The sequence below is a fragment of the Undibacterium sp. Ji49W genome (genome assembly GCF_049340205.1).
Taxonomy (GTDB): Bacteria; Pseudomonadota; Gammaproteobacteria; order Burkholderiales; family Burkholderiaceae_D; genus Undibacterium.
The window spans coordinates 1-57,671 of sequence record NZ_JBMPOW010000001.1 but is presented as its reverse complement, the minus strand read 5'-3'; the positions used below and the strand labels follow the sequence as shown (position 1 = coordinate 57,671).

The 57,671-nt window shown below is 51.3% G+C and carries 48 protein-coding genes, 1 pseudogene and 1 riboswitch (1 of these 50 running past the window's edge); of the genes and pseudogenes, 21 read left to right on the top strand and 28 right to left on the bottom strand.

Annotated elements, in window-relative coordinates:
• A protein-coding gene (locus ACO0LK_RS00245) for an alpha/beta hydrolase family protein (RefSeq protein WP_422971039.1) crosses the window boundary here: on the top strand, positions 1 to 91 show its 3' portion. The gene continues 752 nt to the left of window position 1, outside the view; only the last 91 of its 843 coding nucleotides appear in the window; its start codon lies off the left edge, out of view; it ends in the stop codon at positions 89 to 91.
• A 195-nt stretch (positions 92 to 286) separates the two neighbouring features.
• On the opposite strand, the gene dxs is transcribed toward ACO0LK_RS00245, so the two are convergent.
• The 3 genes from dxs to ACO0LK_RS00230 form a co-directional block, all read right to left on the bottom strand.
• Positions 287 to 2,149 carry a 1-deoxy-D-xylulose-5-phosphate synthase gene (gene dxs, locus ACO0LK_RS00240; RefSeq protein ID WP_422971037.1) on the bottom strand — a complete coding sequence of 621 codons (1,863 nt, stop codon included), beginning with the start codon at positions 2,147 to 2,149 and terminating at the stop codon, positions 287 to 289.
• Between the two features lie 386 nt (positions 2,150 to 2,535).
• A complete protein-coding gene (locus ACO0LK_RS00235; protein WP_422971035.1) occupies positions 2,536 to 3,426 on the bottom strand; it encodes a polyprenyl synthetase family protein in 891 nt (296 codons plus the stop codon).
• Positions 3,423 to 3,695: an exodeoxyribonuclease VII small subunit gene (locus ACO0LK_RS00230; protein WP_422971818.1), complete on the bottom strand. Its 273-nt coding sequence runs from the start codon at positions 3,693 to 3,695 to the stop codon at positions 3,423 to 3,425. The genes ACO0LK_RS00235 and ACO0LK_RS00230 overlap by 4 nt, the downstream gene beginning before the upstream one ends.
• Positions 3,696 to 4,199: 504 nt before the next feature.
• Between ACO0LK_RS00230 and ACO0LK_RS00225 the strand changes: the two genes are divergently transcribed.
• The gene (locus ACO0LK_RS00225; protein ID WP_422971033.1) at positions 4,200 to 6,563 is read left to right on the top strand and encodes a DUF1631 family protein; all 2,364 of its coding nucleotides are present in this window, start codon (positions 4,200 to 4,202) and stop codon (positions 6,561 to 6,563) included.
• Positions 6,564 to 6,682: 119 nt separating this feature from the next.
• On the opposite strand, the gene ACO0LK_RS00220 is transcribed toward ACO0LK_RS00225, so the two are convergent.
• The 5 genes from ACO0LK_RS00220 to ACO0LK_RS00200 form a co-directional block, all read right to left on the bottom strand.
• Entirely contained in the window at positions 6,683 to 7,639 is a 957-nt protein-coding gene (locus tag ACO0LK_RS00220) for a lipase secretion chaperone (protein ID WP_422971031.1), read from the bottom strand.
• Between the two features lie 120 nt (positions 7,640 to 7,759).
• A complete protein-coding gene (locus tag ACO0LK_RS00215; RefSeq protein WP_186946855.1) occupies positions 7,760 to 8,692 on the bottom strand; it encodes a lipase family alpha/beta hydrolase in 933 nt (310 codons plus the stop codon).
• Positions 8,693 to 9,108: 416 nt separating this feature from the next.
• Positions 9,109 to 10,269 (bottom strand): anhydro-N-acetylmuramic acid kinase, encoded by a 1,161-nt coding sequence (locus ACO0LK_RS00210; protein ID WP_422971029.1) that lies wholly within the window; start codon positions 10,267 to 10,269, stop codon positions 9,109 to 9,111.
• A 57-nt stretch (positions 10,270 to 10,326) separates the two neighbouring features.
• Positions 10,327 to 10,866: a GNAT family N-acetyltransferase gene (locus ACO0LK_RS00205; protein ID WP_422971027.1), complete on the bottom strand. Its 540-nt coding sequence runs from the start codon at positions 10,864 to 10,866 to the stop codon at positions 10,327 to 10,329.
• 82 nt (positions 10,867 to 10,948) lie between these two features.
• Positions 10,949 to 12,268, bottom strand: a complete 1,320-nt coding sequence (locus ACO0LK_RS00200) for a peptidoglycan DD-metalloendopeptidase family protein (RefSeq protein WP_422971025.1) — start codon at positions 12,266 to 12,268, stop codon at positions 10,949 to 10,951.
• 345 nt (positions 12,269 to 12,613) lie between these two features.
• Here ACO0LK_RS00200 and tyrS point away from each other — a divergent pair, with 345 nt between their 5' ends.
• From tyrS to ACO0LK_RS00185, 3 genes are all read left to right on the top strand, one after another.
• On the top strand, positions 12,614 to 13,882 hold the full coding sequence (gene tyrS / locus ACO0LK_RS00195; protein WP_422971023.1) for a tyrosine--tRNA ligase: 1,269 nt from the start codon (positions 12,614 to 12,616) through the stop codon (positions 13,880 to 13,882).
• Between the two features lie 190 nt (positions 13,883 to 14,072).
• A complete protein-coding gene (dtd, locus tag ACO0LK_RS00190) occupies positions 14,073 to 14,513 on the top strand; it encodes a D-aminoacyl-tRNA deacylase (protein WP_162060782.1) in 441 nt (146 codons plus the stop codon).
• Between the two features lie 7 nt (positions 14,514 to 14,520).
• The gene (locus tag ACO0LK_RS00185; protein WP_422971021.1) at positions 14,521 to 15,189 is read left to right on the top strand and encodes a histidine phosphatase family protein; all 669 of its coding nucleotides are present in this window, start codon (positions 14,521 to 14,523) and stop codon (positions 15,187 to 15,189) included.
• A gap of 197 nt (positions 15,190 to 15,386) precedes the next feature.
• Here the strand turns inward: ACO0LK_RS00185 and ACO0LK_RS00180 are convergent, their stop codons facing one another.
• The 6 genes from ACO0LK_RS00180 to ACO0LK_RS00155 form a co-directional block, all read right to left on the bottom strand.
• Entirely contained in the window at positions 15,387 to 16,622 is a 1,236-nt protein-coding gene (locus ACO0LK_RS00180; protein ID WP_422971019.1) for an alpha/beta hydrolase-fold protein, read from the bottom strand.
• A gap of 270 nt (positions 16,623 to 16,892) precedes the next feature.
• Positions 16,893 to 17,114, bottom strand: coding sequence for a hypothetical protein (locus tag ACO0LK_RS00175; RefSeq protein ID WP_422971017.1), 222 nt, complete (start codon positions 17,112 to 17,114; stop codon positions 16,893 to 16,895).
• Between the two features lie 159 nt (positions 17,115 to 17,273).
• Positions 17,274 to 18,011, bottom strand: coding sequence for a LytR/AlgR family response regulator transcription factor (locus ACO0LK_RS00170; RefSeq protein WP_422971015.1), 738 nt, complete (start codon positions 18,009 to 18,011; stop codon positions 17,274 to 17,276).
• Complete coding sequence (locus tag ACO0LK_RS00165; RefSeq protein ID WP_422971013.1) at positions 18,008 to 19,063, bottom strand: sensor histidine kinase; 1,056 nt, start codon at positions 19,061 to 19,063, stop codon at positions 18,008 to 18,010. The genes ACO0LK_RS00170 and ACO0LK_RS00165 overlap by 4 nt, the downstream gene beginning before the upstream one ends.
• Positions 19,064 to 19,084: 21 nt before the next feature.
• The gene (locus tag ACO0LK_RS00160) at positions 19,085 to 19,687 is read right to left on the bottom strand and encodes a hypothetical protein (RefSeq protein ID WP_422971011.1); all 603 of its coding nucleotides are present in this window, start codon (positions 19,685 to 19,687) and stop codon (positions 19,085 to 19,087) included.
• Between the two features lie 66 nt (positions 19,688 to 19,753).
• On the bottom strand, positions 19,754 to 20,386 hold the full coding sequence (locus tag ACO0LK_RS00155; protein WP_422971009.1) for a hypothetical protein: 633 nt from the start codon (positions 20,384 to 20,386) through the stop codon (positions 19,754 to 19,756).
• A gap of 315 nt (positions 20,387 to 20,701) precedes the next feature.
• Between ACO0LK_RS00155 and ACO0LK_RS00150 the strand changes: the two genes are divergently transcribed.
• Complete coding sequence (locus tag ACO0LK_RS00150; protein ID WP_422971007.1) at positions 20,702 to 21,475, top strand: hypothetical protein; 774 nt, start codon at positions 20,702 to 20,704, stop codon at positions 21,473 to 21,475.
• A 120-nt stretch (positions 21,476 to 21,595) separates the two neighbouring features.
• Here the strand turns inward: ACO0LK_RS00150 and ACO0LK_RS00145 are convergent, their stop codons facing one another.
• Positions 21,596 to 22,924, bottom strand: coding sequence for an NAD(P)/FAD-dependent oxidoreductase (locus ACO0LK_RS00145; RefSeq protein WP_422971005.1), 1,329 nt, complete (start codon positions 22,922 to 22,924; stop codon positions 21,596 to 21,598).
• Between the two features lie 315 nt (positions 22,925 to 23,239).
• On the opposite strand from ACO0LK_RS00145, the gene dusB reads away from it, so the two are divergent.
• From dusB to ACO0LK_RS00105, 8 genes are all read left to right on the top strand, one after another.
• Entirely contained in the window at positions 23,240 to 24,250 is a 1,011-nt protein-coding gene (gene dusB / locus ACO0LK_RS00140) for a tRNA dihydrouridine synthase DusB (protein ID WP_422971003.1), read from the top strand.
• Positions 24,251 to 24,341: 91 nt separating this feature from the next.
• Positions 24,342 to 24,575, top strand: a complete 234-nt coding sequence (locus tag ACO0LK_RS00135) for a helix-turn-helix domain-containing protein (protein ID WP_110258221.1) — start codon at positions 24,342 to 24,344, stop codon at positions 24,573 to 24,575.
• A 47-nt stretch (positions 24,576 to 24,622) separates the two neighbouring features.
• A complete protein-coding gene (gene purH, locus ACO0LK_RS00130) occupies positions 24,623 to 26,188 on the top strand; it encodes a bifunctional phosphoribosylaminoimidazolecarboxamide formyltransferase/IMP cyclohydrolase (protein ID WP_422971001.1) in 1,566 nt (521 codons plus the stop codon).
• A gap of 90 nt (positions 26,189 to 26,278) precedes the next feature.
• Complete coding sequence (locus tag ACO0LK_RS00125) at positions 26,279 to 26,560, top strand: GIY-YIG nuclease family protein (RefSeq protein WP_422970999.1); 282 nt, start codon at positions 26,279 to 26,281, stop codon at positions 26,558 to 26,560.
• A 514-nt stretch (positions 26,561 to 27,074) separates the two neighbouring features.
• Positions 27,075 to 27,617: a crossover junction endodeoxyribonuclease RuvC gene (gene ruvC / locus ACO0LK_RS00120; RefSeq protein ID WP_422970997.1), complete on the top strand. Its 543-nt coding sequence runs from the start codon at positions 27,075 to 27,077 to the stop codon at positions 27,615 to 27,617.
• Between the two features lie 183 nt (positions 27,618 to 27,800).
• Positions 27,801 to 28,382 (top strand): Holliday junction branch migration protein RuvA, encoded by a 582-nt coding sequence (gene ruvA, locus ACO0LK_RS00115; protein ID WP_422970995.1) that lies wholly within the window; start codon positions 27,801 to 27,803, stop codon positions 28,380 to 28,382.
• A gap of 3 nt (positions 28,383 to 28,385) precedes the next feature.
• Positions 28,386 to 29,456: a Holliday junction branch migration DNA helicase RuvB gene (gene ruvB, locus ACO0LK_RS00110; RefSeq protein WP_186946837.1), complete on the top strand. Its 1,071-nt coding sequence runs from the start codon at positions 28,386 to 28,388 to the stop codon at positions 29,454 to 29,456.
• Between the two features lie 147 nt (positions 29,457 to 29,603).
• Positions 29,604 to 30,428: a 2-keto-4-pentenoate hydratase gene (locus ACO0LK_RS00105; protein ID WP_422971816.1), complete on the top strand. Its 825-nt coding sequence runs from the start codon at positions 29,604 to 29,606 to the stop codon at positions 30,426 to 30,428.
• Positions 30,429 to 30,703: 275 nt separating this feature from the next.
• Here the strand turns inward: ACO0LK_RS00105 and ACO0LK_RS00100 are convergent, their stop codons facing one another.
• Positions 30,704 to 31,765, bottom strand: coding sequence for a porin (locus tag ACO0LK_RS00100; protein ID WP_422970992.1), 1,062 nt, complete (start codon positions 31,763 to 31,765; stop codon positions 30,704 to 30,706).
• A 380-nt stretch (positions 31,766 to 32,145) separates the two neighbouring features.
• Positions 32,146 to 33,282 (bottom strand): porin, encoded by a 1,137-nt coding sequence (locus tag ACO0LK_RS00095; RefSeq protein WP_186946834.1) that lies wholly within the window; start codon positions 33,280 to 33,282, stop codon positions 32,146 to 32,148.
• A gap of 346 nt (positions 33,283 to 33,628) precedes the next feature.
• On the opposite strand from ACO0LK_RS00095, the gene coq7 reads away from it, so the two are divergent.
• Both coq7 and ACO0LK_RS00085 read left to right on the top strand, forming a co-directional pair.
• Positions 33,629 to 34,255 (top strand): 2-polyprenyl-3-methyl-6-methoxy-1,4-benzoquinone monooxygenase, encoded by a 627-nt coding sequence (gene coq7, locus ACO0LK_RS00090; RefSeq protein WP_422971814.1) that lies wholly within the window; start codon positions 33,629 to 33,631, stop codon positions 34,253 to 34,255.
• Positions 34,256 to 34,454: 199 nt separating this feature from the next.
• Positions 34,455 to 36,107: a methyl-accepting chemotaxis protein gene (locus ACO0LK_RS00085; protein WP_422970990.1), complete on the top strand. Its 1,653-nt coding sequence runs from the start codon at positions 34,455 to 34,457 to the stop codon at positions 36,105 to 36,107.
• A 206-nt stretch (positions 36,108 to 36,313) separates the two neighbouring features.
• On the opposite strand, the gene ACO0LK_RS00080 is transcribed toward ACO0LK_RS00085, so the two are convergent.
• On the bottom strand, positions 36,314 to 38,605 hold the full coding sequence (locus ACO0LK_RS00080) for a UvrD-helicase domain-containing protein (protein WP_422970988.1): 2,292 nt from the start codon (positions 38,603 to 38,605) through the stop codon (positions 36,314 to 36,316).
• 360 nt (positions 38,606 to 38,965) lie between these two features.
• On the opposite strand from ACO0LK_RS00080, the gene dapA reads away from it, so the two are divergent.
• Complete coding sequence (dapA, locus tag ACO0LK_RS00075) at positions 38,966 to 39,913, top strand: 4-hydroxy-tetrahydrodipicolinate synthase (protein ID WP_422970986.1); 948 nt, start codon at positions 38,966 to 38,968, stop codon at positions 39,911 to 39,913.
• A 63-nt stretch (positions 39,914 to 39,976) separates the two neighbouring features.
• Positions 39,977 to 40,711, top strand: coding sequence for a hypothetical protein (locus tag ACO0LK_RS00070; protein ID WP_422970984.1), 735 nt, complete (start codon positions 39,977 to 39,979; stop codon positions 40,709 to 40,711).
• 10 nt (positions 40,712 to 40,721) lie between these two features.
• Here the strand turns inward: ACO0LK_RS00070 and thiE are convergent, their stop codons facing one another.
• The 6 genes and pseudogenes from thiE to thiC all read right to left on the bottom strand — a co-directional run bounded on the left by thiE (position 40,722) and on the right by thiC (position 45,858).
• Positions 40,722 to 41,366, bottom strand: coding sequence for a thiamine phosphate synthase (gene thiE / locus ACO0LK_RS00065; protein WP_422970982.1), 645 nt, complete (start codon positions 41,364 to 41,366; stop codon positions 40,722 to 40,724).
• On the bottom strand, positions 41,363 to 42,181 hold the full coding sequence (gene thiD, locus ACO0LK_RS00060; RefSeq protein WP_422970980.1) for a bifunctional hydroxymethylpyrimidine kinase/phosphomethylpyrimidine kinase: 819 nt from the start codon (positions 42,179 to 42,181) through the stop codon (positions 41,363 to 41,365). The genes thiE and thiD overlap by 4 nt, the downstream gene beginning before the upstream one ends.
• A gap of 21 nt (positions 42,182 to 42,202) precedes the next feature.
• Positions 42,203 to 42,994 carry a thiazole synthase gene (locus ACO0LK_RS00055; RefSeq protein ID WP_422970978.1) on the bottom strand — a complete coding sequence of 264 codons (792 nt, stop codon included), beginning with the start codon at positions 42,992 to 42,994 and terminating at the stop codon, positions 42,203 to 42,205.
• A gap of 177 nt (positions 42,995 to 43,171) precedes the next feature.
• Positions 43,172 to 43,464 (bottom strand): annotated as a pseudogene (locus ACO0LK_RS00050) (endonuclease domain-containing protein).
• A gap of 277 nt (positions 43,465 to 43,741) precedes the next feature.
• The gene (thiS, locus tag ACO0LK_RS00045) at positions 43,742 to 43,942 is read right to left on the bottom strand and encodes a sulfur carrier protein ThiS (protein WP_422970976.1); all 201 of its coding nucleotides are present in this window, start codon (positions 43,940 to 43,942) and stop codon (positions 43,742 to 43,744) included.
• A gap of 2 nt (positions 43,943 to 43,944) precedes the next feature.
• The gene (gene thiC, locus ACO0LK_RS00040; RefSeq protein ID WP_422970974.1) at positions 43,945 to 45,858 is read right to left on the bottom strand and encodes a phosphomethylpyrimidine synthase ThiC; all 1,914 of its coding nucleotides are present in this window, start codon (positions 45,856 to 45,858) and stop codon (positions 43,945 to 43,947) included.
• Between the two features lie 80 nt (positions 45,859 to 45,938).
• Positions 45,939 to 46,048, bottom strand: a riboswitch (TPP riboswitch).
• A gap of 511 nt (positions 46,049 to 46,559) precedes the next feature.
• Here thiC and ACO0LK_RS00035 point away from each other — a divergent pair.
• A complete protein-coding gene (locus tag ACO0LK_RS00035) occupies positions 46,560 to 49,385 on the top strand; it encodes a valine--tRNA ligase (RefSeq protein ID WP_422970972.1) in 2,826 nt (941 codons plus the stop codon).
• Positions 49,386 to 49,564: 179 nt separating this feature from the next.
• Entirely contained in the window at positions 49,565 to 49,969 is a 405-nt protein-coding gene (locus tag ACO0LK_RS00030) for a DUF2147 domain-containing protein (protein WP_422971812.1), read from the top strand.
• A gap of 245 nt (positions 49,970 to 50,214) precedes the next feature.
• Here the strand turns inward: ACO0LK_RS00030 and ACO0LK_RS00025 are convergent, their stop codons facing one another.
• Positions 50,215 to 51,804, bottom strand: coding sequence for a sensor histidine kinase (locus tag ACO0LK_RS00025; protein WP_422970970.1), 1,590 nt, complete (start codon positions 51,802 to 51,804; stop codon positions 50,215 to 50,217).
• A 290-nt stretch (positions 51,805 to 52,094) separates the two neighbouring features.
• Here ACO0LK_RS00025 and ACO0LK_RS00020 point away from each other — a divergent pair, with 290 nt between their 5' ends.
• A complete protein-coding gene (locus ACO0LK_RS00020) occupies positions 52,095 to 52,343 on the top strand; it encodes a YdcH family protein (protein WP_422970968.1) in 249 nt (82 codons plus the stop codon).
• A 46-nt stretch (positions 52,344 to 52,389) separates the two neighbouring features.
• Here the strand turns inward: ACO0LK_RS00020 and ACO0LK_RS00015 are convergent, their stop codons facing one another.
• The 3 genes from ACO0LK_RS00015 to ACO0LK_RS00005 form a co-directional block, all read right to left on the bottom strand.
• Positions 52,390 to 53,187: a DUF3025 domain-containing protein gene (locus ACO0LK_RS00015; protein WP_422970966.1), complete on the bottom strand. Its 798-nt coding sequence runs from the start codon at positions 53,185 to 53,187 to the stop codon at positions 52,390 to 52,392.
• 12 nt (positions 53,188 to 53,199) lie between these two features.
• On the bottom strand, positions 53,200 to 54,264 hold the full coding sequence (pyrC, locus tag ACO0LK_RS00010; RefSeq protein WP_422970964.1) for a dihydroorotase: 1,065 nt from the start codon (positions 54,262 to 54,264) through the stop codon (positions 53,200 to 53,202).
• A 177-nt stretch (positions 54,265 to 54,441) separates the two neighbouring features.
• A partial coding sequence (locus tag ACO0LK_RS00005) for a beta strand repeat-containing protein (protein WP_422970962.1) occupies positions 54,442 to 57,671 on the bottom strand: 3,230 nt, incomplete at its 5' end.

The window sequence follows — 57,671 nt, the reverse complement described above, 5'->3', positions numbered from 1 at the left end:
AGACAAAGATGGGCATAGCTTTTCTTATCGGGGAAGTGATATCTGGTTTGAGGATGTGTTTGCGTTTATGAGTAAACATTGCCGGAGGTAATCCGGGCAGTCATCAGGATGCATTGCCGAGCACCAGCACGGCAACAAACAAACTCTGCCCTTCTCTGTGTCTCAGTGTCTCTGTGGTGAGTCTCTTGGTCTTAAGTTTTCGATCTGAATATCATCGTTCCTCGTAATAAAGGCTGCTCGCAAGCAGCCTTTATAGATGGTGAATGCCTTGACCTTGGGTCAAACATCAATCACCAAAGTCACGTAAGTCACCAAAGCGCGCCCGTACTGACCGCTCGATACCTGCGGCATCCAGCCCACATTGCGCCAGCAGTACACCCGGGTCGCCATGATCGACAAACTTGTCGGGCAGACCCAGTATCTGCAAGGGTTTGGTGATGCCTGCTTCGGCCAGGGCTTCCGCCACGGCAGAGCCTGCGCCACCCATGGTGCAGCCTTCTTCTACAGTCACCAATATGTCATGGCTGGCTGCCAGGGATTTGACCAGTTCAACATCCAGCGGTTTGATAAAGCGCATATTGGCTAACGTGGCATCGAGTTGTTCTGCCGCTTTTAATGCCGGTTGAACCATGGAGCCAAACGCCAGAATGGCAATACGCTTGCCCTGACGTTTGATTTCACCCCGACCCAAGGGAATGGTATTCAAATCTTTATCGGTCGGCACACCTATGCCGGCACCACGTGGATACCGCACGGCGGCAGGGCCGGGATACTGGTAAGCAGTGCTTAACATCTGGCGGCATTCGTTTTCATCGGAAGCCGCCATGACGATCATATTGGGGATGCAGCGCAGGTAAGCCAGGTCATAATTACCGGCATGGGTGGCGCCGTCGGCACCGACCAGGCCAGCGCGGTCCAGTGCAAAGGTGACGTCCAGGTTTTGCAGGGCAACGTCGTGTATCAGTTGATCGTAGGCGCGCTGCAAGAAGGTGGAATAAATGGCGACGACGGGCTTCAAGCCTTCGCATGCCAGACCACCGGCAAAGGTGACGGAATGCTGTTCGGCGATGCCGACATCGTAATAGCGTTTTGGGAATTGCTTTTCAAATTCTACCATGCCAGAACCTTCACGCATGGCGGGGGTAATGCCGACCAGTTTGTCGTCAGCCGCAGCCATGTCGCACAGCCACTGGCCAAACACCTGGGTATAGCTTTGCTTGGCTGGCGCAGCAGCTGGCTTGATGCCTTCTGCCGGATTGAACTTGCCTGGACCATGGTACAAAACCGGATCAGCCTCGGCCAGTTTATAGCCCTGACCTTTTTTGGTAACCACGTGCAAAAACTGCGGCCCTTTGAGGTTCCTGATGTTTTGCAGCGTCGGGATTAAAGAATCGAGATCATGACCATCAATGGGGCCGATGTAATTGAAACCGAATTCTTCAAACATGGTAGCCGGCACGATCATGCCCTTGGCATGTTCTTCAAAGCGTTTGGCCAGTTCCAGCACGGGTGATGGCAAAACGGATTTGCCGACATTGCGGGCAGCCGCATAAAACTTGCCAGACATCAGACGGGCCAGGTAACGGTTCAGTGCACCTACCGGTGGCGAAATGGACATGTCATTGTCATTCAGCACTACCAGCAGGTTGATGTCTTCATTCACACCGGCATTGTTCATCGCTTCAAAGGCCATACCTGCGGTCATGGAACCATCGCCAATGATGGCCACTGCATGACGGTCTTCACCTTTGGTGCGGGCAGCCACGGCCATGCCCAATGCTGCAGAAATGGAGGTGGATGAATGGGCAGTACCAAAGGTGTCGTATTCGCTTTCAACCCGACGCGGAAAGCCGGATATGCCGTTCAACTGGCGCAGGCTGTGCATCTGGTCGCGGCGACCGGTAAGTATCTTGTGTGGGTAGGTTTGATGGCCAACATCCCACACCAGTCTGTCTTCAGGTGTGTTGAAGACATAGTGCAGGGCAATGGTTAATTCCACCGTACCAAGGTTGGACGACAAATGGCCGCCTGTCTTGGAAACAGAATCAAGCACATACTGGCGCAATTCATCAGCCAGCGGCTTGAGTTGCTGACGTGACAGGCCACGCAGATCAGCAGGGGAATTAATGGTGTTCAATAAAGTCGTCATTGTTATTTTCGTTACTTGGCTAAACAGATCTGATCAATCGTTAATTCAAAAACCTGGCGATGGTCAGTGCTGTTATCGCATTCTTCTATTTTAGGACTTACGCAAAACCGCCTCATGTACTACCCGCAGGGTGCGTAGGCGCACCATACGATTTTCCCGCTGGCTCATGGTGCGCATGGCGCACCCTACATACCGCACATACCGCACATTACGCACATTACGCACATTTCAGGGTAGTGCAAATCTTCACCGGGCCATATTAAAACTTGCTCCAGACCCGTAGGGTGCGCCATGCGCACCGTTCGATTTGCCTTGCCGGCTTGTGGTGCTCATTGTGGTGCTCATTGTGGTGCACATGGCGCACCCTACGGTGTTACAAGCTATCTTCAGGCCTGGCGTTGCACGATCAAATCTGCCAGCTCATGCAAGAGCCAGGCTTTTTCGCCAAATTCAGCCAGCGCTGCATGCCCATCATGGCACAGTTGCGTTGCCAATGCGCGCGAGGCATCCAACCCCATGAGGCTGACAAAGGTCGGCTTGTTGTCTGCTGCATCCTTGCCTGCGGTCTTGCCCAGGGTGGCCGAATCGGCAGTCGCATCCAGTACATCATCCACCACCTGAAATGCCAGGCCGATAGCAGCAGCATACTGATCCAGCGCCTGGTTTTCTTGCGGCGACAGCGCTTTGCCACTCATGGCTCCCAGCAATACTGAAGCACGCAGCAAGGCGCCAGTTTTTAATCTGTGCATCTGTTCAAGCTGTTCCCGATTAAGGGCGACGCCGACACTGGCCAGATCAATCGCCTGGCCACCGCACATGCCAACCGAACCGGCAGCCGTCGCCAGCAGGCGCATCATGGACAAGCGGCTGGTGGCATCACCATCCACACCTTCGGACAAAACCAAAAATGCCTGTGCCTGCAAGGCATCACCGACCAGCAGGGCGGTGGCTTCGTCATACTTGACGTGCACGGTGGGCTTGCCACGGCGCAGAGCATCATCATCCATACAGGGCATGTCGTCATGCACCAGTGAATAGGCGTGGATCATTTCTACCGCAGCAGCGGCGCGACTCAACAGATCTGCAGGCGCGTCGAACAACTGCCCGGCAGCATAAACCAGCAAGGGGCGCACGCGTTTGCCGCCATCCAGGGTGGCATAACGCATGGCGGCATGCAATTGTTGCGGAACGGTGTTTTCATCCGGCAGGAAACGCGTCAGGCTGGTTTCACATCCGGCCTGGGTTTGTCGCATCCAGTGTCGAAAATCCTCGCTCATACTGCATCCTCTGCGCCATCAATGCTCAAAGGTTTGAGCATTCCAGCTTCCAGCACTTTGACTTGCTGTTCTACCTTGTCAAGCTGGGCTGCACAGTATTTAATCAATTCAGAACCACGTTGGTAAGCACTTACAGAAGCCTCAAGCGGCAATTCGCCTGCCTCCATACTGGCAACCAGTGCCGTCAATTCGGTCATCGCAGCTTCGAATGTCATGCCTGCCGGCAGCGATGTTTCCAAATGATTTGCAGTTGCTTGTTTTTTTGTCATAAAGAAATGTTTTGCATGCGCCGTTAATAGAAATAAAGTGAAACCAAAAGTAAAAAACGGCGTTTGAAATAGGGTAAACCCTGCCAAGCCTGCTATTTTAGAGCAATCTTGAGAAAAGTATGTATTTAGTGTATTTCTGACAAGCAATTTTAGGGGACATTTTCAAACAAGATTCTTTTTTGGCAGTGCGCTGCAATATATACATTAAAAATGTCGCAGAAATTGCGTTTCAAACATTTCCATGTGGAAATTAACGGTATATAGTGCAGTCAGACTTCCAAAAATATCTGTATGAATTATGAGCCTGAAATCTTAATCAGGTGGTAATAAAATGTTTCTACCATAGTGCCTGATTTTTGCGCACATGTTTGAAGCCTGCGAGCCTGCCACAATGTTTCCCTGGGCCTGCCGACTTGCCAGGACGCCTGCTGATTACAGCTTTTCCTGGCTTTTACTGTTTTGTGTTTCAAGTATTGATAAAATAACCTTGACTTTATTGCTGCCATGTCGAATCCCGTCAATAAACCTGCATCTACCGGACCTGCCCTGCAGTCCCGGGATGAGGTCTTGCGCGGTTTAATTCCATTAGCAACGCATTTGGTGGTGTCACAGCTGGATGCCTTTTCGGCCCGCTTGTCAAATGCATTCCTGGCCCTGTCTGAACACAGCATGGATGCCCGTGAAGCCAACCTGAGCTTCAACGCCGGCCAATTACTAAAGAAGAATTCCTACGCCTTTTATTACCTGACTTCTGCCGGGTTTGAAAAAGGCTTCCGTAAAGAGATTGACGCCCTGTTGCAGGGTGTGCGTGCCATTGCCTCACCAGTTGATATTGCCTTGAGCCTGGTAACGTATGAAGAAATGGACAAGAAGCTGGCCCTAAGCCGTGCCAGTCGCACACTGGAACTGGACAGCGCCGAGCAATATGCCGCGCTGAACATGCGCTTTGCCCACTTGATGGACCATGAAGCGCTGAGCATTGCACAAAATCCCTTCCGTCCAGAAGTGTTCTTGCACACTATTTACGCGGCCTGGTGTGAATTTGATCCAGAGATCAATACCCACGAACTGGTATTGCCTTTGCTTCGCGCAGAAATCCTGTTTGACCTTGAACCAATATTAAACACCCTGAACGAGGCACTGGTTGCCAAAGGCATCTTGCCGGAACTGCATGAATCTTTCCGCATACGCCGTAGCCGCAGCAGTGCAGAACGTCGCAAGGAAGCAGCGCCGGTAGCAGCAACACCCGGTGACGTATCCCAAAAACTGCGTAGCTTCCTGTCTGGTGGTAACCAAAACGCGGCCAATGATGGCGGCCAGTTCGCCCATGGTGGTGGCGGTCATGGAGGCGGTGGCAGTGGTGGCCCTGGCGGCATGGGTGGCATGGGTGGTAGCAGCGCGGGCGGCATGAATGGCGGCGGCGGTTCCGGTGGCATGCATGGCAGCGCTGGTGGCAGTGGTGGCGAAGCGTCGTCCGGTGACGGTCAGGGCGCGACGCCTTACTCAGGCTTTGGCGCTGGTGGCGAACAACAGCAAGTGGCAGCACGTGCCCAGATGTTCCAGAAACTGGCGGATCTGCAAAAGAGCGTCAAGCTACAGCAATTGATGGCCGGTGCGCAAGACGTATTGCGTCTGTCACAAATGCGCGAGCAAATGCCCGAACTGGCCAATACCGGCGTAGAAAAGAATACGCTTGATTTGTTGTCACAGGTATTCGATAGCGTCTTCCGCAATCAGGCCATCCCGCAACAGATCAAGGAATTGATATCTGTATTGCAGATACCAGTGTTGAAAGCAGCGCTGCTGGACAAGGAATTCTTTTTCCAGGAAGACCATCCGGCACGTCGCCTGATTGAATTACTGTCGCGTTATAGCCTGGCATGGGATCAGAAAAAGGGTCAGCAAGACCCGCTGTTCCAGACCATGCAGCGTAATGTGCATCGTGTGCAGCAAGAGTTTGACCAGGAAATCGCACTCTTTGATGAAGTCGTCAACGACCTCGAATCGTTCATCAAGAAAGAGGAAGAAGAAGCATCCCAGGCTTTGCAGGCACCGATCAACACGGCGCTGAGAAAAGAAAAAGTCAAACAGGCCAATGTGGCCGCCACCCATGAAGTGGCATTGCGTGTTGGTACCGGTGAAGTGGTCGCCTTTGTCGAAACCTTCCTCGAAAGCCGCTGGACCAAGGTATTGACCCTGGCCTATAGCGTCAAGGAAGAAAAACCTTACGCCGTTGAAGACGCCATCAAAACCATGGATGATCTGATCTGGAGCGTCAAGCCCAAGATCACGCTGCAACAGCGCCAGGAATTATTGAATCGCCTGCCTGCCATTCTGGCCCGTCTAAACAAATGGCTGAGCCTGATCAAGTGGGAAGACGCTGACCGTGTGCAGTTCTTTGCCGAACTGGCAGAATGTCACGCATCCATCGTGCGTGCACCGCTGGATCTGTCACCAGAACGTCAGCTTGAAATTGCCGTTGAAGTCGCCCAGCAAGCCGCTGAACGTCGCCTGGCAAAACGTGCCGAAGCTGAAAGCAAGGTTGAGCAGGAACCACCGCCACCACCTGATGAACATGTAGACACCGTCACCGAACTGGAACGCGGCGTCTGGCTAGAATTCACCAAAAAATCCGGTGGTACCAACAAAGTCAAACTGGCCTGGGTCAGCCCCATGCGCAGTCTGTACATCTTCACCACGGGCGACAAAGACAAGACCTTCCAGGTCTCTGCCGAAGAACTCGAACAAACCTTCCGCGAAAAACGCGCGAAGATACTGGTACTCGACAAGGTCGTCGATCGCGCATTGATGGAAGCACTGGAAAACGTGCCTGAAGAAGAACAGGCTGAAGAACTCAGCCTGGCCTGATTCTCTTCCTTAGCTTGGTGGACCTTATTGAGGTACATGATTGAGGTGCACGGCTGACGTGCAGACTGATCTGGGTCCGCCAGTCAGATTTCACACCTCAATGTCAAAGCTACCCCGCATCACTCATACGCTGGCAAACGCCGCTGCTCATCCGCACTGAAAAACTGATTGCGTACCTGCTGCAGGGCGCCCTGCTTTTCTGATTCGCTGTGAAAAGCCATTTCGGTACTCAGGCGATTTTTTTGGTCCAGGTATTGTTGTATGCGTGATTTCCAGGCAGCTTCGTCCTTGTCGACCTGGGCCAGTCTGGCCGCAGCTTCGGGCGAGGTGGCGGCAGCGCGCATACGAAAGACTTCTTCGTCGCTGGCACCATTGGCACGCAGGCTCTGTGCCTGCTCTTCCAGCCGCACTACCTGATAAGGCGCATTTTTTTCTTCTTTCAAGGCGGCGGGCAAGGCATCATCCAGTGCTTTCAGTTGTGCTTTTTTATCTTCAGCCGACAGGCTGCTATTTTCTGCGATGTCCATTCTTGCCAGTGCGTCCTGGTCATAGGCATCATCAAAGCCAAACATGGCCTGGTTTTCGCGATCGCTGAAATAACGCTGGCGCACTTGCTGCATGGCGGTCCAGCGTTGTCTTGCTGCAACACTCATGCCGGTTTTTCCCGGGTTAATATTTTGCGCATTACTTTCCACCGTCAGTAATGACTGTTTGTATTGAATATAGCGTGCCAATAAATCTTTGGCTTGCTGGGCGGCTTTACTACCCAGTTTCTGGGTCAGCACTTTTTCAATTTCTGCCTGAATTTCATCCAGTTTTTTTTCGCCGATGGCGGCCAGGTAATAATCAAACAACAGCCGCAGTTCAACATTGATCTGTAAATCACCGGCGGCATCCTGGCTGATTTTGCCGTCACCGGTCGTACCTTCCATCGAGCGCACAAAATCAAAGCTGTGATCTGCCTTGCGCAGCTTGATGGGTTCTTGATTGGGCTCGTTTTTTAAAGCAGTAAAAACAAAAAAAGCAGCGACGCACAATGTCGTCGCGCCTGCAAATGCAAGATTACCTGTTCTCATTGAGCACCGCTCCTATGCATATCATTTAGCAATTTTCTGCCTGGGCCAGATAGTGGTGTGCTGTCACTACGCCACCATCTGGTTTGCCTGAACATCAAAACTCAGATCAAAGCCTTGTGATTACAGGCCCTGATTTTTCAAACGATTTGCATGCTGCCTGTATATCGTAACCGGATTGGTCTCAAAAATGTTGATCAATCCTATGGTCTGGTTAACTTCATCCAGATGATTCATCGCATAATCGTCACGAATCACCTTGCCCAGATGGGCGGAGCAACTGGCGACCAGTCCATCATTTTTTTCTGATCCGAAAGCCAGTGAAGTCAGTGCCAATGCCGGATCGATGATATCGAGTACATTGGTATAAGGCTTGGCGCCGCTCCAGGAAAAATACGCCACACCTTTGGCCGTATAAGCACCTTCACCACAGGTCGTGGTGGGAATGCCTTCCGGATATTTGGCATTGAACTTCAGTGAACCGGCCGTGCTCAGTGAATTGGCAGCGGCCAGCGAATCTTGCGACAGCGTAGGTTTGCCGGACAAGAAACTGATGATCTGCGCCAGGCCATTGGTAATGGACACCAGTACAGTATTCGACAGTGAACCTGCCGGTGCAACACCCAGCAGTACATCTGCTACTTTGGAACCGCGATTCACACCACCCACCGATGTCACGGATGCCACCAGATCAGGCCGGATGGAAGCGACATAGCGAGTGGTAGGCCCGCCATGGCTATGACCAATCAGATTGACCTTGCTGGCACCGGTAACGGCCAGTATCTGTTTGACCTGGGTCAGCAATTGCTCACCCCGGACTTCAGTGCTGTTGGCAGCTGCTACCTGGGTCACATACACCCGGGCACCATCGCTGCGCAAAGCGGAAGGAATCCCATACCAATAATCGACAGGACCGATATTGTCGAATCCAAACAGGCCGTGCACCAGCACGATCGGATATTTTGTTTCCGTATAACCTGATGCCCAAGATGGTGCCGGTAGCATCATCAGGGCGACTACACACACGAACAATTTCTTCATCATGCTTTTTTTCATTTTGTCTCTTTCTTTGTTATCGTTGAAATGAAACTCAGCGGTGCCAATGGCTCAGCTTCTGTGAGCTGATGCTTGTGATGGCAGCCTCAGGCTAGGATCAGCAGCCCGGATTAGCAAGTTGCCATGCAACATAAAGAGAGATGAAAAAAGCCGGTTGTTGGATAATTCCGACGATAGCAGCAGTATAAAAATGAGTTAAATCATTTATACGCACTCTAGGGAAGTGCACCGCCAGAGCAGGCGCGCAGTGTTTTAGATGAAATTCACTAAAATGAAGTCTTGCGTTTTCAACCGGAAAGTATTGTCGGTTAGTCACAACATGACAATGGGCGATGTGTGAACGGAATAAATGCCGCGTTCAACTCAGCATTTCTGTGTGCTTTCCGCGTCGAAAAATGGGGGGCCAGGATCAACCATCAGGCCGGATACAACGCACCCAATATGCGTGCGCCAGCTGCGCCGGTAACATCCGCCAGATTGCCCGGCAAGCGCAAGCTGAACTGTCTGGCCAGCCAGGCGAAGGCCAGTGCTTCCACCTGCTCCGGGGCAACGCCCAAATCCGCGGTGCTGCACACGCGGGCGGGGCAAGCCTGTGCCGCCAGCAAGTTTTGCAAGCGCTGCATCAGTTGATGGTTGAAGGCACCACCACCACAGACATACACATGACTGGCCTGCGCTGCATGCCGCACGATATCATTGGCTAAAGTCTGGGCAGTAAATTCGCACAGGCTGGCCTGCACGTCAACGGCCTGCGCGTGGGCAAAATCGTGCTGCTTGCTGTGCAGCTTATCTTGCAGCCATGCCATATGGAATAAATCACGCCCGGTGCTTTTGGGGGCCGGTAATTGCAGATAGGCTTCGGACAACAATTGTTGCAGCAAGGCAGGGATGACTTTCCCCTGGGCCGCCCAGGCACCGTCCTGATCATAGCTTTTGCCGTGATGTTTTTGTATCCAGGCATCCATCAATACATTGCCAGGGCCAGTATCAAAACCCAGGGTATGTCCATCTTCCGCCAGAATGCTGATGTTACTGATGCCACCAATATTGGCCACCACACGACAACTGCCAGGCTTGCCAAAGACGGCGCGATGAAATGCCGGCACTAGCGGTGCACCCTGCCCACCGGCAGCCACATCGCGGCTGCGGAAATCGGCAATCACATCCACGCCCGTCAATTCAGCCAGCAAAGCCGGATTATTGGTCTGGCGGGTATAGCCCAGTTCTGGCCGATGGCGTATGGTTTGCCCGTGCGCGCCTATGGCATGTATGCGGCTGAGTGGCGACTTGGCTTGCAAGGCATGGACGCAGGCTGCGTAGCAATGCGCCAGCGCATTGGCCAGCAAGGCTTCGCGGTGAATTTCATTTTCGCCCGGCTGCTGCATGGCCATGGCCTGCTGCCGCAAAGCATCATCAAAAGGCACATAGGCACTGGCGATAATCTGCATGGCAGCCGTGGCTTCATTGCCATCTGCGGAGTCAGGAAAGCTGACCAGCACACCATCAACGCCATCCAGGCTGGTACCGGACATTAAACCGAGGTAGACGGGTACGCTGTTTTCTGAATGGTCTGACATGCTGGCACTCGCTTGGTTAATGGAAAGGGACTAGATGGAAAGGGACTATTTTGAAGATTACAGCATTTTGGAAAAAATTCTGTTTTCGATTTTCTCTTCACCCATCTGGAATATGCTGACGGCGGTTTCCTGATAGGCCGCCCGTGGATAAAACTGCAGTGCACGTGCATTACCTACCCACACCGACAACCATGCCTGTTTTATCCCCTGGGCTTGCAGAGCCAGTTCCGCATCGGCCAGCAATCTTTGCCCTATACCATGGCCAAAAAAACGGGGGTGCACGTATAGGTGATCGACTTCAGCCTGCTCAGCGTCGGCTATTGTAGATTGCGGACCGGGCTTGCCCGATGTAGTCTGGCAATAGCCAACCAGGTGCTGATCAGCCTCTGCCAGCAAGATATGGGTATGGGTCTGGGCCTGCGCCAGATAAGCACTGGTTCTGGCCAACGTAAGTTCATCCAGTACATAAGCGGCAATCGCCGGGCGTATGCCATGCACTGCATAGGTATCCAGCCACACCTGCAATATCAGTACCGTCAACGCTGGCGCATCTGCGGCCACGGCTTTACGCACAGTAAACGCAACATGCCCGCTCATGCTGTCACCAAGGTTGTGACAAAACGAGCGGGCATGAATGAAACTGGCGGGTACTTGTTCAAGCTGGTGGCTTAATACAGGCCTAGCGCAATGCCAGTTTCATGGTTTCAGCCATACGTTCAGGATGCAAGAGATTGAACCTGTGGTTCATATCACCGGCAAAGCCTTTGAAACGGTTCATTTCATTCGCGGCCAATGGGGCGGCTTCCGTCATGTTGATGGACATGGGGTCGCGCGCTTCATTGTTGACGCGGAATTCATAATGCAGATGCGGGCCTGTAGACCAGCCGGTAGTGCCGACATAGCCAATGACATCACCCTGACTAACCTTGCTGCCCTTGTGGATACCGGCAGCGAAGCGGCTCATATGGGCATAGGCAGTGCTGTAGTTATTCCAGTGTTTGAGCACGACCAGATTGCCATAACCATTGCTGGGCGCGGCTGAATCAACCACACCATCAGCGGAAGCACGTATCGGTGTGCCAGTGGCGGCAGCAAAATCAACACCTTTATGGGCTTTCCATTGACCTGAGATAGGATGCACGCGCATGGAGAAACCGGACGACACGCGGGTAAATTCTATCGGCGATTTCAGGAAGGCTTTTTTCAGGGATTTGCCGTCAAAGGTGTAATAGCCACCTTTGCCGCCAGTTTCTTCAAACCAGGCCGCCTGATACAGCTTGCCAGAATTGCTGAATTCGCCTGCCAGTACACGGCCGGTGCGTACACGTTCACCGTTTTGCCAAAAACTTTCATAGACAATGTTGAAATAATCACCCTTTTGCAGGCGCTGGTAATCAACATTGGTCTCGAACATGGACTTGACCTGTTCGGTGACGTTATAAGGGATCAAGGCATCATCGGCAGCAGGGTAAAACGCGGTGCGGATATAGGCAGTAGCCATTTCCACGCGTCGTTCCAGACTGGCGGTGATGTCGGAAGATACCAATTTACCATTGGCATCGCGCTTGATGACGATATTTCTGACGGGCTTGTCGGGGCCATCTGAGACGGTTGTCTGCAACCACAACAGTTCACCTTCATCATCCGTTTTGACTGCAACGGTCTTGTCTGCCCGGAACTGCAACATGCTGCGGGCAATACTGTCTGACTTGATAAACTGGCTTGCTTCGTCATCGTCAACACCGATGCGTTGCAAGAATGTACTCAATGGTTCACTGCTCTTGAAGGTCGCTTCCCTGGTGAATTGTTGCTCACTCGCTTCGAGTGCAGCAACCTGGTCTTCCAGTTTTGGCAGGGACAGTTCTTCGGTGATTCTCTTGACTGGCAGGTCCGAGGCATCAGGTGCCAGCGGCGCTACGCCTACTGCGCCAAATGCGCAGACAGCAAAGAAAAGAGCGGAAACAGAGACGATGCGCGAAGCGCGCGTGGTGCCGAACAACAGTCTGCTACCAGAAGCTAAACGAAGTAATTTATCTGATGGACGCATGCAATAAGTTAAAATTGACTGTTTTTATCGAAAATTCGGGCTTGTTGTAGTCATTGAGAGCGTGCACAAGATGCACAACATAGCAAGACTGCAAGGCCAGGGATGGGATTATAAAGTATTCACAAAATCCGCCTGAAAATCACTTAGCAAGTAAAATTGCAAGTATCCGGTGGCTTGTAACGCTTATGATTAATCCCGGCAATTTAACCAACACCCAGAATTTGGCAAAACGCTGATTATGGATTCAGATTACGAATTCGACCAGCGGTGTTACAAAAAATTTGATGTGATTTTACTATGACTTCTGTACAAAATTCAAACTCTACTGACAAGGCCGAACAGGCCAGCAAAATCCTGCCTTTGTCCGATGCGGTGCAACACGCGCTGGCAGTGACCAAACGCGGTGTTGATGAACTATTAATCGAGTCTGAATTCGCGCAAAAACTGGCGCGCAGCGAACAAAGCGGCAAACCCTTGCGCATCAAGCTGGGCCTGGACCCGACTGCACCAGATTTGCACCTGGGCCATACCGTGGTACTCAACAAGATGCGACAGTTGCAAGATCTGGGCCATACCGTCATCTTTTTGATCGGTGATTTCACGTCCATGATCGGCGACCCGTCTGGTCGTAACGTCACCCGCCCCCCGCTGACGCGCGAGCAGATCGAAGACAACGCCCAGACTTACTTCAAACAGGCGTCTCTGGTGCTGGACGCCAGCAAGACTGAAATCCGCTACAACTCGGAATGGTCAGACCCGCTGGGTGCGCGCGGCATGATACAACTGTCATCCAAGTACACCGTGGCCCGCATGATGGAGCGTGATGATTTCACCAAGCGTTTCAAGGCTGGCACGCCCATTTCGGTGCATGAATTCCTGTACCCGCTGATGCAGGGCTACGACTCTGTGGCCCTGAAATCTGACCTGGAACTGGGTGGTACTGATCAAAAATTCAACCTGCTGGTTGGCCGTGAACTGCAAAAGGATTATGGCCAGGAACCGCAATGTATCTTGACCATGCCTTTGCTGGAAGGCCTGGACGGCGTTGAGAAGATGTCCAAATCCAAGAACAACTACATCGCCATCACGGAACCTGCCAACACCATGTTCGCCAAGATCATGAGTATCTCGGACACCATGATGTGGCGTTACTACGAGTTGCTGTCTTTCTGCACACTGGAACAGATTGCCGCTTACAAAAAAGCCGTGGCCGAAGGCCAGAACCCGCGCGACATCAAAGTTGCCATCGCCCAGGAAATCGTGACCCGCTTCCATAACAAGCAGGCGGCAGAAGACGCGCTGGCGGATTTCGTGAACCGTTCCAAGGGTGGCATACCGGATGATGTGGAAGAAGTTAGTTTGAGTGGTGCGCCACTTGGCATAAGCCAGTTGCTGAAGCAAACCAATCTTTGTGCCTCTACATCAGAAGCCTTGCGTATGGTGGAACAAGGCGGCGTGCGTATTGATGGCACAGTCATAAGTGACAAAGCTTTGAAGGTTGAAGCAGGGACGTTTGTAGTACAAGTGGGTAAGCGTAAATTTGCGAAAGTGACGTTGACGGCTTGATATTTTAAATTTCGTAGCCCTGTAGGTTGGGCTACGCTTCATCAGCCCAACACTCTGCGTTTAAATAATGTATGCGTTTGCCAAGGCCCAGTGTTGGGCTGGTAAACCGTAGCCCAGCGGGGCCCGGCCCAACCTACGAGATTTCACCCCGTCTCTCCGCCCCCAAGCAACGATACCAATTACCCCCCCCATGATCGCCCTACTACAAAGAGTCACCGAAGCCAAAGTCGTCGTCGATGGCAACACCATAGGTGCCATCAATGCAGGTCTGATGGTGCTGGTCTGCGCCGAACGCGAAGATACTGAAAAACAGGCTGATGATTTACTGAAAAAATTACTGGCTTACCGCGTCTTTTCTGACGATGCTGGCAAGATGAATCGCAGTGTCACTGACGTACAGGGCGGTCTGCTGCTGGTACCGCAATTCACGTTGGCAGCCGATACCAATTCCGGCACCCGCCCCTCTTTCACACCGGCTGCACCACCAGAACTGGGCAGGCAATTATTCGACTACTTCGTTGCCCAGGCACGCAGCAAACATGCCCAGGTAGAAACCGGCAGCTTTGGTGCTGACATGAAAGTATCGCTGACCAATGATGGCCCGGTCACCTTCTGGCTCAAGACCAAATAAGCAAAATATGAAGCCTACAGAAATTTTATTGATACGCCATGGCGAGACCGCCTGGAATGCAGAACGTCGTTTGCAGGGCCACCTCGACATCCCTCTGAATGCCGAAGGTACACGTCAGGCCAAGGCATTGGCCTGGGCCTTGCAAAATGAAAAACTGCATGCGATTGTTTCCAGTGATTTGCAGCGCGCCGTGCAGACTGCCGGTGAAATCGCCCGCCTGCAAGGCATCAGCACACGCATAGACAAGGGCTTGCGCGAACGCTGCTTTGGCGGCTTTGAAGGCAAGCTGTACAGTGAACTGCCCAGCCTGTACCGCAAAGAATACAATGCCTGGCAAGCGCATGAGCCCGATGCCCAATTCCCGCCCGGCGAAAATGAAGGTGAAACCATACGCCAGTTCCACAAACGCGTGATGGAACATGTGCTGCACTATGCTAAACAATTTGAAGGCAAGAAAATCGCCATCGTCGCCCACGGTGGCGTACTGGAATGCGCCTACCGCGCGGCCAAAGATTTACCCTTGCATGCACCGCGTGAAGTCACTATCTACAACGCCAGCATCAATCGTTTTGAAGTGGCGGGCAAAGACGTGAAGCTGGTGCAATGGGGTGATGTCGCCCACCTGGATGCGGATGGGCTGGATGAGATTAATCAGACCAAGATCGAGAAACATTGATTTGATATGCTGCGATAATACGGTGGGCCTAGTGCACTACTATCTGATTGCGAAACCGCTCTCTGGCTTACCGCATTGCTCTTCATACGGAAGTGGCCGCTAATCCTGCTACCTTCCACATCGTCATTCCTGCGAAGGCAGGAATTCAGCGGCGTTCATGGCGCACTGAATAGATAATTAATTTCCGCAAATAGCCATCAGCGAGCCACGATGCCATTCAATTTATCCAGCTTCCCTTTGGCTTTGGAATTGGCATCCAGGTTCACGGCTTGCTGATATACATCCTTCGCACGGGCCTGATCACCAGCCGCCCTGTAGTAATCACCCATACCTTCATGCGACAAAGCATTGCGTGGATAGTTTTCCATATTCACGCTAAAAAAATCATGGGCATTCTTCAATTTTTTCTCACGCAAGAAATGCTGTCCCAACCCATCCATCGTTTCCAGATCGGGTAAAAGCCGATAGCCCATATGCGCGCTGATTTTTTCAAACTGCTGCTTCAGTTCACCTGCACCATCTATCTTCGAATCATACAAGCGCACAAAATCGGCCAGCTTGTAAAAATCAAACAAGAAGTTCAAGCCATCATACTCAGCCAGGACAGGAACAGAAGCGTGGCCTTCTTCCGGATAGTATTTCCACTGCCAGCGTAAGCCTTTTTGTGGATGGGCATCCAGTGTATCGACCAGTTTGAGTATGGAACGGATATGCCTGCTTTCCTGATCGCTTCCAGATCTGACCTGATCCATTGAGGCCCCCTTTGCCAGCGTATTGGCAACAGCCAGATAAAGCGATTTGTTAGCAAAGCGATTGTCCTTGAGCGCGACTTCCATTTGTTTGACCAGCAGTGCATTGTCCCACCACATGCTGGGATCTATCGCCAGATAAACATCGAACAATGCGCTGTGATTGATCAGATTATGCATCACCGTCAAGCCACCCAAAGAATGGCCAACCAATACCCGATAGGGAGCCGCCGGATATTTTGCATTGATGTAGGGAATCAGCTCTTTTTCCAGATAGGCAGAGAAAGCCTCGCCGCCGCCAGAGTTTTCATTGATCTTTTCTGGCTGGGCATACGAACCTGCCTTGGTCGGTGTCAGTTCACGCTGACGATTATTATGGGTAACAGCAACCAGAATCATTTCGGGACAAGAATGGCCAATACCCCGGCATTTCTTTTCCATCAAACCCATCATCGAAAGAAAATGATCACTGCCGTCCAGCAAATAGACAACCGGATAAACCGGCTTCTCCGGCCCCCGGCCTGCATTCGGCTTGGGAACATATACCCAGATCTTTTTATCTTCGTTCAAGACATTCGAATGTATGGTTTCTATAGTACCGACAACAATGTCTTCACTTTTTTCCACTGCATGGGCCAACCCCGCTATAGCCAGCAAGAAAACAAATATTTTGATGTTGATCATAAAAAGCTGAATCCGCTAAAGTTAGTCAAGCAAAGCCGCATACATTTTTTATAGCATGTGAACCAGACTGCATTACCAACAATGTCGCGTCAAGCAGATTTTAATGAAAATAGACGAATCCAAATGCACGCTGAAACCCATGGTACGTGAATAGGAAGTGACGCGAGGGACACTTCAGACGTTTATGGAAAAGGATGATCAGGACAAGCTGATATGGCACGCGCTCAACATTGCAGGAATGCACGCTTGCCATGACCAGAAGTCAAGCATTTAGCCTTGGATGGAATCGTCCCGTTTGGCCGCCACACCCAAATTGACGCCAATCACGATGGTCACGATACTTGCAACGATAGACAAGCCCAGAAAGAATCCGGATACGAATTCTGACGTAAGACCCAAGACAGAAAAATCACTGTTCTTTGATACAAGGATACACAATAACGTGGACAGACCAGACAAACTGCACATCAGCGACAAGTTTTTGGTTTTCATGATCAAATGATTCTGTGTAATTGATGACAATAGTATATCGCATAAACATGCATCGTCGCTAAATGCAATACCAGCGCGCCCAAAGGAGTCGCTGAGTAAGCGTAGCGAGCGATGTCAGTTTGAGTTGAGCCGCGCAGTAGCTTAACCAGCACTTAGCAGCTACATTTGGCGAAACTGGTGTTGATACGCCTGCGACACCGCCAGCCATTCATCCCCATTCTGCAAACGCAAGGCCAATCCACCATCACTTCTTTGTACCGCATCAATCGCCGCCACACTGACGATATTGCTGCGTGATATCTGCCAGAATTTATCGGCATCCAGTTGCGCTGTCAGGTCTTTGATGGTGGTACGGATATAGGCTTCGAGTCTGGTAGTGATGACCTTGGTATATTTGGAATCTGCGCGAAAACACAGCACGTCGCTGACATTGATGAAGCGTATCTGGTTACCGACGGATGCCTGTATCCAGCGCAGCGCCTCCTGTGGTTTTTTGACTTGCAATGCAGACAGGTCGGCCGGTTGCTGTGACAGGCGTAGCCTGAGTCTTTGCACAGCCAGGGCCAGACGCCCTGCATCCAGCGGTTTGAGCAGGTAATCAACAGCACCCTGATCAAAGGCATCGACCGCATAATCATTGTGGGCAGTTAGAAATACAATATGGCAGGGATGCTGTGCCAGGCGGGCGACATCGATACCGCTTAAGCCTGGCATATGCACATCCAGGAAAGCAAGCTCGGGCCGCAGTTCGGCTATCGCGTGCAGGGCCTTGATACCATCATCCACAGTAGCGATGATGTCAAGTTCTGGCCACAGTTGCAGCAATGTGCTTTGCAGCTCTTGTCGCAAAATCGCTTCGTCTTCGGCGATCAGTACTTTGGGATTGTTGACACTCATGACAAACTGCCAGACGTGGCTGGCAAACAGATGGTCGCCCTTACACCACCAGACTCTTGCGGTTGCAACTGCAATTCTGCCTGTTCACCAAACAGGGCCAGCAATCTTTCCTGCACGTTCAGCAAACCCACACCGCTGCCCAGCTCATCCTGAAAGCCGCGGCCATTGTCGCGGACGGTGATCTGCAATTGCCCGGCATCGCTACTGGCACTGATATCTATACGCACATCGCCGGGTTGCGGTTCTATGCCGTGTTTGATGGCATTCTCTACCAGGCTCATCACGGCCAATGGTGGGATCAGGCAAGCCCTGACATCATCAGCAGCTTGCACCGAGAATTGAAAGCGCGGCCCCAGCCGTATCTGGAAAATTTGCAGGTATGCCGCAGCCCTGTCCAGCTCTTGCCCCAAAGTGGTAGTGTTCTGACGTATGTCGGGCATGGCAGCACGCAGATAGGCAATCAGATGGTTCAGCATCTGTTGGGCAAGGCTGGCATCCTGATGTATCAGGGCACGGGTATTGGCCAGAGTATTAAATAAAAAATGCGGTTCTATCTGTCCCTGTAAAGCGGCCAGCCTGGCTTCCAGCATTTGTCTTTCCACCTTGTGCTTGCTGGCTTCAGTTGCCAGGCTGGCCTGGGTACGGCGTTTGATTTCCAGATCCATGGCTGCCGGCAATACGGTGGCAAAGATAAATGCCAGAATGACGGCGGGCAGCAACCAGTTTGCATGACCAGTCGTCAAGGGTGGCCAGAACATGGTTTCAGCCCGCACCCCTGCATACAGGGCCAGCAACACAGACAGCATCAGCACAAGCCAGCGCTGGCCGGCATGCTTAAACCACAGCATTTTTTGCGACAGACACAAACCCGCCTGCGCCAGCGTATATGCCAGCAAGAGCGCCAGACTATCTGCCAGCCAGGCAGAGCGGGTCGTGCTCAAACCTGCATAAGCAAGCAGACCCAGCACTGCCGCCATGGACAAGAATGGCCAGGTGGCGGCTGTGCTATCACGCTGTTGATCTTGATGAGATATCGCAATGTCTGTGTGCATCTGTTGAACTTATTTGGAAAATTATTCAGAAAAATTCAGGTTCTGTATCGTACCAGCGACTGGTCCCATGGTGATCTTATTGGCGATGGGCTTGCTTTCTGGCACAAAAACACTAGGCTGCACTTCATTGAAAGTCATGCCTTTCACCAGCAATTTACCTTTATCCCTGATACCCACGCCCAGCTCCACTTTTTGTGCATTGGCCGGCACCATCAATCTGACCCTGACTGCTTCCCATGTATCACTCTTGCGGGCCCATGAAGATGCGATGGAGGTACCGCCCTTTTCATCCGTGGTTCTGATCCAGAATTCATAACCACCCAGATCCCCTATATGCAAAGCAGAAGCGGTAAAGAACATGATTTTTCCACGATAGGCGCTGGCATCAATCACTTGTGTGATGGCAGCAAAATCATCTGTGACAGCATCCTGTTTTGCAGCGATGAAGAAGGCCGGTTGCTCTGGGCTGCCTTGTGATTCATCCAGCCCGCTTTCATAATGGGTAGCGATCGCACCACTACCAATCCAGCCTTTGGGGATACCATTTTTGACCGGTCCGGCAAAAGAAAAGTTAACGGCAAACGCGACCATGAGTGCGGCGATGACGATTTTCCAGTGTTTCATGTTGACTCCTGTATTCATATAATCTATGCGCATATCTGCACTGCACACATGCGCGAGGTCGAAAAATTAGCCGTTAAAGTTCAGATTGCGGGCAGGCTGAGTGGGTAAGCCCATACGAAAAGCCGGTAATTCAACAGGATTACTGATTGGCACAAACGGCTTGCGTTCCAATTTGATATCCCGGACCCATATCTTGCCTTTGGAGGCAAGTGAGATACCGATGTCAAAATGCCGGTCTTCGTCACCTGAATCTTTCGGCAAATAGCTGATGATGGTAATCCGCTCCCACCCTTTGCCGTCCGGTATGCTGCGTGAGTTCAGCATCAGTTCCGGCACGCTGCGTTTTTCACCGGTAACAGGGTTTCGCCCTTTCAAGTGGCGTAACCATACCCTGTTCTTTTCTGCCCCGACCGCTTTAGCCATCATGCTGAATTCGATCATGCCGCCCTCCCATTCTGTGGCATTCACTTGCTGCATCAGGGTCACGGTTTCATTGGTCGGCGTGTTTTTGCTGGCGATGATAAGCGCGGGATGATCGGGCGTGCTTTCTGCCGGGTCTATACCCATCTCATATTTATCACCCAAAGGTCCCCATAGTTGCCACCCGTCGGGCGCACCAAGCTTGATGCCATCCGCAAACGAGGCATTCATGGCAAAGCCAATCAGGCAGGCTGCGATTACTGCTTTCCAGTGTTTCATCACATCTTCTCCATAAGAATGATTCAAGACTTGAAATATACGCATGCGGATTTGCCCTTACCTCTGGTTTGCGATGAATAGCGGATGACGGTCGATCGGTGCCGGAAAATTTCTGACGGATGCCTTTAAACATGCAACAGAACAAAAAAACCGGCATTCTGGCATAGCAATGCGCCCAAAACATCATTTCCAGACGCATAGGTTGACCGGGACAATAGAATTGGTGATACTGATAATGTTGAATAATTGCAAGCTTTACATAGTGCTTTCTAACGCAAATAAAACCAGTACATTTTAAATTTGAGGATTGAATTCGTGCACGTCTTTTATCAATTCGATTTTGATAAGCTATCCCGTAGCGTCAAAAAACAATTATTAAAGTCAGTTTCCAATCCTGATTACCTGGTGTATGCCGACACGATATCAAACAGAATCTGGTTTGGGCTGAATACATGTCTCGTGCTCGTTTGCAGCATTCTATTATGGCTGGTGGCATTTTCTGAGGTACTGGATGCATTCAGCATACTGTGGGATGGCCAGAGGGCAATTATCTGGTATGCGCTGTTGTTGACAGGTGTTTTATATGGCGCACATGCGATCTGGCAACGCCATCAGCTCAATAAGAAATTTCACTTCCTTCCCGGTTGTTATCTTTTCCCTCTGGCGATAGTCGATGCCAGATCCTGGAAGGTAGGCGTGTATGACCTGGGACAACTGCGCAAGCTCGAAGTCACCCATAATGAAGTGAATGGAAAATATAAAAAAACTCTGTTCAAATTCAACTTCTACAATGGTTCAGCGAAAACTCTGGCGATCAAAGACAGGCATAAATCCGAGCTTGTTTTAAACAGTTTTAATTTATCACAGGGTGTCGCCCGCACGGCATTTCATAACAGGGATACGCTAACGCTGAACGGCTTTGATCCATTTCTTGAAGTGCGAAAAGCCAAATGGGCGGGGGCCTTGAATGATGCAAAAAACGGCGCAAAGAAAAAACTGCTGGGGGCGATGGTCGATTTGAAATTGCCCTTGGTATTGATTGCCATTGCGCTGGCAATCCTGCTTTGGTATGGCAAAAATGCCGCCTGAAATATCACCTTGGCCGTGATGGGAAACGCAAAAAAACCAAAACCACCACCTGGTTCCACCGTCACATTTCAGGGGCAAGCAAGGTCCTGCCTCGCAAGGCAGGACATCGCCTGCAAAGATTCAATGCAGCTTGATACGCGGATTGCGTACCCTGTCTATGGTTTCTGCCCAGGTTGATAACCATGTGTGGAACAGGCCATTGACTGCCACCTGATGATGTTTGTGTAACGACCAGTACATCCATTTCGCCAACGTACCTTCGATGAAGACAGAACCGCTGGCGATGGCCCCCATAAGACTGCCGACCGTACTGTAATTACCTAATGACACGAGCGAGCCATGGTCCTTGTAGGTAAATTCCAGCAGCGACTTACCTTGCAACTGGCGCGTCAGCGACTTGGCCAGCAGGCTGGCTTGCTGATGTGCAGATTGAGCACGTGGCGGCACGTTCGGCAACCCGTCACCCTGTGGGCAGGCGCAGCAATCACCGAGGGCAAAGATGGACGTATCACGGGTAGTTTGCAAAGACTGGTTGACGACCAGTTGATTGATACGGTTGCATTCCAGCCCATCCAGGTCTTTTAAAAATTCAGGAGCCTTGATGCCGGCGGCCCACACCACGATACCGCTGGGGATGAATTTGCCGCTGGCCATCTGTACGCCTGCCTTGGATACCTCGACGACTTTTTCATTGGTATGTACTTCGACCGCAATGCTGCGCAATTCACGGGCTACGGCTTCTGACAGGCGTTCGGGCAGCATCTGTAACAGGCGCGGTGAAGCATCGACGATGACGATCTTCAAATCTTTTTCGGGATGGAAATTGACCAGACCATAACTGGACAGGATTTTGGTCGTCATGTGCAGCTCGGCAGCCAGTTCTACCCCGGTTGCACCACCACCGATGATAGTGACAGTAAAGCGCCCCTCTCCCGCCGCCTGTGCCTGCGTTTGTGCGCGCAGACAGCAATTGATGAGTTTTTGGTGGAAACGCTCTGCCGCAGCGAGGGAATCCAGCATGATGCAGTTTTCACGTGCACCGGGTGTGCCGAAATCATTGGTCTGGCTGCCCAGTGCGATCACCAGATTGTCATAGGGGATTGCCTGACGCGGCAGTAACTCGATACCGTTTTCATCCAGGGTTGGCGCAAGGTAAATTTCTTTCTTGTCGCGTGACAAGCCATCCATGCGGCCCAGTCGGAATTCAAAATGGTTCGATCTTGCCAAAGCAAAATATTCGCGCTCGTCAGCATGGCTGTCGAGTGTGCCTGCGGCAACCTGATGCAATAAAGGTTTCCACAAATGGGTGCGGCTGGCATCCACCAGCGTGATGACGGCCTTGCCTTTCTTGCCGAGTTTCTTACCCAGACGGACCGCCAGTTCCAGGCCACCTGCACCACCGCCAACGACGGTAATTCTATGTACTGCCTCCTTGTTTTGCACGCTCACGACAACTCCCTTAATATAAAAAATGTATTCCCTTGACGACGATCAGCAAATCAAGGTCATGGGAATGCACTTTTATCAGGAGTCAATATGACAAATGTAATTAGAACACATGCAGAGAAGTATAAGCTGGTATATCTCTTACTATAGTAATTTAGAAATGTAAGTCTAAAAGAGTGACGATTTATGCAAATTTATACTATCGTTCCAACATGCCATATAGATAAAAATATTCCTTACGAGTGGTAACGATTTTGCCGAATATTTAGGCAGGATTCAGGTAGAATAGCGCTTCTTCGAATTTCCCCTTCCCTGATCGTGCAAATCGGCTCTTACGTGCTGCGTAATAATATTTTTGTTGCTCCCATGGCTGGTGTGACTGACAGACCTTTTCGTCAGTTATGCAAAGAACTGGGTGCGGGCTATGCCGTGTCTGAAATGGCGGCGTCCAATCCCAAACTTTGGGAAACAGAAAAATCCACGCGCCGTACCAACCATGAAGGCGAAATGGAACCCAAGGCCGTGCAGATTGCCGGTGCTGACCCGCAAATGCTGGCCGAATGTGCAAAGCATAATGTCGATAAAGGTGCGCAAATCATCGATATCAACATGGGTTGCCCAGTAAAAAAAGTCTGTAATGCCTGGTGCGGTTCTGCCTTGTTGCAGCATGAAAGTCTGGTCGGACAGATACTGGATGCGGTAGTCGGTGCAGTCAATGTGCCGGTGACGCTGAAGTTTCGTACCGGCTGGGACAGGGCAAACAAAAATGCCCTGAACATTGCCCGCATGGCAGAAGCGGCTGGCATACAAATGCTGACCCTGCATGGGCGCACACGCGCCGATGGCTACAAGGGTGATGCCGAATATGACACCATTGCTGCCGTCAAGGCTGCAGTCAATATCCCCGTGGTTGCCAATGGCGACATCACGACACCGGAAAAGGCCAAATATGTATTAGAGGTCACCGGTGCTGACGCCATCATGATAGGCCGGGCGGCGCAAGGCCGACCGTGGATCTTTCGCGAGATCGCCCACTTCCTCAATACTGGACAACACTTACCTGCCCCTCTGATTTCTGAAGTTCGTGAACTCATGGATGCCCATTTGAAAGCGCACTATGCCTTCTATGGTGACTACCTTGGCGTACGAACGGCACGCAAACATATAGGCTGGTATGTGCAAGACCTGGTAGGCGGTGAAGATTTCCGGCAACAAATGAACTTACTGACGGACTGTGAAGAGCAACTTGCCGCCGTCAGCAGTTTTTTTGATCACATGGGTGGGGAGCGGTTACAATACCGCCCCTTTGAAGAGAAACTGGCAGCATAAGACAAACCGCTTTTACAAAAAATGTTGTCTTGCCGTCCATGATCAGTGGACTACCCGCCGCCTGGCATAACCGAACAGTGATAAAAACAGCATGAGCAAAGATAGCATTCAAGACGCCGTCCACAAGAATCTGGAAAAGTATTTCCGTGATCTGGGCGAGCAACCCGCATCCAATATTTACGACATGGTCGTGTTAGCCGTTGAAAAACCGATGCTGGAAATGGTCATGACACGCGCCTCCAGCAACCAGTCCCAAGCCGCCGATATGTTGGGCATTAACCGGAATACCTTGCGCAAGAAATTGCAGCAGCACGGTTTGCTCTGATCCATCAGCGAGGCTTGATACCGATTTCCTTACTCATACCAAAAATCATGATCAAACAAGCCCTCATTTCTGTCTCCGACAAGACCGGCGTGCTCGAATTTGCACGTGAATTGTCTGCGCTCGGTGTCAAGCTCTTGTCCACAGGTGGCACAGCCAAACTGCTGGCTGACAATGGCCTGCCTGTTACCGAAGTAGCAGACTACACCGGCTTTCCTGAGATGCTCGATGGCCGTGTCAAGACCCTGCACCCTAAAGTGCATGGCGGTATTTTGGCACGCCGTGATTTTCCTGAACATGTGGCAGCACTGGAACAACATGGCATACCTACCATAGACATGGTGGTGGTCAACCTGTACCCGTTTCAGCAGACTGTCGCCAAGGGCGAATGCTCACTGGAAGATGCGATAGAAAATATCGACATCGGCGGCCCCACCATGTTGCGTTCTTCCGCAAAAAATCACAAAGACGTCACCGTCATTGTTGACCCGGCTGATTATGCAGTGGTGCTGGCAGAGATGAAGGCGAATCAAAACGTCGTCAGCTATGACACCAAGTTCACGCTGGCAAAAAAAGTATTTGCCCACACAGCACAATACGATGGTGCCATCACCAATTACCTGACCAGTCTGGGTGAAGACAAGGCACACACCACACGCAGCGCTTACCCGCAAACCCTGAACCTGCATTTTGAAAAAGTGCAGGAAATGCGTTACGGTGAAAACCCGCATCAGTCTGCGGCTTTTTACCGCGACCTGAAGTCTCTCGAAGGTTCGCTGGCAAATTACAAACAGTTGCAAGGTAAGGAACTGTCTTACAACAATATCGCCGATGCCGATGCTGCATGGGAATGTGTAAAGTCGTTCGCTGAATCTGCCTGCGTCATCGTCAAGCATGCCAATCCTTGCGGCGTGGCTTTGGGCACAACACCATTTGAAGCCTACAGCAAGGCTTTGCAGACAGATCCGACTTCTGCGTTTGGCGGCATCATCGCCTTCAACCGCGAGCTTGATGGCAAGGCTGCTGAAATCGTCGCCAAGCAATTCGTTGAAGTGTTGATCGCACCATCTTTCACAGCCGAAGCAAAACAGATTTTTGCAGCGAAACAAAACGTGCGCCTGCTGGAAATTTCCCTGGGTGCTGGATTCAATCAATATGATATGAAACGCGTAGGTGGTGGCTTGCTGGTGCAGGCACCGGATGCCAAAAACGTCTTGCAGGAAGAACTGCGCGTCGTCTCAAAATTACAACCAACTCCACAACAGATGGCTGACATGATGTTCGCCTGGCGCGTTGCCAAGTATGTCAAATCAAACGCCATCGTCTTCTGCGGGAACGGTATGACGCTGGGTGTAGGTGCTGGCCAGATGAGCCGCATTGATTCTGCCCGCATCGCTTCCATCAAGGCACAGAATGCTGGCCTGACACTCGCTGGTTCTGCGGTCGCGTCTGATGCGTTCTTCCCCTTCCGTGATGGCCTGGATGTAGTGGTGGATGCAGGCGCGACTTGCGTGATCCACCCAGGTGGTTCCATGCGTGACCAAGAAGTGATTGATGCTGCGGATGAACGTGGTGTCGTTATGGTGTATACAGGCACGCGTCATTTCCGTCATTGATATGATATTGATGCGGTATTGATCAATTAGCGATTCTGTTTAAAACGGCTCTGTTGACCAGGGCCGTTTTTTTATTCCAGGTTCCTTTTCATGGCTTACGTCTATATTCTTGCCAGTGCCAGAAATGGCACTTTATATGTTGGAGTTACCAGCGATTTGATCGCGCGTGTTTATCAGCATAAGAATGACTTTGTCGACAGTTTTACTTCCCGGTATAAGGTTCATCAACTAGTCTGGTTTGAACAGGTCGATTCGATTCTTTCTGCCATTCAGCGTGAAAAACAAATCAAGGCATGGAAACGGGAATGGAAGATCAGATTAATTGAAGAAACGAATCCATATTGGCGGGATTTGTATCTGGATATTGTTTGAGTCTGACAAACACGCGATTTGTTAAATCCCCCATACTTAATTAACGTCGCTCCTGCGCAGGCAGAAGACCACCGGACTGGTGCTCCAGTGGCGTTGGTTGGTCACGAATATCATTCACAAGTATTAACTATCTCAGCACGCAACGAACGGCACTAGATTCCTGCCTACGCAGGAATGACGAATTTGAGAATACTTACTCGCTCGACCGTACAGCATTGCGACGATTCAAACCGAGCTGAAGATCGCCCAAAAACTACACATCCAATTAACGTCGCTCCAGCGTAGGCTGGAGACTACCGGGCTGGCGCTCCAGTGGCGTTCGCCGCCTACGAATACGATTCGCAAAGTAATAAAACTCATAGCATGCAACGCACATCAATCACAAATAATAATAAAAAAGTAATTACTCGCTCACCTAAGCACAAATAAAAATCCACACTGATACGCTATACTCACCAGCAATACTCGCTCGGCAACATCAGCACCAGACTCACCGATATCAACAAAAAACCTCATGAAAATCCTAGGCATAGACCCCGGCTTGCGTACCACCGGTTTTGGCGTCATCCATAAACAGGGCAGCAAGCTGACGTATATTGCCTCGGGCACCATCAAAACCATAGAGGGCTCATTGCCGGAACGCCTGAAAACCATATTGGCAGGCGTGTCTGAAATAGTACGGACTTACCAGCCTGATTGTGCTGCCATAGAAAAAGTGTTCGTTAACGTCAATCCACAATCCACCTTGCTGCTGGGGCAGGCGCGTGGGGCGGCCATCTGTGCTTTGGTGGCGGCTGACCTGTCGGTGGCAGAATACACAGCCCTGCAAGTCAAGCAGGGTGTGGTCGGCCACGGACGTGCCAAGAAGGAACAGGTACAGGATATGGTGCAGCGCCTGCTGGCCCTGTCAGGATTGCCCGGCAGCGATGCTGCCGATGCGTTGGGCGTGGCCATCTGCCATGCCCATAGTGGCGATGCACTCGCAACCTTGGGGGCACTGGCACCTGGCCTGGCAAAAAAAGGGCTGCGCGTCAAAGGTGGGCGCCTGGTGGGTTAGCGAGTTGGCCGTCTCATGGCAAACATGGTCGTATTTCTCTATCTCTATCTTTATCTTTATCTCACTCTTGCCCTACCTTGCCTTGCAGGCAGGTAATATCGTTATAAATTACTTGCGAGCCTCGTCAAACGCGCAAGAATCGTTTACTATCACTGCTTATTCATACAGTATGAAAGCAGTCTTATGATAGGTCGCATTGCAGGCACTCTGATAGAAAAGAATCCTCCGCAATTGCTGGTCGATTGCCAGGGCGTAGGCTATGAAGTCGATGTGCCCATGAGCACCTTCTATAATCTGCCTCATCTTGGCGAAAAAGTAGTCTTGCTAACCCATCTGGCGATACGCGAAGATGCCCATGTCCTGTTTGGTTTTGGCACTGCCGAAGAACGCACTACTTTCAAACAATTGATCAAGATCAGCGGTGTTGGTGCCCGCACTGCCCTGTCTATACTGTCCGGCATGTCGGTGGCTGATCTGGCGCAGGCAATTACCTTACAGGAAGCTGGACGCCTGACCCGTGTACCTGGCATAGGCAAAAAAACCGCCGAGCGTCTGTTGCTGGAATTGAAAGGTAAACTGGGTGCCGACCTGGGCACGGCCACAGCGGCCCTGGCAGCCGGCGACCATAGTGCCGATATCCTGAATGCCTTGCAAGCCCTTGGTTATTCCGACAAGGAAGCCTTGCTGGCCATGAAATCCGTACCCGCTGGCAGCGGTGTGTCGGACGGCATCAAGCTGGCATTGAAAGCACTGTCCAAAGGCTAAGCGATGACGATACAGACAGATAATCTTTCTTCCAACTTCAGCGAGCCGCGCATTATCTCGGCGACGCCCAGCTCGCCCAATGAAGAGGCAATAGAGCGGGCTCTGCGTCCCAAGCAACTCGATGAATATGTCGGCCAGGAAAAGATACGCGGTCAGCTGGAAATTTTCATCACTGCCGCCAGGCAGCGCAGCGAAGCACTCGATCACACGCTGCTGTTCGGGCCACCGGGCCTGGGTAAAACCACGCTCGCCCATATTATTGCCCGCGAGATGGGGGTCAACCTGCGCCAGACTTCCGGCCCGGTACTGGAGCGTGCCGGCGACCTGGCAGCCCTGCTGACCAACCTGGAAGCAAACGATGTCTTGTTCATCGATGAAATCCACAGGCTGTCACCGGTCGTGGAAGAAATTTTGTATCCGGCACTGGAAGATTACCAGATCGATATCATGATTGGCGAAGGACCGGCTGCACGTTCGGTCAAGCTGGATTTACAGCCCTTCACCCTGGTGGGTGCAACAACCCGTGCCGGCATGCTGACCAACCCGCTGCGCGACCGTTTCGGTATCGTCGCCAGGCTGGAATTTTATACACCGGAAGAATTGACCAAGATTGTTACCCGTTCGGCTTCACTGCTGAACGCGCCGATACAGGCTGATGGTGCCAGAGAAATTGCCAAGCGGGCACGTGGCACACCACGTATCGCCAATCGCCTGCTGCGACGCGTGCGCGACTATGCCGAGGTCAAGGGCAATGGCGAGATCACACGCCCCATGGCGGATGCCGCACTGAAAATGCTGGATGTGGACGCTGCTGGTTTTGATCTGATGGACAGAAAGCTGCTGGAAGCCATACTCTTCAAATTTGGTGGTGGCCCTGTTGGCCTGGACAATGTCGCCGCCGCTATCGGTGAAGAGCGCGACACCATCGAGGACGTACTGGAACCCTATCTGATTCAACAGGGATTTTTGCAGCGTACGCCCAGAGGCCGGATAGCAACTCCATCGGCCTATGAACATTTTGGTGTAACCATGCCCAGATCAGGCAATAACGGCGAATTATGGGGCGGCAGCTAAAGGCGCAGGCCTCTCTTTGGGATCATGGCTGAAACTAGCAGCTGTATTGCCCGGACCTGATAGTAAGAACCATTCCAGAAACAGAAAGTGACGCACCGCAACACCTTCCTGAACTTTTTTGTGCTCGAACCAACCAAACTTGATGCCATGTCCTTACAAGCCGAACACCATGCCTATGCCTTCCTTGAAGCCAGGGCACGTTTCCAGCCTTTACCGCCACTGACTTCACAATTTGAACTAAGCATTCATGACGCCTATGAAATCGCCAAAGCGTCGGACGACATACGCATTGCCGAAGGCGAAGTACGCATAGGTCGCAAGCTGGGCTTTACCAATCGCAAGCTGTGGTCCAAATACGGGACCAGAGAAGCCATACGCGCGCCCATCTGGAGCAGCCTGTTTGACAGTACCGTACGCTTTGTCGAAGATGCCTATGTCTATCAAAGCCTGACTGGTGCCTTGCAACCACGCATAGAGCCTGAGGTTGTTTTCAAGCTGGGCCGCACACCTGCGGCTGATGCCACCATAGAAGAATTGGCGGATTGTCTGGAATGGATGGCGCATGGCATAGAAATCGTCGTCAGCCCCTACCCCGACTGGAAGTTTGAAGCGGCGGACGCCATTGCAGCACTTGGTCTGCATGGCACTCTGCTGATAGGCGAGCCAAGGATACTGTCCAGCGCCAGCCGTCAGCATCTGGGAGAAGTGCTGGCGAATGCCAGCGTGTCCTTGTCCTGCGATGGATCTTTGCTAAGCGCAGGTTATGGCAGCGATGTACTGGACAGCCCGCTACATGCGATCTGGTACCTGCATCGCCTGCTGCAAGAGCAACCACAGTTTCCAGCCTTGCAGGCAGGTGAGATTATCACCACCGGCACCTGGACTGATGCCTACCCGGTGCAGGCAGGGCAAACCTGGGGCACGGCGTTTTCTGGTGTTCCACTTCCGGGCCTCAGTATCAGCTTCGCCTGATTTGCTGTATATCAGCTTCGCCTGGTCTGCTGTATCAGCCATCGGGTCAGTCCTGGCGGTCTGGCTGTGTCGCCGCTGACTATCCAGATCCATTGATCATATGGCTCACCTGTTTGGGCATCAAACACCACGCCACGACTCAAAATCGCCGCCAACAAGCATCGGCAGCAAGCATGGCGTTCGCAACCTGATAACCACTCTGGCAGACAACAAAAAAGCACCCCGAAAGGTGCTTTTTTGACGTTTAACCCAAGCTGACTTACGTCAGCAGAAGATTAGAACTTGTGACGGATACCAACGTTAACCAGGCGTACATTCGCGCCGTTGGTTACTGGATGGAAAGTTGCAGTGGAATCTGCGCTACCCAGGTTGATGTTTGCGTCGTTAGTTGCACGAGAGATCGAAGTGTACAGGTTAGTACGCTTGGACAGGGAGTATGTGTAACCCAGAGCCAGTTGTGAACCGTTTGCAGCTTTGATCAGGCTGTTTTGGTTAGTGGAACGGATGTAGCTAGCGATGATGTTACCAGCGCCGACAGGTACTGTCGCACCCAGCAACCATACGCGACGATCCAGAGCCAATACGCCAGATGCGTCATCTTTGATGGAAGAGAAACCAGCATGTGCTGTTACTACGTCAAAGTTGTATGTACCAGCCAGCAAGTAGCTCTTGGTTGCATTGTTACCTGCGGCATTTTGTGCATTGCTGTAAGCCAGTTCAGCGAACAACGGACCAGCAGCGTAGGCACCAGAGAAGCCCATGTAACGAGCAGCTGTGTTGTTACCGGCAACTTCACCAAAACCATAAGCAACAGTACCTGTGAAACCACCCAGGTTAGCTGTAGAGTATGTTGCGGAGTTGTTCATACGAACGCCACCGTGGTCGAAGTAAGCTGCAGCGCCCAGGCCGGAAGTACCGCTACCTGCTGTACCGCTAGTGATACCAGTGCTGAATGGATCGAAACTGTCGATAGCAACGAATGCTGGTGTGTATTGACGACCGAAGTTAACAGCGCCGAAATCACCAGACAAACCTACGAATGCTTGACGACCGAATGAACGGCCACCTTGTGCAGAGCTACCTGTATCTGCATTGATACCCATTTCCAATTGGAAATTGGCTTTCAGACCGCCGCCCAGATCTTCACTACCTTTGAAGCCCAAACGGGAACCGGATTGAATACCACTATCCAGAGCCAGAGTGGAGCCAGCAGGATCGCCAGTGTTTTGATGTTGCAAAGCCATATCTACAACACCGTAGATAGTTACGGAAGATTGTGCTTGCGCTGTACCAGCAACAGCAGCCAAAACTGACAGAGCGATGAGTGATTTTTTCATTGATATTTCTCCAAAGGATTTCACATTAATATGAACTACATTAAGCACATTTTCGCGCAAAACTGAGCCAAAACTTGATCGCACAAAACGCGCTAATTCTTATGAATCTACAAGACTGCTAAAAAGAAGTTAACGTATTTGACCAAAATTGGCCTTGGACAGCCAAGCTAATTCAGCTTCGGAGGAAGATATGGACAGAAAATGTCTCAAATAAGCAACAAAAATTGCTTATATTGACACATTTTTAGTGCTATTGATGCAACATTGCTGATGTGCAAAATCACTGAAAATCGTCTTAAAACCTGTCTTTAACTGAAGAAAAACAAACTGCAAAGGTCGCCCCAGGGGCGACCTTTGCATATACGACGATCAGCTTACAATCAGAATGCGTGCAATACACCTACTGCCGTACGCATCGCGGAACTGTTACCAGCACCGATGATGCCCAAAGCCAGTGATACGTCTTGTGCATTCACGGAACCTGCTTTTGCATACGTCAGGGATGCATAAGCTGTTGTACGTTTGCTGAATGCATATTTAGCCAAACCGATGTACTGATCTGCTTTACCGTCGATGTCGCCAGAACGCTTGGTGTTGTAATAAGCAGCTGTCAGTGTTGTCTGATCAGACAGACTGAAATCTGCACCCAGGCCAATCACAGCAATCTTGCGGCCATTTGCGCTTGGCAGAGCATCAATCTTGATATTACCGTCAACCTTGGTTTGTGCATAAGTACCGCGCAGCATTACAGATGGAGCAACTTTAAACTTCGCACCACCAGCGAAGCCGGTCATGAAGGCTGCATTCGCATTGTCTTTCATTTTTGCATAAGACAAAGCTGCGCCGTTTGTGCCGTCAGTAAAGAAGCCTGACAAACCTGCGTAGTTGCTGGCTGTACTATCGCCAGCTTTCTCACCGAAACCGTACATCAGCGCGCCGCCGAAGCCGGACATCAATGGAGAAACATATTTGATGGAGTTATTTTGACGCAGTGCTGAACCGCCTTGGTTAGTACCGAAACCACCGAAGAACGCGCCAGAGTTCAATGCACTGAACATCACGTTAGGATTGGAACCTGCATGTGCCAGGCTGATAGGATCAGCCAGACCAACAGAATCCACACCCAGAATATTGTTACGGCCCAGAGTAACGGAACCGAAATCACCAGACAGACCTACCCATGACAGGCGATCAAACAGGGATGTGTTGTTACCAGTCTGGTTAAATACATTACCACCAAAACCTGCACCGGCTGTACCAGTGTCATTGGCCAATGTACCTTCCAGATTGAAGTTGGCTTTCAAACCGCCACCCAGATCTTCAGAACCTTTGATACCCCAGCGGGAAGTCAGCAATTGGCCAGCATCCATGGAAAATTTGGAGCCACCAGTAGCGGTCTGATTAGTAGTCGCTACCACTGCGGCATCGATAATCCCGTAGATAGTTACGGAAGATTGTGCAGACGCTGTCGCTGCAAATGCACTCAGAACTGCGAAAGCCAGTATCGTTTTTTTCATTTAAACAGTCTCCAAAATTATATGTATTTTTACTGACCATCCATTTTTCGCATGGTCATGCTTTTCTATTTAGTCTTGCCAAGACTTCAAAACCTGCTGATTAAGAAGTTAGATTCCATTGAAACAAATTAAAACATTTAGGGCAAAGAGAATTTGCGAACGGTCGTATTTAAGCAAATTTAATGTGGCGTTACCGCAACAAGCATCTTCTTTCTTATTGCGAGAATCATAATTTTTTTGAAAGCACTGATGCATATCATGCAGCCAGGCAATCTATATAAGACCATCGATGTTCTATCCTATAATCAGCACATTAACGCTTACTTTTTCAAACTAATTTATGAGCATTTTAGCAATTGACCATCTCATTCTTGGACTTGACCGGGCACTACGCGTAGTGAATGGTCAAGCCCGTTCCAGACGCAACAATCCAGGCCAAGAGGTTCCGGAAGCAAACATGTCAGATGAAGAAAAAGCCCATAGTGCTGGCCTGATGCGTGTCAATCATGTGGGCGAGATTTGCGCCCAGGCCCTGTATGACGCCCAGGGGGCCTTCACAAAAACGGATGCTATCCGTCAGCAGTTTCAACATTCCGGCATAGAAGAAGAAGACCACCTGGCCTGGACAGCGGGCCGCCTGAAGGAATTGAATTCACATACCAGTCTGCTGAACCCCTTGTGGTACGCCGGTGCCTATGCAGTTGGCGCGCTGGCGGCAAAAAGCGGTGACAAGCTCAGCCTTGGCTTTGTCGTTGAAACCGAGCGTCAGGTCGAAGCCCACCTTGCCAGCCACATGGATAAATTACCTGTGCAAGATAGCAGGTCGCGCGCCATCGTCGAACAGATGCGGGTGGATGAAATTGCCCACGGCGCGGCGGCCCAGTCACTGGGTGCTACTGAGTTGCCAGCACCAGTCAAGGCTGGAATGAAATTCATGGCCAAGATCATGACAGCAAGCGCCTATTACATTTAAAAACGCAACAATGAACTATAAATTCACTACCATTCGAAAATGGATTCCGTTATGATCACAAGAGCTTGTTTTTTGGATAACTTTATTTACCATATTCAGTATCTGAACACCCGAATTTCCAACTAAATTCCTGGTGGATATGCTGGCTTCCACCTTCGTAGTCTGACTTCTCAACGAAGATTTAGAAAGGTGGAAAGCAATGCGCAATAATCAACCCATCACCGGTAAAGAAGTTGAGGTCAAAGATGGCCAATCCATCGTTTCCAAGACCGACCTTAAAGGCAAAATTCAGTATTGCAATCCCACCTTCATCGAAATCAGTGGCTTTGAAGAATCCGAACTGATAGGTGCGCCCCATAATGTTGTCCGCCATCCCGACATGCCCGTGCAGGCATTTGCCGACTTGTGGGGCACGATCAAAGAGGGCCGTCAATGGGATGGCATGGTAAAAAATCGTTGTAAAAATGGTGATCATTACTGGGTAAGAGCGAATGTCACCCCTGTCATTGAAAATGATCAGGTGGTCGGCTACATGTCGGTACGTACCAAACCCAGTCGTGCAGAGGTGGCCGAAGCAGAACAACTGTATCGTCGCATGCGTGAAGACACAAGCGGACAATTGCAATTGCATCATGGGCGCCTGGTAAGGACAGATATCCCGGGGAAAATAGCAAGTGCCCTGCGGTTTTCTGGCACCACCAAGCTCGCGCTGGGTATGCTCTGTGCCATTGGCATGATATTGGCGGGAGCTATTGTGCGTCTGCTGAACTCCGGCTTTCAAATCATCGATTTCTCCACCATGTGCATCGCGATTGCATTTATTGCCTACCAGTGGTTTGCCGTACACCGCAGTTATATCCAACCGCTTCAACAGGCCATACATGCAGCGCGAACGATGGCCGGTGGAGATCTGGCGACTCCTGTACCAAAGGGAGATGACAGCGAGATGGGGCAACTTATGCAGGCGATGCGTCAGATGAACATCAATCTGGTATCCATTATTGCCGATGTCAGAACCAACGTGAATTCAATCAGCCGTGGCAGCAGAGAGATTGCTGACGGCAACATGGATTTGTCTAACCGTACCGAATCTCAGGCATCCAGCCTGGAAGAAACCGCTGCCAGCATGGAGGAATTTGCTTCCACAATCAAACAGAATTCCGACAGCGCTTCACAGGCAAATCATCTGGCCGCAACCGCCTCCAAAGTTGCGATTCAAGGCGGTGACATGGTTAGCAAGGTCGGCAGCACCATGCATGAAATCAGCGAATCTGCAAAGAGCATAGAAAATATTATCAGCCTGATCGATGGCATCGCTTTCCAGACGAATATTCTGGCACTGAACGCAGCCGTAGAAGCAGCGCGTGCTGGTGAACAGGGTCGTGGTTTTGCCGTGGTCGCCAGTGAAGTACGCAATCTGGCCCAAAAATCCGCCAGCGCAGCAAAGGAAATCAAGACCCTCATAGAAAATTCCATGAGTAAAGTGGATACCGGCAACAAATTAGTGGAAGATGCCTCAAAGACCATGTTGCAACTGGTGCAGTCGGTGCAAAACGTTACCAGTATCATTCATGAAATCAGCAATGCCAGCAGTGAACAAAGCGATGGTGTGGAACAAATGAATCAGGCTGTTTCACAGATGGATGAAATTACTCAGCAAAATGCCGCAATGGTAGAAGAGGCGGCCGCATCTGCAACCAATCTGGCGGAACAAGCCATGCATCTGCAACAGGCGGTCAGCATTTTCAAGCTAGACACCGGCGCAGTCGCGGGAAACATGGCGAAACCGGTCAGCAAAGTCAAAGCGGCTGCATCAATAAACTCCGTAAAACAACTGCAACACAGCCATTAGCATTCATGACCAAAATCATGACGGTTGGCGTTGTTAGGGCGTATTGACCTGGACCTCACTCCATGAACGGGAATGAGTTCTTGCATATTTGTTTGGCATGCAGATCAAGATCACTTGCGAAACCTGGTCTGCATCCCTGAAACATCATGAACTTGAAACGAAGGTGCATGATGCAACCCCAAGGCTCATCTTCACCGTGTCCGTCCCTATATTTTTTCCAGCTTGGCGACACTCAGATCGAGCTCCTTCATACCAAACTTGCCGAAGTTGATTTGGGCGCGCGGGCTGCCACTGCCACCTCCACCATTGATATTCACGATCACGCCTTCACCAAACTTGGCATGCGCAACATTCTGGCCTATGCGCCAGCCATCACCCACGCTTTTTTGTTTAAAGCTTTGTGCAATCTGGTTTGCAGCCTCATCCGGCGCTTCATCCCAGGCGGATTTTTTGTTGCCAAACCAGCTTGCCTGTACCTTGGGCGATAACCATTTGACTGATTCTTCCGGCAACTCTTCCAGGAAGCGCGAACGCACGTTGTAACGCGTCTGACCGTGCAACATGCGGGTTTGAGAAAAGCTCAGGTACAGGCGCTTGCGGGCACGGGTGATGGCAACATACATAAGACGGCGCTCTTCCTCGACACCACTTTCTTCCTGTGCGCTGTTTTCGTGCGGGAACAATCCTTCTTCCAGACCGGTGATGAAGACCGCATCAAATTCCAGACCTTTGGCTGAATGCACAGTCATCAATTGCATGGCATCCTGGCCAGCCTGCGCCTGATTATCACCTGCTTCGAGAGAAGCATGGGACAGGAAAGCCGACAAGGGTGACATCATCGTTGGCAGCGCAGCGTCGGCATCAATGATCTGATCACCATTTCCACTATCAAGCAAAACGGCATTACTGCTGGCAGGGCCGGCAAAGGCAGGCGCTTCTTTATTGAATCCTTCTTCTGACACAAACAGGGTTGCTGCACTCACCAACTGCTCCAGATTTTCTATGCGGTCTGCGCCTTCTTTTTCAGTCTGGTAATGCGTCAGCAAGCTGCTGACTTCCAGCACGATCTTGACCATCTCGGGCAAAGGCAGGTTCTGGGTTTCAAAACGCGCACCTTCTATCAATTTGACGAAGGATGCCAGCGAAGAACCGGCCTTGCCAGCCACATACGGCACGGCAGCATACATGGAAATATTCTGCTGCCTGGCGACATCCTGCAATTGCTCCAGCGAACGCGCACCTATGCCGCGGGTAGGGAAATTCACCACGCGCAAAAAGGCAGAATCATTATGCGGGTTATCCATCAGTTGCAGATAGGCGATGGCATGCTTGATCTCGGCACGTTCGAAAAAGCGCTGGCCGCCATATACGCGGTAAGGGATATTCGCAGTGAACAGTGCATGCTCTATCACACGCGACTGTGCATTCGAGCGGTACAGAATTGCAATCTCGCTACGCAACGAACCGTCTCGTATCAAATTTTTGGCTTCTTCTATGATCCAGTTGGCTTCCTGTATATCGCTGCTGGATTCCATGATGCGCACCGGCTCACCGTGACCGGCATCGGTACGCAGATTCTTGCCAAGGCGTTTGCTATTGTGTTCGATAAGTACGTTAGCGCTGTCCAGGATATGACCATGCGAGCGATAATTCTGTTCCAGCTTGATCAGGTTCTGCACCTGAAATTCACGCTCAAAAGCCGACATATTACCGACGTTGGCACCACGGAAGGCATAGATACTCTGGTCGTCATCTCCCACGGCAAACACGGCACCGCCTTTCTTGGTACCCTCACCTGCCATCAGCTTCAGCCACTTGTATTGCAGGTCATTGGTGTCCTGAAACTCATCAACGAGGATGTGACGGAACCTGTCCTGATAATGTTCACGCAGCGGCTGGTTGCGGCTCAATAATTCATAAGTGCGCAACAGCAATTCAGCAAAATCGACCACACCATCACGCTGGCACTGGGCATCATACAAATCGTACAGGCCAACCAGTTTGCGATTGAAATCATCATAAGCATCGACCTGGGCGGCACGCAAACCCTGATCCTTGGCACCATTGATGAAATACATCAGAGTCTTGGGCGGGAATTTTTCATCATCGATATTGTTCGCCTTCAGCAAACGCTTGATGAAGGATAACTGGTCACCAGAATCCAGAATCTGAAAGGTCGACGGCAAACCGGCATCGCGGTGATGGGCACGCAAGAGGCGATTGCACAGGCCATGGAAAGTACCTATCCACATACCGCGTGTATTAATCGGCAACATGGCAGACAGGCGCGTCAACATTTCCTTGGCGGCCTTATTGGTAAAGGTCACCGCCAAGATTCCCCCGGGCGAAACCTGACCAGTCTGTATCAGCCAGGCTATCCTGGTCGTCAGCACACGTGTCTTGCCTGAGCCGGCACCAGCCAAAATCAGGGCAGACTGCGCCGGCAGGGTCACGGCAGCCAGTTGTTCGGGATTTAAGTTGTGGAGTAAATTTTGCATAGACAGATTATACGGGACTATGCCACCTGCGCTTTATGCGCCCCCTGGACTTGCTGAAAATTGTTGCTGGATGAAAGTGCAAGCGGCTTGACAGGTTTAGCCCATCCGCTGATAATCGTTTCAATCGCAATCTCGCTTTCATTCTCATTTTCATTATGCAAACTCAAGTCAAAGATCAATTACACGCACAAGGCAACACTGCTTTGTGTATGGTCTTTGCCAAAGCCAAGAAACAGACGCTCATCTGACCGGGGCGTGCTGTCCCGTCAGGTGAGCTGACAGGATGGCAAAACGGTTTTCTTCCCTTGTGCTATGCGTCAACTCCCTGCGGGTCTTTAACCGGTCCACAGGAGAACAGGCATGTCCAGCAACATAAGTACCCTTAGCAATACCCCGATTCAAGCAATGCATACTCAGCAGGCCAGGCGCAAGGATTTTTCCGGCATCTGGGTCGCACTGGTCACGCCATTTTGCGATGATACAGACGCAGAAGTGGATTTCCCTGCGTTGCAGGCACTGGCCAGCAAGCTGATCGCTGAGGGTGTAACTGGCCTGGTGATCTGCGGCTCTACTGGCGAGGCAGCCGCCCTTAATCCGGAAGAACAATTGCAGGTACTGGATGCAGTGCTGGCGGTGGTTCCGGCACATCAGGTCATCATGGGTTTGAGCGGCAACCACATGCAGCAAGTCTTGCACAGACTGGCATCAGTGGTACAACGACAGCTTGCTGGCATACTGGTCACACCACCGTACTATATAAGGCCATCGCAGGCTGGTATCGTGCAGTACTTCAACGAAATCGCCAATGCTTCGACCGTGCCAGTGCTGCTTTATAACATCCCTTACCGCACCGGTGTGAATATGGAACTGACTACCTTGCAACAACTGGCCCGGCATCCTAACATCGTCGGCATCAAGGATTGTGGTGGCAATCTTCAAGCCACCATGCAACTCATTATGGATGGAGATATCCAGGTGCTTACAGGGGAAGATCATCAGTTGCTTTCTACACTGTGCCTGGGAGGTGCGGGCGGCATACTGGCATCGGCACATTTGCGTCCAGATCTGTTCCTGCGCTTGCAGGCACATGTCAATGCAGGTGAGCTTGAGCAGGCACGGGCAATTTTCTACCGTTTGCTACCAGTCATGCAGGCGCTGTTTGAAGAGCCCAACCCTGCACCTCTGAAAGCAGCACTGGCGGCATCAGGCATCATGCAAGCCTGCCTGCGTGCGCCCATGCAGGCAGCAAGTGCAGATACTGCGGGCAAGCTATTGCATGCGATGGCACAACTCGACATCATTGAATAGACCATTGCCCAGCCCGACGAAGCACGGGATAATGCGGCTTCAATTATCTGTCTCTGAATAATGATGCTACGTCTGAATCCTGTGCTTCCTCTGTTTCCTTTGTTGGCTGCGGCCATGATTTTTCATAGTGCGCCCGTGGCTGCGATGACCATGCTAAGGTCAAACGACACCTTGGTTTTATATGGCAAGGTGGAAGCGGATGATGCGCAACGCTTCCGTCGCAATCTGTCTGGCGGTGAGGTGCACAATGTCGTGCTGACCGAAAGCCAGGGCGGTGACCTGAATGCAGCCTATGGCATCGCCCAGTTAATCAGCGGCAGAAAAATCAATACCGCAGTGCAGGGTAATTGCTTTTCTTCCTGCGCAGTCATGTTCATGGCAGGCAAAGAGCGACGCATGCTCGCCAGCAAGGACCTGGCACGTACCAATCTTGGCTTTCACGGCCCTCACAACAAGGAAACCCGTGAAGTCAGTACTGAAGCCATCCCCAAATTGCGTGAATGGTTATTGAAAGCCACAGATGGCAAGTTCCCTGAAACATTGCTGGATCAGGCCATGTATATCAAAAGTGCCAGCGACATGATGTTCTTCTACTACCCGGGCACCAACAAAAAGAAAGGCAATATCCGCTTTTGCACGGAAGGTACGCTAGCCAACCCGCGCAAATGTGAGACCATAGAAGGCCACGACATCGTCAGCGTAGGCATACTGACCACCGCAGAGTTATTAAAGGTCGAAGACCTGGAGCCGCAAGCGGCAGTGCCCGTCAGCAAAGAAACCGGGGGCGAAACCAAATAAACCCCACCTTTCAGGGCTTACTTGCGGCAAACAACTCTGTCAATGCACGCGCAGCCTGTTGTGGCTGTTCTGCCATATACACACTGCTGATCACCGCCACCATGTCAGCTCCCTGCGCAAGCAGTGGCTGGCAGTTTTCCAGTGTCATGCCGCCGATGACGACATTCGGCACATCAAATTCCCTGACCGCCTCGGCCACTATGCTGGCTGGTGTCGTCACGGCATATTTCTTGATGCGTGAAGGATAGAAGCCTCCGAAGGCAATATAGCTGGCGCCACCTTTGGTCGCAGTGCGTGCCAGTTCCAGATCACCATAACAGGATGCGCCCAGAATTTTATCTGCTCCCAGCTTTATTCTTGCATCAGCGACCGACATATCGGTACCGCCTACATGCAATCCATCCGCATCAATATCAAGACAGAGTTGCAGATGATCATTGACGATAAAGGGTTTATTGAAACGACGACAGAGTTCCTGCAATGCCAGGGCCTGGGTCTTGCGTAATTCAGGACTGGCAGTCTTGTGACGGTATTGCACGATATTCACGCCGCCCTGCAATGCCTGTTCGGTGACAGCCACGAGCCGGGCTGTATCATCCCAGTCAGGGGTAACGATATATAAACCACTGAGTTGATTCTTACTGAATTTAGTCATGACTTCTTCCTTGTATTCGACACTGACTGACGCGCAGGAATGAGCTGCCCGGCGGCAATCGCGTATGCATGTTGCAAGCTTTGTTGCGTATAGCTTTGCGCCTTTTGCAGTGCTTCAGGCAAGCCTGCACCAGTTGCCAGTTGCCCGGCAATTGCTGATGCCAGCGTACAGCCACTACCGTGAAATTCACCCGGCAAACGCGGCCACAGCCATTCCTGCGCGGTCTGCCATTGTCCATGCTGGAACCAGATATTTTTTACCTGGGCTTCTGTTGCATGTCCACCTTTCAACAAGACATCCGCCTCACAGGTTTGCATCAGGGTTTCTACCTGCGCCTGTATATCTATAGGCTGTGGTGACAAACGTTTCAGTTCAGGTAAATTCGGTGTGATCAGCGTCGCTACCTTTAGTAAAGGCTGTATAGCCTCTAGCGCATCATCCAGCGACAGACTGTCGCCATGACCACTACCCAACACAGGGTCAACGATGATTTGCAAATCAGGCTGTTGCAGTTTCATCTTCTGGATAAAACTGGCAATCGCCGTTGCATTCTTTTTATGCGCGACGATGCCCAGCTTGACGACCTTGACCGGTATCTTGGCTATCAGAGTCATCGCCTGCTGCAAGATAATTTGCACATCGACAGCATGCACCGCATAGGCATGGTCATTGTCCTGCACCGTCAGTGCGGTAATCACCGGCAAGGCATGCGCACCCTGTGCTGCGATCGCTTCGATATCTGCCTGTATGCCGGCACCACCACTAGGGTCATGCCCGGCAAACACCAGCACACAGGGACGTGTAGTTGTTTTCATCAAACGATCATCAAACGGATATCAGACAATGCGGCCAGCCATGGGGGAAGACGGTGAAGCTGCAAACTTGCGTGGCATACGTCCTGCCAGAAATGCCTCATGCCCAGCTTCCACCGCCAGCCCCATGGCACGCGCCATGCGGACCGGGTCTTTGGCACCAGCAATCGCGGTATTCATCAATACGCCATCGCAACCCAGTTCCATCGCTATCGCAGCATCAGATGCCGTGCCAACACCGGCATCCACAAGTACAGGCACTTTGGACTGTTCGATAATCAGTGACAGATTCCAGGGATTCAAAATACCCATGCCTGAACCTATCAATGAGGCCAGCGGCATGACGGCGACGCAACCTATGTCTTCCAGCATGCGCGCCTGTATTGGGTCATCGCTGCAATACACCATGACATCGAAACCATCCTGGACAAGTGTCCTGGCGGCCTTCAGAGTCTCCGGCATATTCGGAAAAAGAGTTTTCTCATCACCCAATACTTCCAACTTGCACAGCTTGTGTCCACCCAATAACTCACGCCCCAACTGCAGGGTATAGACAGCATCTTCTGCGTTATAACAACCGGCAGAGTTGGGCAGTATGGTGTATTTGCTGGGTGGCACGACATCCAGCAAGCTGGGAGCATTCGGGTCTTGCCCTATATTGACGCGGCGTATCGCTACCGTGATGATCTCGGCACCGCTGGCTTCTGTCGCCAGCCGGGTTTGTTCAAGGTCTTTGTATTTACCACTGCCAACCAGCAGGCGCGAGCGGTAGGTTTTGCCAGCTATGGTCAAGCCTTGATTGTTTTCTGTTTGCATTGTTGTTTCCAAAAAAATTTTGATCCTGTTTGGCTGTTTGACTCCTTCCCCTTCAAGGGGAAGGTTGGGATGGGGATGGGTTTCTTAAGCAAACTTAAGTATCGCCTGATCAACCGAACCCCATCCCCACCCTAGCCCTCCCCTTGAAGGGGAGGGAATATCCTCAGTTTTTTAAGGCTACGCTTTGTTCACATGTCGCCAAATTTCTTCCATCACAGCATTAGTCTCACTCAATACCTGATTATTCCAAAAGCGTAAGACATTAAAACTGCCTTCTTCAGCACTTCAGTCCTGTGCATGTCATACGCCTGCGCCTCAGCATGCTGTCCGCCATCGACTTCAATTACCAGAAGCTTTTCCAGACATACAAAATCCAGTACGAAATGCTGAAATGGATATTGCCGTCTGAACTTGACACCAAGTTGTTCGCCACGTAAACCTTGCCACAATTTCTTCTCGGCATCGGTCATGTTTTTACGCAAGACTTTTGCTGTTTTGATCAAGGTTTCGCTGGGTGCGTTTTTCATATTCAAGATTGACTAAGATCAACTATATCCCCTCCCCTTCAAGGGGAGGGTTAGGGTGGGGATGGGGTTCCATCACAAATAATGCAAGGATTTTACGACCGAAACCCATCCCCATCCCAACCATCCACCGCGCCGCTTGCAAGCGGCTTAGAAATTTGTGACGCAAAGCATGCTTTGCGAATTTCCACAAATATCTCCTTCAAGGGGAGGGAGCTTAACCTCAACCTCCACCAATCGCCCTCACCACATCAACCTTGTCATCGACTCGCAACTGATACTCCGCCCACTGCGACCGCGGAATAATCTGCCGATTCACCGCCACCGCAATCGTCTGTTGCGACAGATTCAGTTCGGCAATCAAATCCGCCAGCAGTGCGCTCGCCAGTTGCCGCTTTTCTCCGTTGAGTTGTATGTCCACCATGACTATTGCTTCTTGTAGATTTCCGCACCGGATTTGATGAATTCGACAGCTTTGACTTCCATACCCTGCTTCAGCGCCTGTATCTCACTGATGCCCTGCGCATTGGCGTAGTCGCGTACTTCCTGCGTGATCTTCATGGAACAGAAATGCGGGCCGCACATGGAGCAGAAATGGGCGACCTTGGCAGAATCCTTGGGCAGGGTTTCATCATGGAATTCCCGCGCCTTGTCAGGGTCAAGGCCGATGTTGAACTGGTCTTCCCAGCGGAATTCAAAGCGTGCTTTGGATAAGGCATTGTCGCGTATCTGTGCGCCTGGATGGCCTTTTGCCAGGTCGGCTGCATGGGCAGCAATCTTGTAAGTGATGATGCCATCCTTGACATCGACCTTGTTGGGTAAACCCAGATGTTCTTTCGGTGTCACATAGCACAGCATGGCCGTGCCATACCAGCCGATTTGTGCGGCACCGATGCCGGAGGTGATGTGGTCGTAACCTGGTGCGATGTCCGTCGTCAATGGGCCTAACGTATAAAAAGGCGCTTCATGGCATTGCTCAAGTTGCAGGTCCATGTTTTCTTTGATGAGGTGCATGGGCACATGGCCAGGGCCTTCTATCATGACTTGCACATCATGCTTCCAGGCGATCTGTGTCAGCTCGCCCAGGGTTTTCAGTTCACCCAACTGCGCTTCATCATTGGCATCGTAGATGGAACCAGGACGCAGGCCATCACCGAGGCTGAAGGACACATCGTAGGCTTTCATGATGTCGCAGATGTCTTCGAAATGCTCATACAGAAAGCTTTCCTTATGGTGGGCCAGACACCATTTCGCCATGATGGAACCACCACGTGACACGATACCGGTCAGGCGCTTGGCCGTCATCGGTACATATTGCAGGCGCACGCCAGCATGGATGGTGAAATAGTCGACGCCCTGCTCGGCTTGTTCGATAAGCGTGTCGCGGAAAATTTCCCACGTCAGGTCTTCTGCCTTGCCATTCACTTTTTCAAGTGCCTGATAGATGGGCACGGTACCGATAGGCACAGGTGAATTGCGGATGATCCATTCACGGGTTTCGTGTATGTGTTTGCCAGTCGACAAATCCATGACATTGTCACCGCCCCAGCGTATCGCCCAGGTCATTTTTTCGACTTCTTCACCGATGGAAGATGTCACTGCGGAATTGCCGATATTGGCATTGATTTTGACCAAAAAATTACGGCCTATGATCATCGGCTCAATTTCTGGATGATTGATATTGGCAGGAATAATGGCACGGCCACGGGCTATTTCTGAACGCACAAATTCTGGCGTGATTTCTTCTGGTATAGCAGCACCAAAAGACTGGCCTGGATGCTGGCGTCCCATCACTTCTGCCAGTTTGTTACCCATGGGGCCAGAGGCTTTCAGGTTTTCCAGATATTCTTTTCTGCGCAGGTTTTCGCGGATAGCGACAAATTCCATTTCCGGCGTGATGATGCCCTGGCGTGCATAATGCATTTGGGAGACATTTTTGCCTGCGAGCGCACGACGTGGTAAGCGTTTCAGGTTGAAGCGCAGTTCGGCCAACTTTGGATCATTCAGGCGGGCGATGCCGTATTCGGACGTGGGGCCTGCAAGTTCCTCTGTGTCATTGCGCTCGGCTATCCATGCACCGCGTACGGATGCCAGGCCAGAACGGATATCGATTTTAACTGCGGGGTCGGTATAAGGGCCGGACGTGTCGTACACATAGATAGGCGGATTTTTTTCCGAGCCAAACATGGCAGGCGTATCCGACTGGCTGATCTCGCGCATGGGTACGCGGATATCCGGGCGGCTGCCCTGAACATAGGTCTTGCGGGAATTCGGCAGTGGCTGAATGGCTGCCTCGTCCACAGTGGCGGTAGCGGACAAGAATTGCGGGTTGGCGTTCATTTTGGCTCCTTTGCTTTGTTGGCATGGAGCCAGCAAAGGAGTTTCCAAAGTCAGGATGCGCACGCTGATGGCAGGTGGCAAAAAGTCTTCGGCAGCTTCCCTTCGCTGGCATTATCCAGATCAGGTTCGAGGGTATTTCTCACCCGACATCACAATTCATAGTGTGATGACAGGACCCCTAGCATTTTTTCTTCGCGCTTTACATTCAAGGCGACGACGAAGCCGGATTATACGACTTTTGTTTTTTCGTGTGCTGCTTATTTTTATTCATGCGCAAAACCGCAGCCTGGCTCTCACTCATTCAAATGATTTACTGAACTGGACAGTACAAAAATCTCAGCGATGGTTTTTGGTCTTTCCCATAGGAACTTCGCCCTAAAGCTGCTTTCCGCTCGTGTGAGGAAGCGTGAGGAAGCGTGACAAATTCAGGGAAAAGCCAGACTTGCCACCATGTACGCCTGAAAGCGGGGCTACCAAGATAGACAATGGAGGAGACAATGAAGGATTCATTGCAATCTGTTGCGTCATAGCAAATCGAATAACAAGAGGCATTGCCACGCTGCATGAAACTGAAGTATTACCCTTGTATAGCAAAATATCAAAATACTTATCTTTTAAATAATTTTACTTGCAGTAAAACCCAAACTTCTGCAGCCGCCTCATTTATAATCAAAGGTTTAGCAATCACCGCAGATCATATTATGGAATTAGCCAAGTCTTTTGAGCCCGCAGAAATCGAACAATCCTGGCGTGGTGAGTGGGAAAAACGTGGATATTTTGCCGCCACCCTGGATGAAGGCAAACCCTCATTCTCCATACAACTGCCACCGCCGAATGTGACAGGTACCCTGCACATGGGCCATGCCTTCAACCAGACCATCATGGATGGGCTGACCCGCTACTACCGCATGCGTGGCCACAATACAGCCTGGGTGCCAGGTACTGACCATGCTGGCATCGCTACGCAAATCGTGGTGGAACGCCAGTTGGATGCACAAAAGATTTCGCGCCATGATCTGGGTCGTGAAAAATTCCTGGAAAAAGTCTGGGAATGGAAAGAAAAGTCTGGTTCCACCATTACTGGCCAGATGCGCCGCATGGGTGCGTCAGCCGACTGGGATCGCGAATACTTCACGATGGATGCCGAACGCTCCAAAATCGTGACTGATGTCTTCGTCAAACTGGTAGAACAAGGCCTGATCTATCGCGGCAAACGCCTGGTCAACTGGGATCCGGTATTGGGCACTGCTGTGTCTGATCTGGAAGTGGTGTCGGAAGAAGAAGATGGCTCAATGTGGCACATCCGTTATCCGTTTGTTGATGGTTCCGGCCACCTGACGGTAGCGACAACCCGCCCTGAAACCCTACTGGGTGACGTGGCCGTGGCGGTTGACCCTACGGATGAACGTTACATCCACCTGGTTGGCAAGATGCTCAAACTGCCACTGACGGACCGTGAAATCCCGGTAATAGCCGACAGCTATGTCGATAAGGAATTTGGCACTGGCTGCGTAAAGATCACACCTGCGCACGACTTTAACGATTACGCCGTTGGTCAGCGTCACAACCTTGAAAAAATCAGCATCCTGACTCTGGATGCCAAGATCAATGAAAACGGCCCGGCCCAATATCAAGGCATGGACCGTTTCGTCGCCCGCAAGCAAATCGTTGCTGACCTCGATACACAAGGCTTGCTGGAATCAGTCAAACCGCACAAGCTGATGGTGCCACGTGGTGACCGTACCAATGTGGTCATCGAACCCATGCTGACTGACCAGTGGTTCATGGCCATGAGCAAGCCGGCACCGGAAGGTACACACTTCCCTGGCAAATCCATCGCTGAAGTGGCGCTGGAAAAAGTCGCTGATGGTGAAATCAAATTCATCCCGGAAAACTGGACGACGACTTACAACCAGTGGCTGAACAACATCCAGGACTGGTGTATTTCTCGCCAGTTGTGGTGGGGCCATCAAATCCCGGCCTGGTATGGCGACAATGGCGAAATCTTTGTTGCGCATGATGAAGCCGGTGCACAAGCCAAGGCGGCTGCCGCTGGCTACACTGGCGCATTGAAGCGTGATGATGATGTGCTGGATACCTGGTTCTCGTCTGCGCTGGTGCCTTTTTCGACCATGGGCTGGCCGGAAGAAACACCGGACATCAAACAGTTCCTGCCATCCTCGGTACTGGTGACAGGCTTTGACATTATTTTCTTCTGGGTAGCGCGCATGGTCATGATGACCACACACTTCACTGGCAAGGTACCGTTCAATACCGTCTATGTACATGGTCTGGTACGCGATTCCAGCGGCCAGAAAATGTCCAAGTCCAAGGGCAATACCCTCGACCCTATCGACCTCATTGATGGTATCAGCGTTGATGAACTGGTCGCCAAGCGTACTGCCGGTTTGATGAACCCCAAACAGGCAGCCAGCATAGAAAAAGCCACACGCAAGGAATTTGCCGATGGCATCCCGGCCTATGGTACCGACGCTTTGCGCTTCACCATGGCCAGCTATGCATCGCTGGGCCGCAATATCAATTTCGATCTTGGTCGCTGTGAAGGCTATCGCAACTTCTGCAATAAATTGTGGAACGCGACCCGCTTTGTCCTGATGAATACCGAAGACAAGGATTGCGGTTTTGGTGCAGATGTCACCGCAGCGGATCTGGAATATTCGCAAGCTGACAAATGGATCATCTCTACCCTGCAACGTGCAGAGGCAGAGATAGAAAAAGGTTTTGCTGACTACCGTTTCGACAATATCGCATCAGCCATCTACAAGTTTGTCTGGGATGAATATTGCGACTGGTATCTGGAAGTTGCCAAGGTTCAGGTACAGCAAGGTAATGAAGCGCAGCAACGCGCCACACGCCGCACTTTATTGCGCGTGCTGGAAGTGATCTTGCGTCTGGCTCACCCTGTGATTCCTTTTGTCACCGAAGCTCTGTGGCAAACAGTGGCACCACTGGCAGGCAAGACCTTGAACCCGGCTGGCGACAGCATCATGATCCAGCCTTACCCGCTGTTCGTGGCAGAAAACGTCGATACTGCAGCAGAGGCCTGGATGCAGGCACTGAAAGCCATGACCGACGCCTGCCGTAACCTGCGCGGTGAAATGCAATTGTCCCCTGCCAAGCGCGTGCCACTGTTGTTGCAGGCCGCGAACGCAGAAGACAAGGCCCGCCTGCAATCTTTTGCACCGTACCTGGAAGCACTGGCGAAACTGTCTGAGGTCAGTGTGGTGGATGCCTTACCTGAATCACCGGCACCGGTATCCGTCGTTGGCGAATCGAAACTGATGCTGAAGGTGGAAATCGACGTAGCAGCAGAACGTGCACGTATCAGCAAGGAAGTCGCCCGCCTGGAAGGCGAAATTGCCAAGCTGGAGACCAAACTGGGTAACGAAGGCTTTGTCGCCAAGGCACCTGCGCAGGTTATCGCGGTTGAAAGAGAGCGTCTGGCGAATTTCAAAGCAACCCTGCAAAAACTGCTGGAACAGCTGGGTAAGCTGCCACCAGCGTAAGATGTTGCAATACCGTGGGTTAAAGTAGGTACTCTAAAAATATTGTACGTGGTGAAAATTTTGCCACGTACAATCAAATCACATAAATCAGAGACCTCAGTTTTTCTTTTGGAGACAGCATGAAAAAAACAGTTCCATTCGCAATATCAGTATTATCCGCAGTCATTGCTTTCGCAGGCATGCCCCTGCTGGCACAGGCAGAAGAAAGCCCGGTTGGTCTGTGGAAGAGCATAGACGACAAATCAGGTAAGCCCAAGGCGTTGATACGCATTACTGAAACCGGGGGCGAATTGCAGGGCAAGATAGAAAAGTTGTTTCTGGAAGCAGATGCGCCTGAAAAGAATCCGAAATGCGACAAATGCGAAGGTGCCAACAAGGACCAGCCCATCGTCGGCATGACCATCCTGTCCGGTCTGAAAAAAGATGGTGACGAATATAGCGGCGGCAAGATACTTGACCCGGGCAACGGCAAGCTATACAGCAGCAAACTCAGTGTCATTGAAAACAACAAGAAACTGAATGTGCGCGGTTATATTGGTGCACCGATGTTTGGTCGCACCCAGACCTGGTTGCGCGAGCAATAAGTTCACACTGTAGTTGCAGAAGAAACCGCAACGGGAACCTCTGGTTCCCGTTTTCATTTCAGTAATGGCATTTACTCAGATCACCAGCACGGCATCGCACATGACCTTAAAACGTCGACACTGAATCCCCATCAGGTTTGTCATCCAGCAACAACAAGCAAGATGATAGTTTTTAGTCGTGCTTTATCTACGGCTACGCACTGATTTTAAAGTGAATGTGCGCAAAACTTTGGCGCATGCGCAGTCTATTCACCAGCGTCAGCCCCGGGAGCATGCAAAGGCAGATGCATGATAAAGCTGGCACCGGTACCCAGCTTGCTTTCTACGCGAATGCTGCCGCCCAGTACATCGCATATCAGGTTGTACACAATATTCAAGCCCAGGCCACTGCCACCCTGCCCCAGTTTGGTGGTGAAGAATGGATCAAATATTCTCGTCATATTGGCTTCCGAGATACCGACGCCATTGTCACTGACGCTTAACTGGACTGCGGCCGGTTCCACATCCACGCGATGTGCATGAATACTGATCACGCCGTTCTCTCGTCCATCAAAGCCGTGCAGTATGGCGTTATTGATCAGGTTGCTGATGATCTGACCGAGCAGGCCGGGGTAAGAATCCATCCAGATATCCGCAGGCACATCCATGCGCACCTCATGGATACTGCGCTTGATGCTGGTGCCCATGGTCAGTACGGTTTCGCGTATCACTTCATCCAGCAAAAATGCCCTTCTTTGAGCGCTGGTTCTGTCTACGGCAACCCGTTTGAAACTGCCTATCAACTCCGCCGCGCTATGCAGATTGCGCAATAAAATATCGCTGGCCTGCAAATTTTTCTCTACATATGTTTGTAGTTGCGCGCGCGTCATGCCCAGCGCCATGCGCTTGCGGAACTCATTGCTCAGGTCATGGATGGTGCTGGCGACCGTAACAGAATTACCTATCGGTGTATTCAGTTCATGCGCTACACCGGCGACCAGTGAACCGAGTGCGGCGAGCCGGTCAGTACGTTGAATTTCAAGTTGTGCATTGTTGAGGTTTTCCAGTGCCATACGCAATTCCTGGTTGGAGCCATGCAGTTCTTGCGTGCGATCTGCAACCCGCTGTTCCAGCGTCAGGTTCTGATCGGCCTGTATCTGCATCAGCTCACCCAGTCGTACTCGCATGGTATCAACACCAAGTGCAAGACTACCCAGTTCATCTGACCTGGCGACATGTACAGGCTCTGCAAACTGTCCCTCACCCAAGCGATCCACATCCAGTTGCAACTGTTGTAAAGGGCGCATCATGCGCCTTTGGAACAATAGCCACAGAAGAAAAAAAGAGATGAGCAACTGCACAAGAATGGCCGCACCACCTTTCAGGAATTTCTTCAAAAATTCCTGCTCCATCAGGTGGCTGCTCATCTCTATTGTGACCCGTCCTATGATGGCACCATCCTTGCGGACATCCCGGGTTTCCGAAATCAGGTCCTGTTGTTGCGCATTGGCTTGTTCGGCATGAACAAAGCGCCCCAGTGCAGCATCTTCTACCGAGATACGCACCACATCCGGATTAAGCATGACGGAATTGACAAAACTCTGTGCCGCTTCGGCATCCACCTGCCACAAGGGGATAGGCATGGTTTGCTCCAGCATGCTGGCATACTGACGCAAAGGGCCGCGCACACGCACTTCATATTCCCGCTCATAACTATCCCTGGCCAACACGGATCCCAGTAGCATCGCCGGTATGACAATGCCCAAGGCAATACCCAGTACAATCGCATTCCTGAGTGACAGGGAAGAGAATCGCTTGCCTGGCTCGGCTGGCTTATTCGCTGGTTTGTCGCGCATTGCTACAGTCTGTTCTGATAAATAAGCATTCTGCCACCAGCATACTGGGATTCAGACCTTTCAGTTAACACACGAATCAAAGCCCTAACTCCTCATCAATACGCACCAATGGCAAGCCAATAACACACTGCATTGCACAAATATTCTACATGAAATCAAAATCCTCATCTCTGGAGTAGTGCCGATCTCGATTCATTTACCGCGAACTTGATACAGATCATGCACAACTGCCACGATTTGCTTAGTATGGAGACAAGGAAATGTTTCCCCGACCTAAAAGGAGTCCTCTAATGCAAGTTGATCATCACCCGCTGTCTAGCGAATTTCCTCAATTCAAGGAAGCCATTCATGAGTTAAAGCTTGGTAACGCCCATTTCGCAAAACTGTTTGACGAATATGATGAGACTGACAAAGCCGTCAATCGTGCAGAAAATGGGAAAGAACATCTGGGTGACGCCGCATTGGAAGACCTGAAAAAACTGCGTATCAGCTTGAAAGACCAGCTATTCCATATGTTGCAGAGCAAGCCCGCCGCTTAAGTATGATGTAATCCCGTAGCCAGAACACGCAACTTTGCGCTGATGCTCAATTGCGCCTGGCCCTGAACACTTGCTGGTCGGCATAAAAAGCCTGGTCTTGCTGCGGCCACCAGCCAGGCAAGCCCAGTACCGGCAAGGGCGTGTAATCTGCGGTACTTAGCGCTTGGCTGGCCAGTTGCGCTGCCACCAGTTGATCTATATGCATGCGCCTGGTTACCGCATCCAATCCAAAGTAAGCCTTATCCACCATGAGCACCCAGGTATGGGCAGTAATGGCTTTATAGGGATTGACCAGTTTTTCCATCAGGGCATGCCCAAAACACCAGACTTCGGCAATCTGTCCAAACTTGTTTGCCTGGGTGACGAAGGCATCCTGCCATGCATGCGCACGCAGTGATGCAATCAGCGCTTGCCCCTGTTCACTGTCCTCCACTACCAGCAATGCCGCATTTTCATCAAAAATGGTGGCTGCATCGCGGGCGGGACCACGTGACTTGCCTATGCCCATGGCGGCTATCTGGGCTGCCTGCAAGGCGTTCAGTTGCCGCTTCACACAAGGAAAACTCAGCCAGACCAATGCATTAAAAAAATCATGCAGATTTTCCCTGGTCGGGACTTGTCCACTGGCGCTGATATGGGCTTCATAGGCAACACCATCAGGCAACTCTTCCTGTGCAATAAATTGCAAAGGAAGATTGCGGTGATTCTGCAAACCGGACTGGGCACTCAACTGATTGATCCGTGCGCGCCAGTCAACGCAGGTCAATACATCTTGCGCCACCGGCAGTACGGCGGCATACCATGGCCGTGACCAGTCTATGCCATCAAAAAAGCGTGCGTTCATGCGCTTCAATACTCAGGCTGCACGCATTTTCCAGTGCAGGGTTTCACCACTGTTAAGAGGCACGATACTGCTGTCGGCAAATGGCAGCTCGGCGGGCATTTGCCATTCTTCACGCACCAGAGTGATGGTGCATTTGTTGCGCGGCAACTGATAAAAATCCGGACCATTAAAGCTGGCGAAGGCTTCCAACTGATCGAGTGCACCAGCCTGCTCAAAAGCCTGGGCATACAATTCCATTGCATGCAAAGCGGTATAACAACCGGCACAACCACAGGCGTGCTCTTTCAAACCCTTGGCATGCGGTGCAGAATCCGTCCCCAGGAAGAAGCGATTGCTGCCCGAGATGGCTGCCTTGACCAAAGCCTGCCTGTGGGTTTCGCGTTTGAGTACAGGCAAACAGTAATAATGCGGACGTATACCACCTTTGAAAATTTCATTGCGGTTATACAGCAGATGATGCGCAGTAATCGTCGCCGCAATCGGGCCACTGGCTTCTGCCACATAGGCCGCGGCATCGCTGGTAGTGATATGTTCAAATACGACTTTCAGTTCTGGCATGTCTTTGCGCAACGGCTGCATGACGCGGTCAATGAATACTGCTTCGCGGTCAAACAAATCAATCTCGGCATCGGTCACTTCGCCATGTACCAAAAAAGGCATACCCACTTCCTGCATGGTTTCCAGGGTCTTGTAGCAATTTTTCAGGTCAGTCACGCCGGCATCAGAATTGGTCGTGGCACCAGCCGGATACAGTTTCACGGCATGCACGAAACCACTGTCTTTGGCACGGCGAATTTCATCCGGGGGGGTGTTATTTGTCAGATACAGCGTCATCAGCGGCTCGAAGCGCATGCCTGCTGGCAAAGCAGCAAGTATGCGTTCACGATAAGCGGCAGCCTGTTCAGTCGTCGTGACTGGCGGTTTGAGATTAGGCATGATGATGGCACGGGCAAACTGCGCTGCCGTATGCGGCAGCACGCTAGCCAGGGCCGCGCCATCGCGCACATGCAGATGCCAGTCATCGGGACGGGTAATCGTAATTTGTTGCGGGGTGTTACCAAAGGTCGTGGTTGTCATGATAGCTCGCGGTGACGGAATACCGGCATTTTACCTTTTCCCTTGCGTTTTCTCGAACATTGGCTAATTACCATGTCACCAAGAAAACAAAAAACCACCGTGACGGTGGTTTTTTGTTGTCCTGCTTTATTTTTCAGGGGTAGCAAAGTACCCCTTATTGCATTGCTTGCTACTGAATTAAGCGATGAAGTCGCCGGCAACGATAGAACCTGCGCCAACCAATTTAACGATAAAGTCAGTTGCATCAACTGTACCAGTTGTGCCACCGATGTTTTGGAAGGCGTATGTACCAGCTGCTGTACCTGCGGCTACAGTGATGACGTAAGCCTGGGTATTTGCTGCCAAGGATGCACCAGCTGCTGTTGCTGCTGTAGCGATGGCGGCTGCCAGCGTGGACACGTCAGCACTAGCGATAGACAACAAGTTCAATGTTGTTGCTGCTGTGCCTGTCTTGAACACGTCAGCGCCAACCACTTTAAAGTTTGCTACTGTATCAATGGCAGAGATAACCGAACCGGAAGCAATCACATCAGCGCCAGTTGCAGTAGTCGACAGATTGATAGTGTCAACACCAGAACCACCTGTGATGGTAGTAGAACCGGTACCAGTCCCCAGAATATTCAAAGTCTGACCACCTGTGCCCAAAACAACATTGCTGATGTTAGTAGCAGCAGACTTAGTGAAGTTCAAAGTCACGCCAGCACCGTTTTCATTTGTCACTGTCCATGCAGCATTGGTACCGCCAGTTACATTGACAGTTTCAATGCCAGTTGTTTTTGTACTCAAGTTGATTGATGCGGTTACTGCACCAACATTCAGCACATCAATACCCAGGCCACCGTTGATAGTAGCGATGGTAGCATTGTAGATTGCTTCGCTGATGTTCAGTGTATCGTTGCCTGTGCCACCAACAACGCTCGCTGTATTAATAGCAGCGGTGAATGTATTGGTACCGTTAGCCAAGTTGTAGTTTTCAGTGTTGGGCAGAGCTGTAACCGTACCCGCTGTTGTCAGTGTGAGGGTTTCTGTACCGGCTGCAGTCACCGTGGCGAAGCCAGCCCATTGCGCTGCTGTCATCGTGAATGAGCCATTTGATGTGAACAATGCCTGCTCAAAACCAGTAATATTGGCTGCAGAAATATTGCTGCCATTCGCAAATATCAGCAAATCAGTGGTACCGGAACCAGCAGTAAAAGTGCCGCTATAAGTCTTCCCTTCCAGGGTCAACTGGTTATTACCGTTGCCGAGGTTGATATTACCAGCCAGCATGGAGCTGCCAGAGTTGGCCAGGAAAACGCGGTCATTGCCTGTACCACCATTGACGGTAGTAATACCCGAAGTAGCAACGTTGAAGTACACGTCTGTCGATGTATTATCTGTTGCCAGTGTCTTGATGTTAGTGATGGTATTACCGCCACCAATCACGATACTGCCGCCGCCGGTAAAGGTAATGATGTCAGTATCACTGCTATTACCGTTGATGGTAGTGCCAACGAAAGCCGCTGCTGCGCCTGTGAAGTTGTCATTCACATTGGCAACGCTGTTGAATACGCCACCGGCTGTCAATGCGATAGGCGTCAATGCTGTACCGCCACCGTTGACTGGGGATGTACCAACAACACCTGTTGTTACCACTGCACCACCAGATACGACAATCGCATTGGAAGTCGTACTATTATTAACACCACCACCCGTTGCATTCGAAGCCGACGTCACGTCATACACCAGCGTACCGCCAGTGATGGAGATAAACGACAGATCAATATTATTCGCACCGGCGATATCATCCACGATCGTCAGTTGATGCGGGCCTGCACCGCTGAAGGTCAATACCGGACCTGTCAGGTTCAATGCAGCACGGGCAGCTACCAGAGCAGCATATTGGCTGGCAGTGATAACAACAGCAGAGTTTGCTGTGATGTTTTCAATACCGGACAGTTGTGCACCAGCCAGGTTGATCGCACCGTAAGTAACCAGTGTATCGTTACCATTACCCAGGTTGATGGTGTCTGTCACGACACGGGCCACTGCTGTTGCTGTGGATTGTGTATTGAGGTTCACACCGTTTTCTGTCACGTTGTAGGTACCGGCAACATAGTTACCCAGCAATACGACGCGGTCAGCACCTGCACCCAGGCTCAGGAAGTTGGCGCCACGGCCCAGTGTCACGTCCAGTGCAGATTGCGCTGTCAGTGCACCAGCATCGATGGACACACCAACTGTTGCGTTAGCAACGTTGACGTTGTCGATCGCACGGATGGTCAGACGTTCGATGTGGGTGGTGGTGTTAGCAGCTTGATAGCTGTCAACCAGGGCATCAACGATGGTGTCATTCAACTGGATTTGGGACACTTGGGTGACTGCTGTGTCGTTGGTCAGTTCGATGTTACCGATGTTTTTGATGCCGTTGAAGTCGCCGATGGCTGCGTTCGTTGCATTGCGCAGTTCGATGACGTCGTCGTTCTTTTGGCTGTTGTTGGTGGTGTTGTTGTCAACAGCACCGCCGTCAATGGTATGGGTACCATTGAAGTTGGCATCAGTGAAGATGATGCGGTCGGCTGTGCGGGAGGCACCTTCTTCGCCGTTGTAGCTGAAGCGGCTTGTGGCGCTCAGGCTACGGGCGTCGATCACCACTGCGCTTTCAATGGCTGTACCAGCGGTATCAGCAGCATTGTTGGCATCGTTGGCTGTGTCGTTGTCATTCACAATGGCCAGTACACCGGCGTTGTTGTTGGCAGCGATCAGGGCATCGGTCAAGGTCAGACGGTAGTTACCAGCACCGGCAACACCGGCGTTGTTGGAGGTACCAACCAGACGGATGGTTTCAAAGCCAGAAACGTTAGTCCATTCAGACGCACCCAGGGCGATGGTGTCGCCCAGGTTGGCACCTGTCAGGTCACCATCGATGACCAGTGTGTCGCCTGTACCTGCGCCACCGGCTACGGTGTCGGAGATGCTCAGACCAGCACGTGTGTCCTGGAGGTTATCGAAGATGACGGTGTCGTTACCGGCACCCATGGTGATTTTTTGTGCGCCATTGAGTGCAGCTGCGTTAGTGGAAACGCGAATGGTGACGTTAGCCAGTTCTGCGGAAGCATCAATCGTTGCAGCAACCAGTTTGACTTGACCAGCTGTCAGGGACAGGTCTTGTACGCCGGAGCCGTCAGCGGCTGCGCCGGAGACGTCGATACGGTTCAAACCACCGTTGGCACCGACTGTTGTGGTGTCAAAGTTGATGAAGCCGCCTGCTTTACCTGCACCTGCTGCTGTACCGATAGTGACTGTGCCTGTGTGGGCAGCTACGCTACCCAGGGCGACGGTGTTGTTTTCTGAATCAGCGTCAACGATGGTGACGTTTTCAGCGGCGCCTGTTGTCAGGGTGACGTTGAAACGTGGATCGGTGTTCA

Bases quoted from the DNA above. Each gene is read 5' to 3' on its own strand.
- thiS (WP_422970976.1), bottom strand. From the start codon at position 43,942: ATGGTGGACATACAACTCAACGGAGAAAAGCGGCAACTGGCGAGCGCA.
- ACO0LK_RS00135 (WP_110258221.1), top strand. From the start codon at position 24,342: ATGAGCAAAGATAGCATTCAAGACGCCGTCCACAAGAATCTGGAAAAG.
- ACO0LK_RS00035 (WP_422970972.1), top strand. From the start codon at position 46,560: ATGGAATTAGCCAAGTCTTTTGAGCCCGCAGAAATCGAACAATCCTGG.
- ACO0LK_RS00175 (WP_422971017.1), bottom strand. From the start codon at position 17,114: ATGAAAACCAAAAACTTGTCGCTGATGTGCAGTTTGTCTGGTCTGTCC.
- pyrC (WP_422970964.1), bottom strand. From the start codon at position 54,264: ATGACAACCACGACCTTTGGTAACACCCCGCAACAAATTACGATTACC.
- tyrS (WP_422971023.1), top strand. From the start codon at position 12,614: ATGACTTCTGTACAAAATTCAAACTCTACTGACAAGGCCGAACAGGCC.
- ACO0LK_RS00215 (WP_186946855.1), bottom strand. From the start codon at position 8,692: ATGAAAAAAAGCATGATGAAGAAATTGTTCGTGTGTGTAGTCGCCCTG.
- purH (WP_422971001.1), top strand. From the start codon at position 24,623: ATGATCAAACAAGCCCTCATTTCTGTCTCCGACAAGACCGGCGTGCTC.
- ACO0LK_RS00180 (WP_422971019.1), bottom strand. From the start codon at position 16,622: ATGATCAACATCAAAATATTTGTTTTCTTGCTGGCTATAGCGGGGTTG.
- dapA (WP_422970986.1), top strand. From the start codon at position 38,966: ATGTCCAGCAACATAAGTACCCTTAGCAATACCCCGATTCAAGCAATG.
- ACO0LK_RS00125 (WP_422970999.1), top strand. From the start codon at position 26,279: ATGGCTTACGTCTATATTCTTGCCAGTGCCAGAAATGGCACTTTATAT.
- ruvC (WP_422970997.1), top strand. From the start codon at position 27,075: ATGAAAATCCTAGGCATAGACCCCGGCTTGCGTACCACCGGTTTTGGC.
- ACO0LK_RS00230 (WP_422971818.1), bottom strand. From the start codon at position 3,695: ATGACAAAAAAACAAGCAACTGCAAATCATTTGGAAACATCGCTGCCG.
- ACO0LK_RS00070 (WP_422970984.1), top strand. From the start codon at position 39,977: ATGCTACGTCTGAATCCTGTGCTTCCTCTGTTTCCTTTGTTGGCTGCG.
- ACO0LK_RS00085 (WP_422970990.1), top strand. From the start codon at position 34,455: ATGCGCAATAATCAACCCATCACCGGTAAAGAAGTTGAGGTCAAAGAT.
- ACO0LK_RS00225 (WP_422971033.1), top strand. From the start codon at position 4,200: ATGTCGAATCCCGTCAATAAACCTGCATCTACCGGACCTGCCCTGCAG.
- ACO0LK_RS00170 (WP_422971015.1), bottom strand. From the start codon at position 18,011: ATGAGTGTCAACAATCCCAAAGTACTGATCGCCGAAGACGAAGCGATT.
- ACO0LK_RS00160 (WP_422971011.1), bottom strand. From the start codon at position 19,687: ATGAAACACTGGAAAATCGTCATCGCCGCACTCATGGTCGCGTTTGCC.
- ACO0LK_RS00080 (WP_422970988.1), bottom strand. From the start codon at position 38,605: ATGCAAAATTTACTCCACAACTTAAATCCCGAACAACTGGCTGCCGTG.
- ruvA (WP_422970995.1), top strand. From the start codon at position 27,801: ATGATAGGTCGCATTGCAGGCACTCTGATAGAAAAGAATCCTCCGCAA.
- ACO0LK_RS00185 (WP_422971021.1), top strand. From the start codon at position 14,521: ATGAAGCCTACAGAAATTTTATTGATACGCCATGGCGAGACCGCCTGG.
- ruvB (WP_186946837.1), top strand. From the start codon at position 28,386: ATGACGATACAGACAGATAATCTTTCTTCCAACTTCAGCGAGCCGCGC.
- ACO0LK_RS00095 (WP_186946834.1), bottom strand. From the start codon at position 33,282: ATGAAAAAAACGATACTGGCTTTCGCAGTTCTGAGTGCATTTGCAGCG.
- ACO0LK_RS00235 (WP_422971035.1), bottom strand. From the start codon at position 3,426: ATGAGCGAGGATTTTCGACACTGGATGCGACAAACCCAGGCCGGATGT.
- ACO0LK_RS00105 (WP_422971816.1), top strand. From the start codon at position 29,604: ATGTCCTTACAAGCCGAACACCATGCCTATGCCTTCCTTGAAGCCAGG.
- ACO0LK_RS00015 (WP_422970966.1), bottom strand. From the start codon at position 53,187: ATGAACGCACGCTTTTTTGATGGCATAGACTGGTCACGGCCATGGTAT.
- thiE (WP_422970982.1), bottom strand. From the start codon at position 41,366: ATGACTAAATTCAGTAAGAATCAACTCAGTGGTTTATATATCGTTACC.
- ACO0LK_RS00220 (WP_422971031.1), bottom strand. From the start codon at position 7,639: ATGAGAACAGGTAATCTTGCATTTGCAGGCGCGACGACATTGTGCGTC.
- ACO0LK_RS00100 (WP_422970992.1), bottom strand. From the start codon at position 31,765: ATGAAAAAATCACTCATCGCTCTGTCAGTTTTGGCTGCTGTTGCTGGT.
- thiD (WP_422970980.1), bottom strand. From the start codon at position 42,181: ATGAAAACAACTACACGTCCCTGTGTGCTGGTGTTTGCCGGGCATGAC.
- dxs (WP_422971037.1), bottom strand. From the start codon at position 2,149: ATGACGACTTTATTGAACACCATTAATTCCCCTGCTGATCTGCGTGGC.
- ACO0LK_RS00020 (WP_422970968.1), top strand. From the start codon at position 52,095: ATGCAAGTTGATCATCACCCGCTGTCTAGCGAATTTCCTCAATTCAAG.
- ACO0LK_RS00205 (WP_422971027.1), bottom strand. From the start codon at position 10,866: ATGAGCGGGCATGTTGCGTTTACTGTGCGTAAAGCCGTGGCCGCAGAT.
- dtd (WP_162060782.1), top strand. From the start codon at position 14,073: ATGATCGCCCTACTACAAAGAGTCACCGAAGCCAAAGTCGTCGTCGAT.
- ACO0LK_RS00030 (WP_422971812.1), top strand. From the start codon at position 49,565: ATGCCCCTGCTGGCACAGGCAGAAGAAAGCCCGGTTGGTCTGTGGAAG.
- ACO0LK_RS00165 (WP_422971013.1), bottom strand. From the start codon at position 19,063: ATGCACACAGACATTGCGATATCTCATCAAGATCAACAGCGTGATAGC.
- ACO0LK_RS00055 (WP_422970978.1), bottom strand. From the start codon at position 42,994: ATGCAAACAGAAAACAATCAAGGCTTGACCATAGCTGGCAAAACCTAC.
- thiC (WP_422970974.1), bottom strand. From the start codon at position 45,858: ATGAACGCCAACCCGCAATTCTTGTCCGCTACCGCCACTGTGGACGAG.
- ACO0LK_RS00210 (WP_422971029.1), bottom strand. From the start codon at position 10,269: ATGTCAGACCATTCAGAAAACAGCGTACCCGTCTACCTCGGTTTAATG.
- ACO0LK_RS00155 (WP_422971009.1), bottom strand. From the start codon at position 20,386: ATGAAACACTGGAAAGCAGTAATCGCAGCCTGCCTGATTGGCTTTGCC.
- ACO0LK_RS00025 (WP_422970970.1), bottom strand. From the start codon at position 51,804: ATGCGCGACAAACCAGCGAATAAGCCAGCCGAGCCAGGCAAGCGATTC.